36 protein-coding genes and 1 tRNA gene (1 of these 37 running past the window's edge) are annotated in these 42,975 nt (G+C 70.0%); 18 read left to right on the top strand and 19 right to left on the bottom strand.

Annotation, left to right across the window (positions count from 1 at the left end; all coding sequences use genetic code 11):
- Positions 1–127 precede the first annotated feature (127 nt).
- Positions 128–862 (bottom strand): DUF899 domain-containing protein, encoded by a 735-nt coding sequence (locus ACFV9C_RS26120; protein ID WP_380197605.1) that lies wholly within the window; start codon positions 860–862, stop codon positions 128–130.
- 81 nt (positions 863–943) lie between these two features.
- Between ACFV9C_RS26120 and ACFV9C_RS26115 the strand changes: the two genes are divergently transcribed.
- Positions 944–1,279 (top strand): hypothetical protein, encoded by a 336-nt coding sequence (locus ACFV9C_RS26115; RefSeq protein ID WP_380197603.1) that lies wholly within the window; start codon positions 944–946, stop codon positions 1,277–1,279.
- 49 nt (positions 1,280–1,328) lie between these two features.
- Positions 1,329–2,474: a hypothetical protein gene (locus ACFV9C_RS26110; RefSeq protein WP_380197601.1), complete on the top strand. Its 1,146-nt coding sequence runs from the start codon at positions 1,329–1,331 to the stop codon at positions 2,472–2,474.
- A 15-nt stretch (positions 2,475–2,489) separates the two neighbouring features.
- On the opposite strand, the gene ACFV9C_RS26105 is transcribed toward ACFV9C_RS26110, so the two are convergent.
- Positions 2,490–2,975: a GNAT family N-acetyltransferase gene (locus ACFV9C_RS26105; protein ID WP_380197598.1), complete on the bottom strand. Its 486-nt coding sequence runs from the start codon at positions 2,973–2,975 to the stop codon at positions 2,490–2,492.
- 51 nt (positions 2,976–3,026) lie between these two features.
- On the opposite strand from ACFV9C_RS26105, the gene ACFV9C_RS26100 reads away from it, so the two are divergent.
- Positions 3,027–3,581 (top strand): TetR/AcrR family transcriptional regulator, encoded by a 555-nt coding sequence (locus ACFV9C_RS26100; protein WP_380197597.1) that lies wholly within the window; start codon positions 3,027–3,029, stop codon positions 3,579–3,581.
- Here ACFV9C_RS26100 and ACFV9C_RS26095 read toward each other — a convergent pair.
- From ACFV9C_RS26095 to ACFV9C_RS26070, 6 genes are read right to left on the bottom strand one after another with little or no spacing between them, the layout of a single operon-like run.
- Positions 3,566–3,802, bottom strand: coding sequence for a hypothetical protein (locus ACFV9C_RS26095; protein WP_380197594.1), 237 nt, complete (start codon positions 3,800–3,802; stop codon positions 3,566–3,568). The genes ACFV9C_RS26100 and ACFV9C_RS26095 overlap by 16 nt on opposite strands.
- Positions 3,799–3,924 carry a hypothetical protein gene (locus ACFV9C_RS26090; RefSeq protein ID WP_380197593.1) on the bottom strand — a complete coding sequence of 42 codons (126 nt, stop codon included), beginning with the start codon at positions 3,922–3,924 and terminating at the stop codon, positions 3,799–3,801. The genes ACFV9C_RS26095 and ACFV9C_RS26090 overlap by 4 nt, the downstream gene beginning before the upstream one ends.
- The gene (locus tag ACFV9C_RS26085) at positions 3,921–4,331 is read right to left on the bottom strand and encodes a hypothetical protein (RefSeq protein ID WP_380197591.1); all 411 of its coding nucleotides are present in this window, start codon (positions 4,329–4,331) and stop codon (positions 3,921–3,923) included. The genes ACFV9C_RS26090 and ACFV9C_RS26085 overlap by 4 nt, the downstream gene beginning before the upstream one ends.
- Positions 4,332–4,348: 17 nt before the next feature.
- A complete protein-coding gene (locus ACFV9C_RS26080; RefSeq protein ID WP_380197589.1) occupies positions 4,349–5,779 on the bottom strand; it encodes an RNB domain-containing ribonuclease in 1,431 nt (476 codons plus the stop codon).
- Between the two features lie 4 nt (positions 5,780–5,783).
- Positions 5,784–6,911, bottom strand: a complete 1,128-nt coding sequence (locus ACFV9C_RS26075; protein ID WP_380197587.1) for a bifunctional RNase H/acid phosphatase — start codon at positions 6,909–6,911, stop codon at positions 5,784–5,786.
- Positions 6,908–7,288, bottom strand: a complete 381-nt coding sequence (locus tag ACFV9C_RS26070) for a zinc ribbon domain-containing protein (protein WP_380197585.1) — start codon at positions 7,286–7,288, stop codon at positions 6,908–6,910. The genes ACFV9C_RS26075 and ACFV9C_RS26070 overlap by 4 nt, the downstream gene beginning before the upstream one ends.
- Positions 7,289–7,345: 57 nt before the next feature.
- Here ACFV9C_RS26070 and ACFV9C_RS26065 point away from each other — a divergent pair, with 57 nt between their 5' ends.
- Positions 7,346–7,717, top strand: a complete 372-nt coding sequence (locus ACFV9C_RS26065; protein WP_380197583.1) for a hypothetical protein — start codon at positions 7,346–7,348, stop codon at positions 7,715–7,717.
- Here the strand turns inward: ACFV9C_RS26065 and ACFV9C_RS26060 are convergent.
- Positions 7,679–8,806: a Nif3-like dinuclear metal center hexameric protein gene (locus ACFV9C_RS26060; RefSeq protein ID WP_380197581.1), complete on the bottom strand. Its 1,128-nt coding sequence runs from the start codon at positions 8,804–8,806 to the stop codon at positions 7,679–7,681. The genes ACFV9C_RS26065 and ACFV9C_RS26060 overlap by 39 nt on opposite strands.
- 204 nt (positions 8,807–9,010) lie before the next feature.
- Positions 9,011–10,636, bottom strand: a complete 1,626-nt coding sequence (locus tag ACFV9C_RS26055; protein ID WP_380197579.1) for an alpha-amylase family glycosyl hydrolase — start codon at positions 10,634–10,636, stop codon at positions 9,011–9,013.
- A gap of 110 nt (positions 10,637–10,746) precedes the next feature.
- Here ACFV9C_RS26055 and ACFV9C_RS26050 point away from each other — a divergent pair, with 110 nt between their 5' ends.
- Together ACFV9C_RS26050 and ACFV9C_RS26045 are read left to right on the top strand one after the other, a co-directional pair.
- On the top strand, positions 10,747–11,952 hold the full coding sequence (locus ACFV9C_RS26050) for an ROK family transcriptional regulator (RefSeq protein WP_380197577.1): 1,206 nt from the start codon (positions 10,747–10,749) through the stop codon (positions 11,950–11,952).
- A 79-nt stretch (positions 11,953–12,031) separates the two neighbouring features.
- Complete coding sequence (locus ACFV9C_RS26045) at positions 12,032–12,199, top strand: hypothetical protein (protein ID WP_380197575.1); 168 nt, start codon at positions 12,032–12,034, stop codon at positions 12,197–12,199.
- A gap of 221 nt (positions 12,200–12,420) precedes the next feature.
- On the opposite strand, the gene nagZ is transcribed toward ACFV9C_RS26045, so the two are convergent.
- The gene (gene nagZ, locus ACFV9C_RS26040; RefSeq protein ID WP_380197573.1) at positions 12,421–13,899 is read right to left on the bottom strand and encodes a beta-N-acetylhexosaminidase; all 1,479 of its coding nucleotides are present in this window, start codon (positions 13,897–13,899) and stop codon (positions 12,421–12,423) included.
- A 203-nt stretch (positions 13,900–14,102) separates the two neighbouring features.
- On the opposite strand from nagZ, the gene ACFV9C_RS26035 reads away from it, so the two are divergent.
- Positions 14,103–15,044 carry an ROK family protein gene (locus tag ACFV9C_RS26035; protein ID WP_380197572.1) on the top strand — a complete coding sequence of 314 codons (942 nt, stop codon included), beginning with the start codon at positions 14,103–14,105 and terminating at the stop codon, positions 15,042–15,044.
- 424 nt (positions 15,045–15,468) lie between these two features.
- On the opposite strand, the gene ACFV9C_RS26030 is transcribed toward ACFV9C_RS26035, so the two are convergent.
- Positions 15,469–27,663 carry an amino acid adenylation domain-containing protein gene (locus ACFV9C_RS26030; protein ID WP_380197570.1) on the bottom strand — a complete coding sequence of 4,065 codons (12,195 nt, stop codon included), beginning with the start codon at positions 27,661–27,663 and terminating at the stop codon, positions 15,469–15,471.
- Between the two features lie 448 nt (positions 27,664–28,111).
- On the opposite strand from ACFV9C_RS26030, the gene ACFV9C_RS26025 reads away from it, so the two are divergent.
- The 3 genes from ACFV9C_RS26025 (at position 28,112) to ACFV9C_RS26015 (ending at position 29,984) form a co-directional block, all read left to right on the top strand.
- Positions 28,112–29,188: a serine hydrolase domain-containing protein gene (locus ACFV9C_RS26025; RefSeq protein ID WP_380197568.1), complete on the top strand. Its 1,077-nt coding sequence runs from the start codon at positions 28,112–28,114 to the stop codon at positions 29,186–29,188.
- Positions 29,189–29,547: 359 nt separating this feature from the next.
- Entirely contained in the window at positions 29,548–29,775 is a 228-nt protein-coding gene (locus tag ACFV9C_RS26020; RefSeq protein WP_380197566.1) for a hypothetical protein, read from the top strand.
- The gene (locus tag ACFV9C_RS26015; protein ID WP_380197564.1) at positions 29,772–29,984 is read left to right on the top strand and encodes a hypothetical protein; all 213 of its coding nucleotides are present in this window, start codon (positions 29,772–29,774) and stop codon (positions 29,982–29,984) included. The genes ACFV9C_RS26020 and ACFV9C_RS26015 overlap by 4 nt, the downstream gene beginning before the upstream one ends.
- On the opposite strand, the gene ACFV9C_RS26010 is transcribed toward ACFV9C_RS26015, so the two are convergent.
- Genes ACFV9C_RS26010 through ACFV9C_RS26000 form a run of 3 tightly spaced genes read right to left on the bottom strand, consistent with a single transcriptional unit; the run spans position 29,985 to position 32,426 of the window.
- Positions 29,985–30,914, bottom strand: a complete 930-nt coding sequence (locus ACFV9C_RS26010) for an NAD-dependent epimerase/dehydratase family protein (protein WP_380197563.1) — start codon at positions 30,912–30,914, stop codon at positions 29,985–29,987. It lies immediately after the preceding gene.
- A gap of 47 nt (positions 30,915–30,961) precedes the next feature.
- Positions 30,962–31,723 carry an aldehyde dehydrogenase family protein gene (locus ACFV9C_RS26005; protein ID WP_380197562.1) on the bottom strand — a complete coding sequence of 254 codons (762 nt, stop codon included), beginning with the start codon at positions 31,721–31,723 and terminating at the stop codon, positions 30,962–30,964.
- 7 nt (positions 31,724–31,730) lie between these two features.
- A complete protein-coding gene (locus ACFV9C_RS26000) occupies positions 31,731–32,426 on the bottom strand; it encodes an acetoacetate decarboxylase family protein (RefSeq protein WP_380197627.1) in 696 nt (231 codons plus the stop codon).
- Between the two features lie 437 nt (positions 32,427–32,863).
- Here ACFV9C_RS26000 and ACFV9C_RS25995 point away from each other — a divergent pair, with 437 nt between their 5' ends.
- From ACFV9C_RS25995 to ACFV9C_RS25985, 3 genes are all read left to right on the top strand, one after another.
- The gene (locus ACFV9C_RS25995) at positions 32,864–33,442 is read left to right on the top strand and encodes a TetR/AcrR family transcriptional regulator (protein ID WP_380197561.1); all 579 of its coding nucleotides are present in this window, start codon (positions 32,864–32,866) and stop codon (positions 33,440–33,442) included.
- A gap of 129 nt (positions 33,443–33,571) precedes the next feature.
- Positions 33,572–34,576 carry an alpha/beta hydrolase gene (locus ACFV9C_RS25990; protein ID WP_380197559.1) on the top strand — a complete coding sequence of 335 codons (1,005 nt, stop codon included), beginning with the start codon at positions 33,572–33,574 and terminating at the stop codon, positions 34,574–34,576.
- Positions 34,577–34,671: 95 nt separating this feature from the next.
- Entirely contained in the window at positions 34,672–35,379 is a 708-nt protein-coding gene (locus ACFV9C_RS25985) for a type 1 glutamine amidotransferase domain-containing protein (protein ID WP_380197557.1), read from the top strand.
- A gap of 217 nt (positions 35,380–35,596) precedes the next feature.
- Here the strand turns inward: ACFV9C_RS25985 and ACFV9C_RS25980 are convergent.
- From ACFV9C_RS25980 to ACFV9C_RS25970, 3 genes are all read right to left on the bottom strand, one after another.
- Positions 35,597–35,669 (bottom strand) — tRNA-Val (locus tag ACFV9C_RS25980).
- Between the two features lie 33 nt (positions 35,670–35,702).
- Positions 35,703–36,161, bottom strand: coding sequence for a peroxiredoxin (locus tag ACFV9C_RS25975; protein WP_380197555.1), 459 nt, complete (start codon positions 36,159–36,161; stop codon positions 35,703–35,705).
- On the bottom strand, positions 36,158–36,601 hold the full coding sequence (locus ACFV9C_RS25970) for a DUF3052 domain-containing protein (RefSeq protein ID WP_380197554.1): 444 nt from the start codon (positions 36,599–36,601) through the stop codon (positions 36,158–36,160). The genes ACFV9C_RS25975 and ACFV9C_RS25970 overlap by 4 nt, the downstream gene beginning before the upstream one ends.
- Positions 36,602–36,920: 319 nt before the next feature.
- Between ACFV9C_RS25970 and aceE the strand changes: the two genes are divergently transcribed.
- Both aceE and ACFV9C_RS25960 read left to right on the top strand, forming a co-directional pair.
- A complete protein-coding gene (gene aceE, locus ACFV9C_RS25965; protein ID WP_380197625.1) occupies positions 36,921–39,647 on the top strand; it encodes a pyruvate dehydrogenase (acetyl-transferring), homodimeric type in 2,727 nt (908 codons plus the stop codon).
- A 65-nt stretch (positions 39,648–39,712) separates the two neighbouring features.
- Complete coding sequence (locus ACFV9C_RS25960; RefSeq protein WP_380197552.1) at positions 39,713–40,252, top strand: GNAT family N-acetyltransferase; 540 nt, start codon at positions 39,713–39,715, stop codon at positions 40,250–40,252.
- Here the strand turns inward: ACFV9C_RS25960 and ACFV9C_RS25955 are convergent.
- Entirely contained in the window at positions 40,224–40,628 is a 405-nt protein-coding gene (locus ACFV9C_RS25955) for a RidA family protein (RefSeq protein ID WP_380197550.1), read from the bottom strand. The two genes, ACFV9C_RS25960 and ACFV9C_RS25955, sit on opposite strands and share 29 nt — an antisense overlap.
- A 134-nt stretch (positions 40,629–40,762) precedes the next feature.
- Here ACFV9C_RS25955 and ACFV9C_RS25950 point away from each other — a divergent pair, with 134 nt between their 5' ends.
- The 3 genes in view from ACFV9C_RS25950 to ACFV9C_RS25940 are tightly spaced (each overlapping or abutting the next) and all read left to right on the top strand, a layout consistent with a single transcriptional unit that may run on beyond the window.
- Positions 40,763–41,722, top strand: coding sequence for a Gfo/Idh/MocA family protein (locus ACFV9C_RS25950; RefSeq protein WP_380197548.1), 960 nt, complete (start codon positions 40,763–40,765; stop codon positions 41,720–41,722).
- The gene (locus tag ACFV9C_RS25945) at positions 41,719–42,498 is read left to right on the top strand and encodes a creatininase family protein (protein ID WP_380197546.1); all 780 of its coding nucleotides are present in this window, start codon (positions 41,719–41,721) and stop codon (positions 42,496–42,498) included. Before ACFV9C_RS25950 ends, ACFV9C_RS25945 begins: the two co-directional genes overlap by 4 nt.
- On the top strand, positions 42,495–42,975 hold the 5' portion of the coding sequence (locus ACFV9C_RS25940) for an amidohydrolase family protein (protein WP_380197544.1). It continues 278 nt past the right edge of the window; the window shows 481 of its 759 coding nt (coding positions 1–481); its start codon is at positions 42,495–42,497; the stop codon falls past the right edge of the window. The genes ACFV9C_RS25945 and ACFV9C_RS25940 overlap by 4 nt, the downstream gene beginning before the upstream one ends.

The following is a 42,975-nucleotide window of genomic DNA, read 5'->3' as shown; positions in this document are numbered from 1 at the left end:
CGCAAACGCCTCGGCTACCACACCCCCCGCGAAATCTTCGCTACCCTCCTCATCGACGACCTACGAAACGTTGCGACGACCCCCTGATTTCGCCGGGTGAAATCCTCCCCAACCTGGTCCGGACGTACTAGTGGCAGTGGTCGTTGGTGGTGGGTGGGAGGGCGCGGCCGGCGGGTTTTTCCCAAGGTTCTTGGCGGCCTAGGGCGGTCATGTCTAGGGCGTTGACGGAGAAGGTCATCGCGTCGGGGCCGCGGCCGTACGTCGAGTAGGTGTGGTAGACGTCGTCGCCGACGCGGAGGAAGCAGCTGAGGCCGTGGAGGTCGAAGGGCTGGTCCTGCTGGATGAAGTCGGCGTTCGGGCGGTCGTCCCACTCGGCCTTCGAGCGGTAGTTGTACTCGAACGGGACCACCGCGTCATCGAGGGTCACGTGGTAGTCGTAGTTGAAGGTCGTCCCGGCCGAGGAGTACCACGGGTGCACCCAGCCGTGGTCCGCCTTGTAGGCGGCGAGTTTCTCGTACGGGCCGCGGGAGATCAGTACGAACGTCGTGTCGGTCTCGTTCAGCGCGCGCTGCGAGCCGATGTCGTCCACGAACCCCGTGCAGTTCGGGCAGGCGGCGTCCCACTCCGGCGGGTACATGATGTGGTAGACGACCAACTGGTGCCGCCCTTCGAACAGGTCCACCAGCTTGACCGGCCCGCCCGCACCGGTGAACACGTACGGCGTATCCACCAGCACCATCGGCAACTCCCGCCGCCGGGTGTTCAGCGCGTCCCGCTCCTTCGTGAACGCCTTCTCCGCGGCCAGCAACTCCCGCCGCGCCGCGGCCCATTCGTCCCGCCCGACAATCTCCGGCAAACTCATCACAAACCTCCTAGAACCCAACAGGTCACCCGGAACGTCGGAACCACCTCCCCCACCTCGACATCGCCGTACGATCAGAACGTGCGGACCCACGAACTGCCGCAGTTGACGCTCCAGGAGCGGCCCGCCAAGAACCTGGCGGCGCGCCTCGAGGGCACGCTCACCGTGGTCTCGAACTACATCGGCGTACAGACGGGCGACCACTTCGTCGAGGTTGCCTGGCCGCCGGGCTGCACCGTGGTCGCGTACGGCGCGTCGTTCGCGGTCCTCGATGCGGACGGGTGGGTGGTCGGGAAGGTTGGTGCTGTGGTGGTGCTCGGTGGCGGCTCGATCGGGCCGGAGAGTGCGCATGCGGTCTCCCCCACCGGTAGGGCGAGGATCTTCGCCGTTGCCGGGGCGCAGGGGCTGCACCACTGACCTGCGCGCCGACGGTTCGTGGACCCGTCGCAGATGAGAAGGTTGGAGTATGCGGAGGCGGGTGCGTACTGGGGTCGTGATCCTGCTGCTGTTCGTGCTGCTGGGTGGGGCCGGGTACGTCGGCTGGGTGCTGGTGCAGCGGTCCGAGCCGGTGTCGTTGCCGGAGCCGACGGGCACGTTCCAGGTCGGGCGGCGGACGTACGAGTGGACCGACAGTGCGCGGCGGGATCCGTTCGCGGACGGGCCGCGGCGGTTGGCGGTGTGGGTCTGGTATCCGGTGGCGAAGGGGACGACCGGGCAGCACGTGGCGTACGCACCGGACCAGTGGAGCGGGATGCACCTCAAGGCTCCGGTCTCGGTCTTCCAGGGACCGTTCGACACCCTGCAGGACCGTGCGCTGGACCGGGTCGCGATCGCGCCGGGCAAGTTCCCGGTTGTCGTACTGATGCCGGGGATGGGCCTGTCGGCGCCGATGTACGCGGCGCTCGCCGAGGACCTCGCCAGTCACGGGTACCTGGTCGCCGGCGTCACACCGACGTACAGCGCGACCCTGACCGTCCTCGGCGGCGAGCCGGTGACCAGCAAACCCGACGCGAACCCGCCGAACCTCGGCGACAACAACGAAGGCGCGCAGCAGGCCGGCGACCACCTCGTCGGGATCTGGGCCGCCGACGCCCGGTTCGCGGCCGGCATGGTCGCGAAGACGCTGGCGAACTCGGTCGAGCCCGCGGTCGGTCCGGCGTACGTCGGGCACTCGTTCGGCGGCGCCGCCTCACTGGAGGCCTGCCGGCTGGACCAGCGCTGCGCCGCCGCCGTCGACCTGGACGGCTACCAGTTCGGGGACGTCGTGCAGAAGGGCGTGAAGGCGCCGATGCTGCTGCTCGGCGCCGACGACTCCTGCATCACCAGCGTCTGCGGCCCGGACGCCAAGAACGACAACGACCGGAACCGCGCCCTCTCGTTGCTGAAGGCAAGCACCGGTACGTCGTGGTGCGCCACCGTTCCCGGCACCCGGCACTTCAACTTCACCGACTACGGTGTGTACTACCTGGCCTACCCGCTCCGCCGGTTCCTCCCGCTCGGCAGCGCCGACCCGCGGCACGCCCTGACCGTCACGAGCGGCTACCTCAACACCTTCCTCTCCCACGTGATCTACAAGACCGCCGTCCCGGGCGCACCGGTCTGCAAGAGCTAGGGCGGGAGCCACGCCCTAGAGATCAAGCTCGTAGGTCTGCCCGGTCAGCCGGTCGCCCCACATCTCGTGTACTTCGGAACTCACCAGCCGGAAGCCCCGAGCGAGGTAGATGTGCCGCGCCGCGACCAGCGGATCGTTCGTCCACAGCACCATCCGCTTGTACCCCGCCGACCGCGCGAACTCCAGGCACGTGTCCACCAGCTCCGCGCCGAGCTTCAGCCCGCGCGCCGCCGGCGTCACCAGCAGCAGCCGGAGCTGTGCCGTCGTCTCGTCCGGTCCGCGGACGCAGAAGATGCTCCCGGCGCGTTCCCCGTCCACCTCGGCGATCCACGCGGCCTCGCGCTCATCGTCGTGGTCGGCGGCGTACTGCGCCACGATCTGCGCGATCAGCGTCTCGTACGCCGCCGCCCAGCCGTACTCCCGCGCATAGATCTCCGCATGGGCCTGCACCACCCAGCCGAGGTCTCCAGGCTGCCCCAGCTTCCTGATCAGTTTCGTCATCAACCTACCCGATCTAATGACACGACTGTTTCAGTGAGCAATACTAGACCCGTGCCGACCACAACGGAAGCTCCCTCAGCGCGACAGCAAGAACTGCTAGAGCGCGCGTACTCGTACTCGCTCACTCACGGGCTCGCGGATCTGTCGCTGCGCCCGCTGGCGAGCGCGATCGGCTCCAGCCCGCGGGTGCTGCTCTTCCTGTTCGGCAGCAAGGACGGCCTGATCCGCGCACTCCTCGCCCGCGGCCGCGCCGACCAGCTCGAGCTCCTCCACCAGACCGAGCAGCGGTACGACGACCCGCCCGGCCTGACCGTCGTCGCCCGCGAACTCTGGACCTGGCTGGCCGCGCCGGAACGCCGCCCGCTGATGACCTTCTGGGTCGAGGCCTACGGCCGCTCCCTGGTCGCACCTGACGGCCCGTGGTCGGAGTTCGCCCGCTCCACGGTCGACGACTGGCTCGAGCTCCTCAAGGCCAGCGATCCCAGCCAGACCGAGGCACGACGTACCGCCGTCCTGGCCGTCCTCCGCGGCGCCCTGATCGACCTTCTCGCCACCGGCGACCTCGAACGAACCACTGCCGCGGTCGAGGACTACCTGTCCGACTGATGCGGTTCGCGGGTCGCGCCCTTCGGCTGCTGAGGGTTGACCGCCACCGGCATGACCGTTTCCAGCTCGGTCAGCGAGTGGAACGGCGCCCGCATCGCTCGGTTCAGCTCCCGCTGGACCTGGCGGACCTCGCCGGGCGGGACCAGCTCGGGCAGGTTCGAGCTCTGGTACAGGTGCTCGACAGCGACCGGCCACTTGCCGTAGGACAGCCCGCAGTTCATCTGCCGGTCTGACCGAGCTGACCACGTTTCCAGGACGAGTGATGGGCGCCGGACAGCGCGAGGGCCGCGTCGGCCTGGCGGTCCATGAGCTTGTCGAAGCTCCGGACGCCCGGCCCGGTCATCGCAGGCCTTCGCGATCCAGGGCGTCGACGAGCTTGGCGAGGGTTTCGTTCAGGCCGAGGACGGCGTAGCGCTCGGCCACGTCGGTGGTCTCGTTCGCGATGGCGGTGATCTCGGCGATGCCCGCTTCGGCCCGGGCCTTCCGTTCGGCGGCCGTTCCACCGTCCGCGCTTGCCCGGGTCAGGGCGGTTGTCGCGCGGGCCATCCGGTCCTCGGCCGCGGGCGAGGTCTCGTTCGCCCACTGGGCCAGCAGGCAGTCCGCGGTCGCACGCCGGTCCGCCGGCTCGACCGCGTGCGCGATCGGGCGCAGCCGCTCCAGCTCGGCGAGCGCGCCGTCGACGTCCAGCCGCCCGAAGGTCCAGAGCTCGTAGGCGCGCTTGTACTGCGCGAAGAACTCGTCGTAGTGCATACCCGCGAGTGTCTCAGCTAGCGCAGTTCAAACGCGACGTTCCGCTTCGCGATGTCGGCCTCGACGAGTTCGACGCGGACCTGCTGGCCGAGCGGGAGCGCCGTACCGGTGACGCGGCCCTCGACGGCGGGGTCGGTCAGCACGACGATGCCACGGTTCGGGGACTTCTCGTCGACGTCGGTGATCACGCCGTCGAACGTCGCGCCGAGCCGGTCCGCGACCAGGCCGGCCTCGACCATGCTGACGATCGACCGCTCGTACGCGTGCGCGCGACGGTCCGCGTCGTCCATGATCTTCGGGATCTCGTCCATCGACTCCCGGACCCATTCCGGTACGGCGGTACCGGCCGAGAGCGCGACGCAGATCTCGCCGGTCCACCGGTCCACCAGCCGGCGCAGCGGCGCGGTGACGTGTGCGTACTCCGCCTTCATCGCGGCGTGCTGCGGCTTGTCCGGAACGCTGCCGGCGAACGCCGTGTACCCGGCGCCGCGGAACAGCACGGTGCACGCGGCCAGCATCGCGGCGTGCGCCGGTGTCGCCGGGTCGAGGCCGTGGATGAACGCGGCGTACGACACGTCGGCCGGCCAGTCGATCCCGAGGGCCTTCGCGGTGTTGCCGAGCTTGCGGCGCAGGTCGTCGTGCGACTCGGGCAGCGTGCGCAGGATGCCGATCTTGCCCTTCATCATCAGCTGCGCGGCGGCCATTCCAGTGAGCAGCGAGATCTGCGCGTTCCAGCCCTCGACCGGCAGCGGTGCGCGGAACTGGAGGCCCCAGCCGCCGTCGGACGTGACGACTTCCTGGTCCGGGATCGGCAGGTTGACGCCGCCGCGGTCGAGTTCGCACTGCTCGCGCAGCTTCCCGACCTCGCGGAGCAGCTGCAGCGACTCCGACGCCGTACCCGCGTCCAGGTCCTGCTGTACGCCGGCGTAGTTGAGCTTCGCGCGCGACTTCACCAAGGCCCGCTCGCAGGTGACGCCGGTGATCTCGCCGGCCGCGTCGAGCGTGACCGTCCACAGCAGCGCCGGACGGACCTGGTCGGGCAGCAGCGACGCCGCGCCCTCGGAAAGCTCCGGCGGATGCAGCGGGGTGCGCTTGTCCGGCGCGTACAGGGTCTCGCCCCGGCGCCGCGCCTCGGTGTCGATCGGGTCGCCGGCCCGCACGTACGCCGCGACGTCCGCGATCGCGTAGTACACCGTGAAGCCGTCGCCCGCGCGCTCGATGTGCAGCGCCTGGTCGAGGTCCATCGAGTCCGGCGGGTCGATCGTGACGAACTCGAGGTCGGTCCGGTCCAGCTCCGGCAGTACGGCGTTCGCGGCCGCCCGCACCGCGGCCGCCGTCACCTCCGGCGGGAACTCCGCCGGTACCTCCTGCTCCCGGCGGATGTCCTGCAACGAAGCCCGGAAAACCTCCGGCACGTCCTCGGCGAAACGAACCCTCTGCAGCGGCATGGGGTCAGACTAGCGGCGGCACCACGTTGAAGGAGCGGAGCGACGCCAGGCCATCGGCGTACCAGTGGGCCTCGGTGATGGTTGCGGGGCGGAGTTCCATCCGGAAGATGGAGGCCATCGGGGCCTGCAGCACCGAGCGGACCATCAGCTTGATCGGGGTCACGTGGGTGACCACGAGCACCGTCTTGCCGGGGTACCGCGCGAGCAGGCCGTCGCGAGCCGAGCGGGCCCGCCGGGCGCACGCGTCGAACGACTCGCCACCGGGCGGCGCCACCGTCGTCGACTCCAGCCACGCGTTCAACGCGTCCGGCCACTTCTCCTGGACCTCGGCGAACGTGTGCCCATCCCAGTCACCGAACGAGCACTCGACCCAGCCCTCGTCCACGACGACGTCGAGACCGAGCTCCGCGCCGACCGCGGCGGCCGTCTCCCGCGCCCGTCGCATCGGCGACGTCACGATCGCGTCGATCCCACCGAGCCGCGCCAGGTACGCCGCCGCCGCTGCCGCCTGCGCCTGTCCGTTCTCGCTCAGTGCCGGGTCGTCACCGCCGGAACCGGAGAACCGCTTCTCCGCGGTGTGCGGCGTCTCGCCGTGCCGCAGGAAGATCAACCGGGTCGGCGGCTCCGCTTGCGTGCCCCAACCGCGCAACGCCTTCCCCAGATCGGAAGGCTGCGCGGCGGGCTTCGCGGCCGCGACCGGTGCATCAGCGGGCCGCAGCGGGATCGGCACACCGTCGAGCGCGTTGTTCGCGAGCGCGTCCGCGGCCGCGTTCTTCGCCCGCGGCACCCACGTCCACTCGGTCCCGAACGGCGCCAGCCCCTGTGCCTTGATCGCCAGCGGCTGCAGGTCCGGGTGCTTGATCTTCCACCGGCCGGCCATCTGCTCGACGACCAGCTTCGAGTCCATCCGTACTTCGATCGACGCGTTCGGCGCGTACTCCGCAGCGAGCTCGAGGCCCGCGATCAGCCCGGAGTACTCCGCGACGTTGTTGGTCGCGATCCCGATCGTCTTCCCCTGCTGGGCGATGACCTTCCCGGTCACCGGGTCCCGGACGAGCGCGCCGTACGACGCCGGCCCCGGATTCCCCCGCGATCCACCGTCCGCCTCGACGATGACGTGGTCATAGGTCATACCGCGCTGTCCGCCGTTCTGACGAGGATGCGGCCGCACTCCTCGCACCGTAGTACGGCGTCGGGAGCGGCGGCCTTGATCGCGTTCAGGTCGGACGGGGCGAGCTCCATCCGGCACCCCATGCAGCGCTTGCCGACCAGCGGCGCGGCGCCGATGCCGCCGTTGTGCTCACGCAGCCGCTGGTATTGCGAAACAAGGCCTTCCGGCAGCTCGGCCACGACGACGGCGCGCTGGTCGGCGACCCCGGCGCGCTGCTCGTCCAGCTCCTTGATCGCGGCGTCGCGGGACGTCTCGAGCTCGGACTGCCGCCCGGCGAACGCCTCCGCCCGGGTGCGCAGATCGGTCTGCACGACCTCGGCGGCCTCGAGCTTCTCCATCACCTCGAGCTCGGAGTCCTCCAGGTCCGAGATCCGCCGGTCCAGCGAACCGATCTCGTGCTGCAGGTTCTCCAGGTCGCGCGGCGAGGTGACCTGGCCGGAGTCGAGCCGCTGCTGGTTCCGCGCACGGCGCTGACGAACCTGCTCGACATCGCTGTCGGCCTTCTTCTGCTCGCGCTGCAGGTCGCTGACCTCGGTGTCCGCGGTGACCAGCTCGCGGTCGACGACGGACTTCTCGGCGGTCAGGTCCTTGAGCGCCTGGTGCTCCGGCAGCGACGCGCGCTTGTGCGCGACCTGGTCGAGCTGCAGGTCGAGATCCTGCAGGTCCAGCAGCCGGCGTTGGACGGCGGGCTCGGCGTTCAGAGTCGGCTCCTTAGATCGTCGGCGTACTCAGATCCGCAGCGTCCATGCGTCCGTGCAGAGTGTTGAGATGTGAGTGTCCACGGTACTGCCTCGGGCCGCGAGGCCTTCGAGCAGGAGGCGTTCGGCGTCCGCCAGCCACGGCCACTCGCTGGCCCAGTGCGCGACGTCGACGAGTGCGGGGTCGCCGTACGCCTGCGCCTCGGTCGCGGGGTGGTGCCGGAGGTCGGCGGTCAGGTACGCGTCGACGCCGGCCGCGCGGACCCGGGCGAACTCCGAGTCGCCCGCTCCCCCGACCACCGCGACGGTCTCGATCGTCCGGTCCAGGTCGCCGGAAACCCGGACGCCGTGCTCGGTCCGCGGCAGGCTCTCCGCGACCAGCCGCGCGAAGTCCGCGAGCGGCAACGGAGCTTCCAGTACGCCGACCCGCCCGCCGCCACGCTCGCTCGGCAGCTCGGCCAGCTCGTAGAAGTCGTACGCCGGCTCCTCGTAGGAATGGGCCGCGATCAGTGCCTCGCGGACCGCGCGGCGCCGGCCGCGCGGGAGGATCATCTCGATCCGGTCCTCGGCGACGACCTCGACGTCCCCGACGGTCCCGATCGTCGGGTTCGCGCCCGCCAGCGGCCGGAACGTCCCTTCGCCGGTCACGCTCCACGCGGCGCGCTCGTAGTTGCCGATCCGGCCCGCACCGGCCTTCGCCAGTGCGTCCAGCATCGCCTGGGTCTCCGCGACCGGGACGCCGACCACGACCTTGTCCATCGGCTCGGCCGGCATCGCCTTCAACGGGCGGGTGTCGCGCAGCCCGATCGCGGCGGCGAGCGCGTCGCTCACACCCGGGTTCGCGTTGTCGGCGTTCGTATGACAGACCTGTAAGGCGACACCTGCGCGAATCAGGTCGGTGATCACCCGGCCCTTGGGTGTCGTCGCGGCGACGCTGTTCACTCCGCGCAGCAACAGCGGGTGGTGCGTGACGAGCAGGTCGAACCCGCCGTCGATCGCCTCGTCGACCACGGCCCGCATCGGATCGACCGCGAACAGGATCCGCCGTACCTCCTGCCCGGGGTCGCCGGTGACCAGGCCGACGGCGTCCCAGTCCTCCGCCCAGGCGGGGTCGTAGAGCCGATCCAGTACTGCGAGCACGTCCGCTAGCGTCGTCACGCGCTTATCCTGACATTCCATGGATCGTGACGGGGGCAACCGCCCGGTGCCCCCGCCACGACCATGTCCGCCGGTACCGGCGACGGCGTGGGGTGCGACCGCCCCGCCGCATCCGCCACACCACCCGCACCGGCGGGAACGCCCCGGCCACACAGGGGGGAGGGCCGTCTCGGGACAGCCCGGCCGGGGCGCGTTCTGGACGGCCTAGATGAGCCAGGCCGTGGTGTCGCTCGGCAGCTTGTCGCCCTCGAGCGGGCCGCTGGACAGTACGACGGCGGCGTCCGGCAGCTCGACCGGTGCGGCGCCGAAGTTCGTCACGCACTGCCAGCCGCCGGAGCGGACGAAGTGCAGTACGTCGTCGTTGCCGTCGACCCAGGTCAGCGCGCTGCCGGTCCGGAGCCCACGCCGTACCGCAAGGGCCTTGCGGTACAGGCTGAGCGTCGACTCGACGTCGTCCTGCTGCGCCTCGACGGAGTACGCACCGAACCACTTCGGCTGCAGCAGGTGCGAGCCGCCGGTACCGAACCCGAACGACAGCCCGGTGACCGTCCACGGGATCGGCACCCGGCAGCCGTCGCGGCCCTTCTCGGCACCCTTCGACCGGAAGTACGCCGGGTCCTGCAGGTTCGCGGCCGGCAGCTCGCCGACCTCCTGCAGACCGAGCTCCTCACCCTGGTAGAGGTACGCCGAACCGGGCAGCGCGAGCATCAGCATCGTCGCGGCCCGGGCCCGGCGCAGGCCGAGCGCGACGTCGACGGTCGGCTCGGTGCCGTTGCTGAGCAGCCAGTCCTTGCCGTCCTGCCAGCCGCCCTTCGGGTTCTTCGGCAGGCCGTACCGGGTGGCGTGCCGGACGACGTCGTGGTTCGAGAACACCCAGGTCGACGACGACCCGTTCTGCTCGGCGAACTCGAGGTTCTCCTCGATCACCTGGCGGAACTTGTCGTACTCGAAGTCGGCCTGCAGCAGGTCGAAGTTGAACGCCTGCCCGAGCCCGTCGGCACTCGCGTACCGGGCCCGGCGAGCGGCCGGCACGAACGCCTCGGCGACCGCGGACCGCGGCGGATCGTAGGTGTTCAGCAGCTTGCGCCAGTCCTGGTAGATCTCGTGTACGCCGTCCTGGTCCCACAGCGGGTGCTTGCCGTTGGACTCCGACTGCCTGGGCAGCGTGGCCTTCGCCGGGAACGGCTCGCTGAGGTCCTTCACCAGCGCGTGCGCGACGTCGACCCGGAAGCCGTCGACACCTCGGTCCGACCAGAACTTCAGGGTCTCCAGGAAGTCCGTCCGTACCTCGGGGTGCTGCCAGTTCAGGTCGGGCTGCTCGGCCGCGAACATGTGCAGGTACCACTGGCCGTCGTCGGTCTGCGCCCAGGCGGAGCCGCCGAAGACCGAGTCCCAGTCCGACGGCGGCTGGTCGCCGTCACCGTCGCGGAAGATGTACCGGTCCCGCGCGGGGTGCCCCTTGGCCGCCTCCAGTGCCTCGACGAACCACTCGTGCCGGTCGGACGTGTGGTTCGGGACGATGTCGACGATCAGCTTGATGCCCTCGGCGTGCAGCGCCTCGACCAGCTGGTCGAAGTCGGACAGCGTGCCGAGCCGCGGGTCGACGTTGCGGTAGTCGTCCACGTCGTACCCGCCGTCGGCCAGCGCGGACGGGTAGAACGGGCTCAGCCAGACCGCGTCGATGCCCAGCGCCACCAGGTACGGGACTCGACTGATGATGCCGGGCAGGTCCCCGACGCCGTCGCCGTCGGAGTCGGCGAAGCTGCGCGGATAGATCTGGTACACGACGGCCTGCCGCCACCAGTCGGGATCGGTCTGCGGACTCGTCACGATCGCCTCACTCGGAAATCTGCCGGTAACCCGGGGTTTATATATAGGCTCTAAATTTAGAATCTGCATGTATTCTGCGGTCGGTAGGACGACGAGGTCAAGGGGCTTTCATGGCGAAACCACCGGCTACCCCGCCCACGGCGACGCCGACGATGCTTCGGCGGGTGAACGCGGGCAAGGTACTCGGCGTGCTGAACCGCGCACGGGTGATGACAGGAACCGGCCTGATCGAGGCCACCGGTCTCACCCGGGCGACCGTGCACGCGGTCTGCAACGACCTGATCTCGATGGGCTGGGTGGTCGAGCTCGACCCGGGGCGGACGTCGGTGGGACGGCCGTCGCGGCGGTTCGAGTTCAACGGGCGGGCCGGGTACGTGCTCGGGATCGACATCGGCGCGGCGAAGACGACCGTGCTGCTGTCCGACCTGCGCGGCGAGACGGTCGCGAAGGCCGGTCGGTCGGCGGCCGGCGTGAAGGCGCCCGGCGAGCGGACCGAGATCGTGCACGAGACCGTGGTCGAGGCGCTGGAGTCCGCCGAGGTGTCCGACGCTCAGGTGCTGGCTGCCGGTGCGGGGGTGGCCGCGCCGGTGGACCGGGACGGGAACATCCTGGTCGCGGACGAGTTCTGGCGGCGGTTCGACACCGGGTTGGCGCAGCGGCTCACCGAGCTGCACGGCTGGCCGGTGCTGCTCGAGAACGACGCGAACCTCGCGGCGCTCGGCGAGCACTGGCGCGGTGAGGCGCGGAACGTCGACGATCTCGTCGTACTGCTGGCGGGTGAGCGGTTCGGGTCCGGGTTGATGGACTCCGGGCGGTTGCTGCACGGGAGCCGCGGCGGGGCCGGCGAGATGGTGTTCCTGAAGCTGATCGAGGGCGTTGGCGACACCCACGGTATTGCCCGGATCGCCCGGGAGAACGGGACGGCGGCGGTCGCGGACGCCGCCGTACGGACGTCGTTGCGGTCGCTGGCGGTCGACGGTGCGGTGACGGCGGAGCAGGTGTTCGGCGCCGCGGCCGACGGGGACACGGTTGCCCAGGGCATCCTTCAGGACATCGCCGGGCGAACGGCCCGGGTCGTGGCGACGATCGGCACCCTGTTCAACCCCGAGCTGGTCGTGCTCGGCGGCGCCGTCGCCCAGGCGGCCGCGGCTCTACTCCCCGATGTCGAACGCCAACTCACCGACTACACCAGCACTCCCCCACGCGTCGCGGTCTCCTCCCTCGGCGACGCCATAGTCTCCGTAGGCGCCGTCCGCCACGCCCTCAACTACGTCGAACAACACGCCCTCGACCTGGAACTCACCTGCCGCCCGTGAAGCTGCGGATCCCCAGCCCACCACAATCGCCCTCGCGTCCACCGGCCCCGCCTGAGCGGACCGCGCAGCCGCACTTGTGATGGCGTGGGGATCCGCCCACCCGATCCCAAGCCAGCGGCCACCCGCCGTCGCACCACCCGCCGCCGCACGGTCCGACGTCGCGCGGTCCGACGTCGCGCGGTCCGACGTCGCGCGGTCCGACGTCGAACAGCACGCCCTCGACCTGGAACTCACCTGCCGCCAGTGAAGGTGCGGATCTCCAGCCCATCACAATCGCCGCCCGAACGCCCCGGCCACGCTTGAGCGGGCGGTGCAGCCGCAATTGTGATGGCCTGGGGATCCGCCCTCCCCGGTCGCGGACCAGCGGCGGCCCACCCCGTCGGCCCCATCGGGCCGCAGGCGGACCACCCCGTCGGCCGCATCGGACCGCAGGCGGAGCGGGCCGCCGCGCGGCGTCGCGCGGTCCGGTTAGCGGGTTAGTTGGCGGGCGATTGCCTCCAGGACGACCAGGTTGCGGCCGGAGGTGGTGGCGGAGGGGACGCCTGGTGGGACCAGGGACTGGTCTTCGGGGATGCCGGTGCAGAGGACGAAGACGTTGTCCGGGTGGGTGTCTACGAGGTGGGTGAGGGCGGCGCGCATCCACGGCGTGCGGCCCGCGTCCTGTACGGCGATCACCAGCGGCCGGCCCTGCGCCGCCTTCGCTGCCTGGGCGATCGCGTCGTCCCGCGGCGCACCGTTCTCGGTCAGATGGTGCTCGCCCCGCAGCACCACGCCGTCCGCGCCCGGCGCGACCCGGGTGAAGATCTCCGGAAGCCCCGACAAGTACGGGTTCCACGCCGGGTGCACCCCCTGCGTCAGATCCACCACGTACGGCGACCCGCCGAGCGCCGGGAACGTCTGCCCGGCCACCACCCGCGCCGCCACCTCCCGGATCGGCGCCCCGCCGAGACCCGACTGCCGGCTCCGCCGACCGAGCGACGCCGCGAGCCCCCGAACCCGCGCGGCCGCGTCAGCCACCCGCTCCGCCGGCAGCTCACCGCTCCGCACAGCCTCGACCACGCGAGCAGTCAGCGCGTGCGGGTCCGCCGTACCGACCGCGATCATCGCCAGGTCCGCGCCCGCACCGATCGACGCGACCGCGGCGTCCTCGATCGAGCGGTTCTTCGTGATCGCCTGCATCTCGAGCGCGTCGGTCGTGATCACCCCAGTGAACCCGAGCTCCTCCCGCAGCAACCCGGTCAGCACCCGGTGCGACAGTGTGGCCGGCTGGTCGTCGTACGCCGAGAAGATGATGTGCGCGCTCATCACGACATCGGCCCCGGCCGCGATGGTCGCCCGGAACGGCGCCAGCTCGACCGCCTGCACCTCTTCCACCGAACGGTCCACCCGCGGCAGGTCGGTGTGCGAGTCGACGGCGACGTCGCCGTGCCCCGGGAAGTGCTTCGGGCAGGCGGCGATCCCCGCGTCGTGGACGCCCTCGACGAACGCGACCCCGTGCCGCGACACGACCTCCGCCGTACGCCCGAACGAGCGGGTCGAGATGATCGGGTTCGCCGGGTTGCTGTTCACGTCGACCGACGGCGCGAGCATCAGGTCGATACCGAGCAACGCCAGGGTCGCGGCCGCGTCCCGGGCCGCGGCGCGGGTCAGTTCGGTGTCGTCCAGGTCGCCGAGCAGCCGCGGGGACGCCAGCGGCCACGGGTTCGCCGGCGCGAGGTGGCTGAACTCGCCGCCCTCGTGGTCGATCGCGACGATCAGGTCGGGCCGCTCGGACCGCAGTACGGCGGTCAAGGCCGCCACCTGCTCGGCGTCCGCGACGTTCCGGGTGAACAGGATGACCGCGCCGAGGCCGCCGGCCACCGCGCGCCGCAGGTCGTCGGGGGCCGTTGTTCCGGTGAAGCCGACGACCAGTGCGCCGGCCGCGTCCCGATCCAGTTGAGCACTCATTCCCCAACCCTCTCGCAGTCGCGGCAGCCGGCGCCAGTAGGGGCCTGTCGGCGCCCCGAGGGGCATCGTTGTCAGGGGTTGTCATGGCAGTTAACTGCCGCCACCCTGCGGGTTTTCCATGATTACCACCTTTTACCCCTGTCTGTTCGGGCCGACGGCAGATAACGTTGTCTCTCGACCTGACCGCCCTGACCGGGGGGACGATGAGCGACGACACTGGGGACGACACATTGGTGGCGCGGGAATCCGTGCTGGGCATCGACATCGGCGGCACGAAGATGGCCGCCGCTTTGGTGTCCGCCGACGGCACGATTCTCACCGGCGACCGGATCCGGACCCCGTCCGGCGGCGCCGACCAGGTGTTCGCCGCGCTCGGTGAGCTGATCGACCGTGTCCGCGGCGACGCGACCCCGCTCGCGGTCGGCGTCGGCTCGGCCGGCCCGCTCGACCAGCAGCACGGTCTGGTCTCCCCGGTGAACATCCCCGGCTGGCGCAACTTCCCGCTCGTCGACCGGGTCCGCGCGCTCACCGGCGACGTACCGGTGACGCTCGGCATGGACGGGCACTGCTTCGCGCTCGGTGAGTACTGGAGCGGCGCGGGGCGGGACGCGAAGACCCTGCTCGGCATCGTGGTCTCGACCGGTGTCGGCGGTGGGCTGGTCGTCGACGGCAAGCCGCTGATCGGCCAGTCCGGCAACGCGGCGCACATCGGTCACGTGGTGGTCGACCAGGACGGCGAGGCCTGCGCGTGCGGGTCGTACGGCTGCGTCGAGGCGTACGCGAGCGGTCCGCGGATGGTGACTCGCGCGCAGCGCGGCGGCTGGCGGACCGACGAGGACGTGGACGCCGAAGTACTGGCCGCCGATGCCGCGGCCGGGGACGAGCTCGCGCTGGCCGCGTTCGACGACGGCGCGCAGGCGCTGGCCGCGGGGATCGTCGCGACGGCCGTGACCGTGGATCTGACCACGGTCGTCATCGGCGGCGGCGTCGCGAAGGCCGGACCGGTGCTGTTCGACCCGGTGCAGGCGTGGGTGAAGCGGCTCGCGCAGCTGCCGTTCGTCGCGGACCTCACCGTGGAACCGGCCCAGCTGGACAACGCCGGGCTGCTCGGCGCCGCGCATCAGGCGTGGGCCGCGCTCTCCTGATCCGCACATTCGGGTTGGTGCGGTAAAGGTTCTCCCGCACACCTTTGCGCAATTCTTACGAATCTTCCGGATCCGTGTAACGACACCCCTACGCGCAGCGATTCAAGGGATGGATGGGGTGGGGGCACCGTCATCCACGGCCGGTCGAGGGGGCTCGGACCGGTCGGCTCGGGAGATCGAGGGGGGCCTGGATCAACCGGAACACGCGAGCGGCGGGCGAGGAGACTCACCCGCCGCAACCGTGTGGACCCACCGGTCGGGAACCGACGCGCCGTCGGCAACGTCGGACCGATTCGCAGCGCGATCGATCCCGTGGAGGGACGGTATCGAACGCGGGTTCTGCACCGTGAACGGCGGACGGTGGCGGCAGGAGGGGGCTGCCACCGGCCTGACCCCCTGTCCACGGTGCAGAACTACGACGGTTCTACGGCCGGAGCCACTCCGGTTCGGGCAGGCGGTCGCGGTCGAGGCGGCCGTTGTCGTCCAGCGGGAGTTCCTCGATCGGGATCAGGTCCGCCGGGACCAGGTAGATCGGCAGCTCCTTGCCGAGGTCAAGCATCAGCCGGGCCAATACGGCGGGATCGCTGTCCTCGAGTACGACGTACCCGATCAGGCAGGTGTCACCGCCCGGCTCCGTCTGCGCGACCACGACCGCGTCCACCACGCCCGGCTGGTCCGCGAGTACATGCTCGGTCTCGCCGGGCTCCACCCGATGACCGCGGATCTTCACCTGGTCGTCCGCGCGACCGAGGTACTCGAGCGTGCCGTCGACCCGCCAGCGGCCGAGGTCGCGGCTGCGGTACAGCCGCGCGCCGGGATGCCCCGGGTCGCCGACGAACGCGCGCTCGGTCTCCTCCGGCCGCCCGAGGTAGCCCTGGGCAACGGCCGCGCCGCCGAGGTGGATCTCGCCGACCGCGCCGACCGGCACCGGCCGTAGCGCGGGGTCCAGCAGCCGTACGGCGACACCCTCGATCGGGCGCCCGATCGACGGCCGGTCCTCGGCCGGGTCGACCTCGTGGATCGTGGTCACGATCGACGCCTCGGCCGGCCCGTACTCGTTGAACAGCCGGCACTCCGGATGCGCGTCCAGGAAGTCCCGCACCTTGTGCGTCAGCACCATCGCCTCACCGCCCGCGACGATCTCCCGCAACGCCGGCAGCTCCGGCAGCCGGCGCATCGTCGCCAGCAGCGCGGTCAGCGGGCTGAACGCCATGAACAGCCGCTGGACGTCGTGATCGCGCAGCGCCGCGACCACCGCGTCCGGGTCGTACCGGTCGTCCTCACCGATCAGTACGAGCGCCGCACCGGAGGCCAGCGTCGTGAACATCTCCTGCACGTGGACGTCGAACCCGAACGAGGTCCACTGCAACGTCCTGAGCGACCGCCGGGTGCGCAGGTAGTGCCGGACCAGGTTCACCGGGCCGCGGTGCGGGACCACGACCCCCTTCGGGTTGCCGGTCGAACCGGAGGTGTAGATGCAGTACGCGATGTCGTCGGCCGCCGCGCGGACCGGCGGGGCCTGCTTGGCGCGGGCGTCGCCGTCGGTCGCGGCCACCGGTACGAGGCGGAGGCCGAGGCGGTCCGCCAGCGCCGCGTCATCTCCGACCAGCGCGACCGCGGCCGCGTCGTGCACCATGAACGCCCAGCGGGACTCCGGTACGCCGGGATCCAGCGGGAGGTAGGCGGCGCCCGACTTCAGCACGGCCAGCACCGCGACGACCATTTCGGTGCCTCGGGCAACACGGACCGCGACCAGCTCGCCCGGCTTGACGCCGAGGTCGGTCAGCTGCCAGGCGACCGCGTTCGCGCGGCGGTCGAGTTCGGCGTACGTGAGCTCGCGATCGCCTTGCAGTACAGCGATTGCGTCCGGGGTGCGGGCGACCTGCTGCTCGAAGAGCGTGTGCAGACCGCTGAGCTCGCCGGCCACCACGGCGTCCCGCCGTACCCGTCCGATCGGGCCGACCGGGTCGGCGTCGGACTCGAGTTCGCGGAGCGCGTCGAGGTCGGACGGCAGCGGGAGGACGAGTTCGGGGAGGCGGAGGTCCGGGCGGGTCGTTGCCCTGCGCAACACTTCCTCGAGGTACGCGAGCAGGCGCTCGGCACTGCGCCGGTCGAACAGGCCGGACCGGTAGTCCGCCGTACAGGTGATGGCGTCGCCGTCGTGGGTGAGGCGGAACCGTATGTCGATCTGCGGCGGCAGCTCGTCCTCGCCGTCCTCGAAGTCGACCAGGATCTGGAACAGCGGGTCCCGCGCGAGGATCGACAGGTCGGCGCCCGCGTGCTCGAACGCGGCGGCGGTGATGTCGCGGATCCGCTCGGTGAGCTCACCGAGATCGGGCTCGCCCGACAGGTCGATCCGCAACGGCAACGGCCGCGCCGCCGGGGCGTCGTCCGGGCGGACCATCGCCGACCCGATCGTCACGTCGTCCTGCGCGGCGAACCGTCCGAGGACAGTCGCCACCGCGGCCAGCATCGTCATCGCCGGGCTGAGCTTCCGCTCGTGGCTGTAGGTGAACACGGCGGCACCCAGCTCAGGATCAAGCTCCCGCCGTACCGTCACCACCGCGTCGTCCCCCGGCGCCCGCACCCGATCCACCGGCAACACCAACGGCTGCGCACCGGCCAGCACCCGATCCCAGTAGCTCAGATCCCGCCGCCGATCCCCCAACTCCCGAACCGCAACAGCAGTCCCAGGAATGGCCACCCGCCCGTCCGCATCCTTCTTCCCACCCTCCCGAACCACAACCGGCGTCCCGGGGAGGACCACCAGCCCGCCGTCACCATCCTTCTTCCCACCCGCACGCGCCACCCCAGCCGCGCCCCCACCAACCTCACCGCTGCCCTGACCAGCCCCCTCGCGGCTCTTGCCTGCCTTAGACGCGCTCCCCCGCGCATCTTCGACCTGCTTCTCGTCCGTGCCCCCCTCACCGACCGCCGGTCCCGCACCAAGCGCGATCGCACCGCCCGAAGCACCCCCGCGCGCACCACCTGCGGACGCCTCACGCCCGGTCCCCCGTGTGTCCGTCGTACCGCCCCCTGCGGAGCCTGCACCAAGCGCGATCGCACCGCCCGCCGCACTCACCCGTACACCTTCGGCAAACGCCTCACCCGCGACGGATCCGCCCTCGCCGGACGCCTCACCCCGGGCGGATGCGGCTTCGGCGGACGCCTCCACCGAGGTGGAGCCGCCCTCGGCCGGCGTGCTACCCGGCGTGGATCCACCCTCGGCGGACGCCTCTCCCGGGGTGGTTGTGCCCTCGGCGGACGCCTCACCCGGGGCGGATGCGCGTTCGGCGGATGCCGTACCCGCGGTGGATGCGCCTTCGGTGGAAGCGTCGGGGGTCTCGGCCAGGTTGGTGGTTGGCGTGGTTGGCTCAGCGGCTTCGGCGGTTGCGTCGGCGGCGGGCTCAGGCGTATGTGGTGCTGCGAGCTCGTGGGGCTGGTCGTCTGTGGGTTGTTCGGTGAGGAGTGCGAGCTGTTCGCGCATCAGCTTGGTGACGCCGTCGACCAGCTGGCCTGCTACCCGCAACTGCTGCGACATCAGCGCAGCCATCCCACTCCCGGGCAGCTCCGCCGCACCCGTCGCAGCTGCGGCCTCATCCACCTTCGCCGCAAGCTCCGCGAGCCCCGACCCAAGTACCGCCAGCGCCGCCCGCGGATCCCGCGCCGCCGCATCCCCACCGCGAGCGCCCGCCCCGTCCACGCCCTCGCCGTGAACCTCAGCACCATCAAACCCAACGCCGCCAGCAGCCGCACCCGCGCGGTCAGCGCCCACACCGTCAACACCTGCGCCGTGAGCAGCACCAACCGCCGCTCCACCAGCCTGAGCGCCCTCAGCTCCAGCACCACCAGCGACAGCACCCTCAACCGCAGCACCGCCAGCCGCAGCACCGCCAGCGGCAGCACCCTCAACCTCGGCGCCCTCAGCTCCAGCACCCTCAACCGCAGCATCACCAGCGGCAGCACCGCCAACCGACGGACCACCGGCCGCAGCACCCCCGGCCGGCGTACCAGCGGACGTGTCGTCGGCCGGCGTGCCGACCGGCTTCTCGGCCTCCGCCGTCTGGACTGCGACCGCTGTTGCCAGCTTGTGCGGCGTCGTGAACGTCAGGAACAGATCATCCGGCGCCAGCTCCACCTCGAACCGGCTGCGCAGCTCGTCGATCACCGGCGCCATCGACGCGGGCGTAGCCCCCAGCTCCGCGAACGTGTGGTCCACCGTCAGGTCGTACGGATCCAGCCCATGCACCTCACAGGTCAGATCGAGTACGACGTCCAGCGACTCCCGGTACCGCTCCGCCGACCCCTCGTCCCCCGGCAGCGACCCGGCCTGCGCCAGATAGTCCGCATCAATCACATGCGTCTCCGCCGGCAACGCGAACGGCGACGCGTCCTCCGCCTCAACAGCCTCGACCGGCTCCGGCTCCACCGGCGGATCCAGCGGAATCCGCTTCACCGCGGCACTGGACGGCGGCTCGAACACCACCGACTGCGCCCGCGCGGCCCGCTCGAACGCGTTCAGCCGCGGCGCAACGTCGCCCCCGGCAACCGCCGTACCCGGACCGGCCAGCACCGTCACTGACGGATCCACCGGATGATGCACCCGACGGAACGGGTACGTCGGCAGCGGCACCCGCCCGCCGTCGGCGTACACCTTGGCCCACGCGATCTCGGTCCCCTGCTCGTACAGCTCGGCCAGCCCGTTCATCGTCGCGAGCACCGGGTCCTGCCCGAGGCGCTGCGCGGGGATCCACGTGCTGTTCGGCGCGATCCGCCGCCCGGCGGGGCTGAGTACGGCGTCCGGCCCGAGCTCGAGGAACCGCCGGCACCCGGCCGCGGTCACCGCCTCGACGGCGTCCCCGAAGAGCACCGGTTGCCGCAACTGACCGACCAGGTAGTCGCTGTCCAGCACCGTCCCGGACTCGAGCAGATCACCCGACCAGCTCGACACCATCGGCGTCCGCAACGGCTTCAGCGTGATCTCGCGAACGATCTCCGCGAAGTCCGACAAAATTGGGTCCACCAACGAGCTGTGGAACGCCCGGTCCACGTCCAGCCGCTGCCATGCCACCTGCAACTGGTCGAGCTGCGCCGCGAGCTGCCCGACGATCACCTCGGACCCGGTCAGCACGAACGACTGCGGACCGTTGCCTGCGGCAACTTCCACGCCGGCGGTCCGGGCGATCTCGCGCACCCGATCGGCGTCCGCCCGTACGGCGACCATTGCCCCCGGCACCGTTCCGCGCTGCATCAGCTCGCCGCGCTTGGCGGTCAGCCGTACGCCGTCCGCGACGGACAGCGCGCCCGCGACGCACAACGCGGCGTACTCCCCGACGCTGTGCCCCACGACCAGCGCGGGCTGTACGCCGAACGACTGCCACAGCCGAGCCAACGCCACCTCGAACGCGAACAGCGCGGGCTGCGCCGTCTCGGTCGGCCAAACGCCTTCCGTCCCAGCCGCGGGGGTGAGCAGCAGCTCGTTCAAACTGCCGCCGGTCTCCTCGTGGTACACCCGGTCGCACTCGTCGAGCACCGACCGGAACACCGGGAACCGCGCCGCCAGCCCCGCGGCCATCCCGCGTCGCGCGGCGCCCTGCCCGGTGAACGCGTACCCGAGCGGACCCGGCCCGCCCCGCGGCACCTCGGTCGTCTGCGCGGAACCGAGCGCGCTGAGCAGCTCCCGCTCCGTACCACCCGCGACCGCGATCCGGTACCGGTGCGCGGGCCGGCCGAGCGCCGCCGTACCGGCAAGATCGATGAGCCGATGGCCGGTGCCGTGGTCGAGGTCGGTGCGGTACAGCTCGACGAGATCGGCGAGCGCGTCCGGATCCGGCGCGGACAGCGGCAGTACGACGGGGCCGTCGTCGCCGCGGCGGATCTGCCGCGGCGCCTCCTCGAGGATCACGTGCGCGTTCGTGCCGCTCGGGTCCAGTGCGCTGACGCCGGCGCGCAACGTCGTACCGCCGGACTGCAACGGTACGGTCCATTCCCGTACGTCGGTGCCGATCACGAACGGGCTGCCGTCGAGGACGAGCGCCGGGTTCGGCTCGGTGACGTTGATGGTCGGCACGAGCGTCCGGTGCTGCAGCATCAGGATCGTCTTGATCAGACCGGCCATGCCCGCGGCGCTGTCCAGGTGACCGATGTTCGGCTTCACCGACCCGATCGTGCAGAACCCGACCTTGTCGGTGTGCCGGCGCAGCGCCGTCGTCAGCGCCTTCACCTCGGCGGCGTCCGCGGCCGGGCTGCCGATCCCGTCCGCCTCGATGTAGCTGACCGAGTCCGCGTCGAACCCGGCCCGCTGCAGCGCCCGCTCCACCAGCTCGACCTGGTTGCCGTCGGTGTTGCTGACCGCGGTGCCGCGGATCACGGCGTACACCGTGTCCCCGTCGGCGAGGGCCTGGTCGAGACGCTTCAGCAGTACGGCGGCCACGCCGTTCCCGCCGACCGTACCGTCGGCGTCCGCGGCGAACGCGCGCACGTGCCCGCTCGGCGACAGGATGGAGTCCGGCGTCGGGTGGTAGGTCGTTGCCTGCGGCACCTGTACGGCGGCGGCACCGGCGAGCGCGAGGTCCGCGTCACCGGATCGCAAGGCCTGGCAGGCCAGGTGGACCGCGACCAGCGACGACGAGGACGCGGACTGTACGCCGATCGCCGGACCGGTCAGACCGAGCCGGTACGCGACCCGGGTGGCGATCGAGTCGCGGGACTGGTGCTGGCGGTTGTACAGGTTCATGCCGGAGCCGGCGAAGACGCCGACGCGATCCGACGTGCCGGCGTACCCGCCATGCTCCAACGCCTGATGACAAACCTCGAGGAACAACCGCTGCGCCGGCTCCATGAGCTCAGCCTCACGATCACTCAACCCGAAGAACTTCGCGTCGAATGCCTCGACATGCTCCAACACACCCGAGACCGCGACAACCCCGTCCCCCGTGTCCGGCATCCCCCGCCGCACACTCTCCACACCCCCGACAAGGTTCTCCCAGAACCCCTCAAGCGTCTCGGCCCCAGGAAACCGCCCAGCCACCCCCACTACAGCGACCGGCTCCACCACACCGGCCCGCTCAACACCCCCTACCGCCCGAGCACCCCCAACCACAGCCTCGCCCGCCACCTCGGGCCCACCGGCACCCTCCAACTCGCCACCGGCCCGCCCAACCCCCACACCCGCAGCCACCAACGCACCAACACCTACAGCGGCGCTCTCCCCCTCAACACCAACTGCACGACCCGCGCCGTCATCAGCACCGTCAACATCGCCCGCACCACTCGCGCCGCCAACATCCCCGGCGCCTCCGCCATCCGCAAGACCAGCCACGTCGAGCACACCCGACGTACCACCCTCAGCATCAGCCTCGGCACCAACCTCGGCGTCCTCAGAGTCCCCCGCGCTCTCAGCCTCTTCGGCCCCTAGAGCCCCGACCCCATCGTCGGCAAGATCCACACCATCGCGAACCTCTCCAGCAGAGTCCGCATCCCCGGCGCCCGCGACAACACCCTGCGCACCAGCGAGCTCACCGTCACCGGCAAACCCCTCCGCGCCCGCGCCGTCGTCATCCCGCCCACTGTCCAGTCCGTCGCCCGCATCCCCAAGCACCGCCCGCCCAGCCAGCTCCGATCCCCCAACATCCGAACCGGCTTCGTCGCCCCCGTCACCCCCAGCGACCTCGCCAACGCCCACCTCCCGGGCCACAGCCGAGCCGGCCTCGTCGGCCGCCTCCTCCCCAGCGACAGCCGACGCGATCTCCTCAACGCCCTCATCCCCGGCGACAACCGAGTCAACCTCGTCGCCGTCGCCGTCCCCGGCAACATCCGACTCGCCGTCGGCAACCGCAGCGTTCGACGCACCGTCCGCGACTCCCGCCTCGCCGACCATGCCACCAAGCGCAGAGGCCGCCTCATCCTCGTCCGCAACCGTGGCACCCGGCTCAGCTACTACGCCGCCACCGCTGACCGCCGGCTCCTGCTCGCCTGCCTGGTCACTCTGGTGGATACGTTCCGAATCCGGAGCAGGTACGTCGCCCGCATCGCCAGCAATCGGCCGGCCAACCACCTCAGGCTCTGCGCCAACCTCGGCCTCGCCGACACCCTCGACCTCGCCGCCGGTCGCGCCCTCACCGACCGCCTCGCCCGCGACAACCACCGCAGTGCCCTCGGCACCACCCGCACCGCCGGCAGCAGCTACGTCCTCCGCATCGACAGCCACCACCTGCTCGGCTGCCCCGTCGCGTTCGTGAGCACGCTCCTCATCCCGTGCGAGTACCGAGGCCGCATCCACAGCCAACGACTGAGGATCCGCATCGGACGCATCAGCCGGGTCAGCCTCGAGAACAGATCCGTCCTCAGCTGCAGACCGATCAGCCTCACCACCACCCGTCCGCCCCTGAGGGTCGTCGTCGGCAGCGCTCTCGTCGCGCGCGACTACAGCCGCGCCCTCGTGGCCCGCCGTCTCGTCATCGGCAGGCAGAACGTTCGCCACGTCGCCAGCTGCCCCCGGTGCAGCGGCATCAGGCTCGTCGGCACGACCAGACGAGTCGCCATCAGCCAACTCGGCGTCGGCAGCGCTCTCGTGGATCGCGGTCTCGTCATCGGCAGGTACGACGTTCCTCGCATCGCCGATTGCCCGCAGTACAACGGTTTCAGGCTCGTCGGCACGCCCAGCCTCATCACCAGACTCGACACCCGCATCGCCATCAGCCGACCCGGCGTCGGCAGCGCTCTCGTGGATCGCCGACGCGTCGTCGGAGGGTACGGCGTCGCTCACGCCGACGGCTGCCCGCAGTACAGCGGTCTCAGGCTCGTCGGCACGCCCAGCCTCATCACCAGACTCGACACCCGCATCGCCATCAGCTGGCTTGACGCCGTCGGTCGGGTCATGGTCAGCGACCCGCGGGTCGGCATCGTCGACTGCCGGGGTGGCGTCGGCGGCAGTCGGGGCAGTCGCGTTGGCTGCCGGGGTTGCTTCGTCTGCTGGTACGTCGTCTTGTGTTGAAGTCGCGTCGACGTTGGCGTCGTCTGCCTCGCTCTGTGCGGTAGATACGTCAGCTTGGTCTACAGCTGCGGCGCCGTGTGCGTCGGCGCTTGCCTCAGCCGGTGCGACGGCTGTGTCGGGTTCGTCGGCAGCAGGTTCGTCCCCGGCAACGAACGCGTCGTCCTCGTCGCGAGCAGCATCTTCCGAACGACCGTCGTCCCGCGCGGCTTCCTCGCGACCGCTTTCCTCGCCCCGGCCGCCTTCCTCGCCCCGGCCGCTTTCCTCGTCCCGTGCGGCTTCCTCGACCTGTGCGCTTTCGTCCTCGCGAGCATGAGCCTCGTCGAGCGGGGCGTCCTCGGACGGCTCCTCGTTGGAGTCTGCTGTCAGGGCATGGGAGGGCGCGTGGGGCTCGGGTCCGTCCGACTCGTCGTTCGCGGCGCTGTGGTTGTCAGCTGCGGTTGGCTTTGTGGTGATCGCGTCCGCAGAAGGTACGTCCGCGTCGACGGTGGGCGTTGCGTTGGTGTTCGCGCGATCGGGTACGACGTCGTCGTCGCCGGGAGCTGCGTCCGCTTCTGCCTCGGCGGTTCCCGCGTTCGCTTCGGTGTCGGCGAGGGCGGTCTCTGCGATCGCGTCGTTCGTACCGGGTGTGTCGTCGGCTGCGTCCGTGTCAACGGCGGGGTCCGCGTTGGCGGGGCGGTTCGCGTTGGCCGGTGGGTTGGAGAGCTCTGGGCTGTCGGTTGCGTTCGTACCGTCGGTTGCCCTGGGGGTGTCGGTCACGCCCGCGTCGTCGGACGTACCTGCTTCGTCGGTCGCGGCTGCTTCGTCGGTTGCGTCCGGCGTGGTTGCAGCCGGGCGACTGAATGCGTCTGAGCCGCTGGGTACGTCCACGTCCACGTCCGCCGGGTGCGTGGCGTCCGACGTGTCCGAGGCCTCGGGGGCCGTGGTGTTGGTGGTGGGTGCGCTGTTGGTGAGGGGTGTGGGGCCGATCGGGTCCGCGGCGGCGGGGCGTGGAGTGGCCGGCCGGTAGGTGGTCGGGGGTGGGGTGGCATCGGTGATGCGGGTGAGTTCGGTGGTGGCGGGCTCGTCGGCGGTGAAAGCCGCGGACGGTACGTCGATCGGCGCCGGTGCGTCGGAGGCCGATGCGTCCGAGGCGGTCGCGTCGGGGGGCGCGGGCTCGGAGGTCGTTGGTTGGGCGGGCGCCGACTCTGCGGAAGTTGCCTCGGGGGCCGTTGCGTCCGAGGCGGTCGCGTCGGGCGCGGGCTCGGATGGTTGGGCGGGCGCTGGGTCTGCGGAGATTGGCTCGGACGTCGCGGGCTCGGCAGGTGTGGGGCGGGGCTGCGGAGCCGTGGAGGGTGACGGGCCGAAGGGGGATGTGGGTGCGGCGGGGTGGGTGGTTTCCGCGGTCGACGGCGCTGACTCAGGGGACTGCGCCGGAGCGGAGGATGGGGCGGCCGATGGGGTTGTCTCGGGAGACTCGGTGGGGGCCGGGGGTGCGTCGGGGAGGTCGCGGGGCGGCGCGGGGGCGTAGGTCGGCGTCGGTGACTGCGCGGGCCGTGGCGGGGTCGCAGGGGCGGGCGGGGCGGTTGAGGGGGCCGGTGGCGCGGGTGTGGATGGCGCGGGCGGGGCAGGTGTGGATGGTGTGGGGGTGGAGGGGGTTGGCGAGGGTGGCGGGGTGGGAGTGGGGGTGCCGAGGGTGGGGCGTTGGGGTGGGGTGGGGATGGATTGCTGGAGTTCGCGTTTCCAGGCCAGGCCGACGGTCGGTAGTTCGGTGGTGCGCTCGGACGGGTCCTCGTCGGCGTACGGGGTGGTTTCGGGGGTGGTGGACGGGCCCTGGCCGGTGGGGCCGCTGGCGGGGGTGGCGCCGGCGGGTTCTACGTGGGGGTGGGTGCCGTGTTCGAGGGTGCCGTCGAGCCAGCGGTGTTTGAGGAGGGGGCGGAGGATCTTGCCGCCGGGGGTGGTCGGGAAGTCGCGGCGGGGTACGCCGACGACCTGGGCGACCAGGCCCAGCCGGGTCTGGATCAGGCTGCGGATGGCCTGATCCATGCCGGGAACCGAGTCCGGCGTCAGCGCGTAGAAGACGACGAGGCGGTCGGTGCCGGATTCTTCGTCGGCGATTCCGCAGGCGGCGACCAGGCCGGACGAGGCGCCGACGACCGTCGCGGCGACGGATTCGATGTCGTGGGCGTAGTGCAGTTTGCCGGACATGATGATGCGTTCGCTGTCGCGGCCGGTGATGACGACCTGGCCGCCGGTGATGAAGCCCTGGTCGCCGGTCGCCAGCCACTTGCGGGCCGGCCAGCTGCCCACCGGGAAAGCCGTCCGGTCGGCCTCGAGGTTCCCGAGGTACCCGGGGGTCACGCGCGCGGACGCGACCTGCAGCTGGCCGATCCGCCCCTCGGGCAGTACGGCGCCGTTCGGCGCCACGATGCGTACCGTCGTACCGGGCGCAGGCGCCCCGACCGAGACCAGCGACAGCACCCCGGGCGCTTCGACGCGCGGCGCACCGGGACGCGCGACGGCGACCTTGCCCGCCGAAGGACGCTGGTCGACCCACTCGACGACGCCGGTCGGTGGGATCCGGACGCGGTGCACGTTCGGGGTCAGGCCGGGCCGCGCGAACGTGATCCCGGTGACCGTCTCGGTCATCCCCCACGCCGCCACGAACGTCTCAGGTACGACGCCGAACCGGTTCGTGACGCGCAGGAACTCCGACATCACCGGCACCGTGATCTGCTCGCCGCCGCTGACCAGGCTGCGCAGCGCGGACAGGTCCCAGTGCCGGTCGGGCTCCCCCGCCACCGCCGCGGTCGCGAGCCGGTACCCGAAGTTCGGCGACCAGGAGTGGTTGACCCGGTGCTGCTCCATCAGATCGAACCAGCGCAGTGGGTTCGCGAGCACCCAGTCGGTGTTGACGTGGATGTTCGTGCACCCGGTGAACACCGGCAGCAGGTGGTACAGCAGGAACGCGCCGCTGCGGTCCAGCGGCAGCCAGTTCAGCGTGGTCTGACCGGGCCGGATCGGCAGCATGGCCGGCGTACCGGCGGCGAACTCGACCAGCCCGCGGTGCGTGAGCTGCACCATCTTCGGCGTACCGGTCGAGCCGGAGGAGAGCATCAGCACGGCGACGTCGTCCGCGGCCGGGCGGTGGAAGTCGGAGGTCGGCTCGTGGCCGGCCATCGCGTCCGGGTCGAGGACTGGGAGGCCGAGGTCGTTCGGCAGGTCGGACGGGCGGCCGATCAGGACGGTCCAGCCGAGCAGGTCGGTGATCTTCCGGAGCCGCTCGCGACCCTCCTCGGTCCGGTCGCCGGCCGGGTGCGGGGCGACCAGCAGCGGGCGGATGCCGCCGAGCGTGCAGGCCCAGAACGCGGCGAAGAACCCGACCGGTTCGGTGCAGTGCACGACCGCGGGGTCCCCGGCGCGTACGCCGTTCGCGCGCAGGCCGGCCAGGATCCGCGCGGCCAGCTCGAGCAGCGTCGGGAAGTCGAGCTTGGTCTCGCGCCCGTCAGCGCCGATCTCGACGACGCCGGCGCCGCCGAAGTCACGGGCCGCCCGGAGCAGCGCGCTCGGCAGGTCGCGGGGGTACCCGGCGGGAATCATCAACGCCGGCCCGGTGGAGATCGCCGGCCGGTCCGCACCACTTCTCACGCCGAAGCCACCACCAGCACGGAGAGGGGTACGCCGGGACGCGGGCAACCGCTGAGCGAGGCCGGTCGGCGACCCACGGACACGTGCCTCCCCAACTGGACGGAGCGGGTACCGGGCGGACCCGCCTCACACACTTTCACACCGAGCTGTTGCCCCGTTTCCATCAGCCGGAACAGATGCCGTGACCGGGTACACCCGGTGCGTCATCGCGCCGACCGACAGCCGTGAACCCTACCAGCCGCGACCCGCCCTGGAGGAGTCCGTTCTCACCAGCCGATGGTTAAGAATCCCGCGACCACCGACATGGTTCCAACGAGTGACGGCAGGTTCCGATACGCACCGTACGAAAGCCGTGCACGGCCCCGCGTCAGCGCCGTGGCGGTGCGGTGTCAGAGCCCCTGGCAAGAGTGATCCCCGTCGAAAACATCACTCTCAGGGGGAGCAGGGAATGTCCGTACAGGAGCTGCAGCAGGCCGCGCAGGAGTTCGTCGACGCCGGGTTCGGGAGCCTTGAGCTGCGGGTGCACGACGACGGCGGCGAGTACGTCGCCCGGGCCGGCGTACGGGAGCTCGGAAGTGCCGAGCTGCCGCCCGCGGACCAGCAGTTCCGGGTCGGGAGCGTGACCAAGACGTTCGTGTCGACCGTCGTACTGCAACTGGTGGCCGAGGGCAAGCTCGAGCTCGACGGTACGGTCGCCGGCCGGCTGCCGCGGTTCGCGCTGGACGAGCGGATCACGGTGCGGATGCTGCTCGACCACACCAGCGGGCTGTTCAACTACACCGGCGAGTACTACCCAGACGGGACGGTCGTGGCGGGGCTGCCCGCGACCGGGAAGGAGTGGGCGGACAACCGGCTGCGCGGGTACACACCGGACAAGCTGGTGGAGTTCGCGCTGGGCAAGCCCGCGCGGTTCGAGCCGGGTGCCGAATGGAGCTACTCGAACACGAACTACTCGGTCGCGGCGCTGCTGATCGAGGCCGTCACCGGGCGGACGCTCGCCGAGGAACTGGACAGCCGGATCATCAAGCCGCTCGGCCTGACCGGCACGATCGAGCCCGGCGACCGGACCGACATCCCCGGCCCGCACTCGCACGGGTACTTCCGGTACCAGGACGGCGAGGAGTCGAAGGTCGTCGACGTCACCGAGCAGAACCCGTCGCTGCTTTTCGCGGCCGGCAGCATGCTGTCGACGACGCGGGACCTCCAGGTGTTCATGTCCGCCTTGCAGAGCGGCAAGCTGCTCCCGGCCGAGCTCCTGACCGCGATGCGTACGCCGGAACCGAAGAGCGGCCCGCTCAACTACGGCCTCGGCCTGTTCGCCCAGGACACCGGCACCCAGACCATCTACCACCACAACGGCAGCGCCCCCGGCGGCTACGGCGCCCTCATGTACAGCACCGCCGACGGCCAGAAGACCCTCACCGCAGCCATCACCATGGGCGACGCCGACGCCAACATCCTGGAGATCTTCCCGCCGGCCCTGGACCGCCTGGTGAAGACGGTCTTCGGCGAGCAAGGCGAGTAGCAAGGCGAGTAGCAAGGCGAGTAGACAGCCCACGCAACCACGGCCGGGGGTCCGGGGGCGAAGCCCGCCGGGCGGGGTCCGGGGGTTGCCCCCCCCCGGACAACACGACGGACGAGCCCGGCCCGCGCCCTCCGCGGGCATACCGCGGCGACGAGTGAGTGGAGGTGAGTGGACAACTATCGAAACCTAGCCCGGCGGTCCTCAAGCTCCTGAGTTCGCCGTTGCCGCAGGTCAGGGCACCAATAGCCGCATCCGCTCTCCCAGCGGTCCGACAAACCCAGGTCCGGCTTTCGAGACAACAGCAGCTCGAGCTCGTCGAGCGATACCGAACCGGTGCACTCCGACGGGAGTTGGCGGAGGTGTACGGGATCGGCACCGGCGCTGTGTCCGGGATCCTCAAACGGCACGGTGCCGGTCGCAAGATTGGCCTCACGCCGGACGAGCTCGAGCACGCTGCAGAGCGCTACGAGCCCGGCCAGTCGCTCTCGCAGATTGTCGAGGCCTTCGGCGTCGTGGCGAACACCATGCGCGCCGCGCTCCTCGGACACGGCATGACCATGCGATCGACGAGAGGCGCGGTGCGATGAAGCGACTGAGCCGCCCCGACGACCGCCCCGGGACAGCTCTCGGCCTCGTCTACCCCTGGGATCTGGTGCCGGCGGTCAACGAATACATCGAGTTCGACCTCGATCCTGACCCCGAATGGTGGCGTGGATTCGCGGACCAGGTCGCAGCCGACGTGGCCATCGCGAGGACGATCCCAGACGTGCGGAAGCCGTTGGGGCCGGCGGTGTAGTCATGCAGCGGGGCTCTTGAGGATCTCCGTGATGCCTTCCCGGTAGGTCGTGACGTGGAAGTCTGGGAAGCGCGTGGCGAACTTCGTGGTGTCGAAGATGTTGTCCTGCCGGTAGCGCGGCATTAATTCGTTCGCCTCTTTCACCGCGGGCTTGAACAGACCGAGGACCTTGAAGGCCGCCTCAGGGACGGTGCGGTAGGAGATGCCCTCCCCGACGACCTCCGAGGCGATCTCGATCATCCCGGCGTAGGTGAGGCGGTCGGGATCGATGGGCAGGTGCCAGGTCTGGCCGTAGGCGTCGGGGGTGTTGCCGATCAGGCCCATGGCGCGACTGGCGTCCGGGGTCCAGATGATGCTCCGCTTGGTGTGGGCGTTGATCGGTACGGACGGGCGCCTGCCCTCCTTGATCGGGTCGAAGATGGCGGTGTTGGTGAGGCTCTGGGTCTTGCCCGGTCCATAGAACTCCGGGGCACGGCAGATCACGGCCTCGATGGTGCCGGCCCGCATCTCGGCGAGGAGCATGTTCGCGATCTCGGCTCGTACGGTCGCCTTGCGGCCGATCGGCTGGAAGGCGGTGTCCTCGACCTGCGGAGTGTCAGTACGGGGATACATGTAGGTGTTGTCGAAGAACACCAGCTTGGTGCCGTGCTTCTGGCACGCCGCGATGGTGTTCGCCATCATCGTCGGGAACTGCTGCTCCCACAGCCTGGAGTCGATCGGGAGACCGACGGTCAAGTACGCGATGCCGCTGCCCTCGACGGCGGCGATCGTCGCGTCGGCGTCGAGCAGGTTGGCCTTGTGGAGCTGGTCGGTCTCGTGAACCTGACGCGGGTTGCGGCTGACCAGGCGGATATCCTGAGTGACATTGTCGTGGAGGTAGCGGGTGAGCTCCTCGGCGATCTGGCCGTTGGCTCCGAGTACGGTCTGCATTCTTCCTCTTCGTGTGAGATTTCTGGATCGCGTGGGACCGGACCGGTCTACTTCACGCCGGGAAGGCGCTTCGCCAGGCGCAGCGCGTGGCTGGCGATGCGGGCGTACGTCTTCGGGTTCATTCCGTCGGGTGCCCCGACGGGGATCAGGCGCTCAATGGCGATGGTCTGCGACTCGGTGTACTTGAGGATTCCGTGCTCACCGTGGCGCCGGCCGAGTCCGGAGGCCTTCATTCCGCCCATGGGGGCGTCCATGGAACCCCACGCGGCGGCGTACGCGTCGTTGACGTTGACAGTGCCCGCCTCAAGCTGGGCCGCGACCCGGTAGCCCCTGGATTCGTCTGAGGTCCAGATGCTGAAGTTCAGGCCGTACTCGCTGTCGTTGGACTTGGCTATGGCTTCCTCTTCATCCGCCACGCGGTAGAGCGAGACGAGCGGCCCGAACGTCTCGTGGGCGTAGGCCTCCATCGTCTCGTCCACGTCGGCCAGGATGGTGGGCTCGTAGAAGTACGGACCGAGGTCGGGGCGCGCCTTTCCTCCGGCGAGAACGGTTGCACCCTTGGCCACGGCGTCGTCGACGTGTCGGGTGACCGTGTCGAGCTGCTTCTGGGAGACCAGCGAGCCCATGTCGCCGGAGTACTCGATGGCCGGGACAGCTTCATCGCCTTGGTGGCGGTGGCGAACCTCGCCAGTCATGGCATTGGTGACGTCCTGGCAGTCGTCCGGGTCGGCGGCGTGGACCCGGGCTGCAAGCGCGGTGAGGCGGGCCGAATCGACGCGGGGAGTGATTCCAGCAGTGGTGGTGGGCATGGTCAGGTCAGCTTTCCGGGATCGAGACAGGCACAGGGATGTGGAGGGCGTTCTGCGCCTCGGTGGCGACGTCGAAGCGCAGGAGCTTGATCGGCTTGAGGGAACGCGCGTCGTCGCTCAGCCGGCCGGAGCCGAGCTCGAGCGAAACGTTGCGCGGCAGCAGGCTGCTGCCAGAGGCCAGGTTGTTCATCTGGCTCAGCGTGGCGTTCCAGCCGCCCTTGAGCTCGGTGTACGAAGTCAGGGTCGAGACGCTCGTGCCACTCGGGAGCTGCTTCTGCTTCGGCGTGGCCACGTCGAGGGCGATGTCCGTCTCGCCGTTGTCGTTGAACACGCGAGCCGATGTCCGGCTCGCGTCAATGTCGACGTCGATGTCGGTGACCCACTTCGGGAAGCCGTACCCGTCGTGGCCGCGGACCTGCGCGATGTCGGTGTTGACCGGCAGAGACAGGACGTAGGCGTGGGTGGAGTCGTTGGCCAGCGTCGAGAGGAAGTCGGCGGTGCCCAGGCGGCCGTGGCGGGCCGGGCGAACGGCAACGGCCACCGTCGCCTCGGTGTAGAAGTCGATGTCGCACACGTCGTAACGGAAGAAGACCATCGAGAACAGCCCGAGACCGGGCGCGACCTGGAGCGGGGCGAGGCCGCGAGGAAGCCGGGAGCGCAGAGCGCCGGTGGGCGCTACGTAGGTCAGCTGCGCCTTGGACATCGAGTAGTAGAAGTTCGGGGTGTGGGTCGGGCCGATCGCCGACTGGACCTCGGTCTTGGGCAGCGTTCGGAAGAAGTCGACGCTCTTGACTCGGGGGTCCTTGGCGACCTCGTCGAGATCGGTGTCCATGCGGTAGCGGTCGTACAGCCCACCCTTGGGCACGCTGACCGTGCGGTCCCCCAACTGGACCTCAACCGTGGCCGGCTTTGGTGCGTCCTTCTGCGACTTGGCCATCTGGGCCCCTTCCAACTTTGATGTGTGCATTGCTTACATCTACGATAGGCAGGCAATGTAAGCAGAGTCAACATTGCGGCATGCGACAGTCACTCCGCCGAAAGGGTCCCGGCTTCGGCGATTCCCGGCCCCAAAGCCGCCGCTTCGCCGTCATCCTGAAGCCCGCACACAACGTCACGATCAGCACGAAGAGGTAGCGCCCGATGTCCGAGGCCAAGAGCAGTTACCACCACGGGGACTTGCGCGCCACGCTCATCTCCACCGCGATGGGGATGCTCGAACGCGGCGAGCCGTTCTCCATCCGTGCCGTCGCGCGCGAGGCCGGCGTCTCGGCCACGGCGCCGTACCGACACTTCCCCGAGCGCGAGGCGCTGGAGTCGGCGCTAGCAGCCGAGGGGCTGCGCAACCTCAGAGAGGACCTCATCCGAGATCGCGCGCTGCCGACCACGGCCGAGGAGTTGGCGGAGTTCGGCGCCGCCTACGTCGAGTTCGCGCTGCGTCGGCCGGCGCTGTTCAGGCTCATGTTCGGCAACGAGTGCAACACCGACGACGAGGAACGCGTGCAAGCCGCCGCCGCCGTGCATGAGTTGCTCACTGCAGCGATCACGGCGGTCTTTCCAGACACCGATCCCCTCAACCTCGCACTCGGCGGTTGGGGCGCGGTGCACGGGATGGCGTTCCTGTACCTGGACCGCAAGCTGACTGCCGACTCGATCGAAGAAGTCGCGCTGCAGGTACGAGCCTCGCTCCTAGCGATCTTCGCCGCACAACCGCTGAGCTGACCTCGCGCTTCCCGTCCGTCGGGAAGAGACGCTCTTTGACTGGCGATGGCGGTCGCGCTACCGTCAATGTTAGCAGTGCACACATTGCATGTTGCTTCTCGGAGCGCAAAGCGCAGACAGGAGACCATGATGGCTGAACCGTCTCCCCCCGTCACCCCCTACCTCGAGCCCGGGGCCAAGGAGCTGTGCGAGCAGACCGACCCGCACCCCCGGATCTACGAGGTTCCCCCGGAGCAAGGGCGAAAGATCCTGCTCGACCTGCAGAGCGGCGAGGGCGTCGAACGTCCCGATGCCGACGAAGAGTGGGTCGACGTCGACGCCGGCGAGTGGGGCACGGTGCGCACCCGCATCATCCGAGCCAAGGGCGCTACCGGCCCGCTTCCCGTCGTGTTCTACCTCCACGGAGCCGGTTGGGTCTTCGGCGACGACAAGACCCACGACCGCCTCTTCCGCGAGTTGACCGTTGGCGCAGGCGCCGCGGGTGTCTTTCCGGTTGACGACAACGCCCCGGAGAAGGGCTACCCCACCCAGGTCGAGCAGAACTACGCCGTCGGCCGGTGGGTGCTCGAACACGGCGCCGAGCACGGTCTGGACACCTCACGCATCGCGGTCACCGGAGAGTCGGTCGGAGGCTGCATGTCGACGGTCTTCGCGCTCATGAACAAGGACCGCGGCGGCATCGACCTCAAGACGCAGGTGCTGCTGTACCCCGTCACGAACGCCGACTTCGACACCCCCTCCTACCTGCAGTTCGCCGAGGGCTACTTCCTCACCCGCGACGGTATGCAGTGGTTCTGGGACGCCTACACCACCGACCCGGCAAAGCGAGCGGAGAAGTACGCGTCCCCGCTGCAGGCCACACTGGAGGACCTCAAGGGTCTCCCGCCGACGCTGGTCATCACCGACGAGGCCGATGTGCTTCGCGACGAGGGTGAGATGTACGCCAACAAGCTGCGCGAGGCCGGGGTCGACGTCACGTCTGTCCGCGTCCAGGGCATGGTCCACGACTTCCTGCTCCTGGACAGCCTGCGCGACGCCAAGGCAGCCAACATCGCCGCCACCTCGCGACCGACGCCCTCAGGACGGCCCTCCAGTAAGCCGAGTGGCCGTCCCTGGACCGCCCGACGCGGCTAGGGACGGCGCTTCACGGCGCCAGTGTTGTTCATTCCACAACGACAGTCAGTCTCCAATGATGAGAAAATGGAACTAGCACTAAACGGAGAAGTCACATGACACAGCAGCCCAATAAGACCAAGCGCATCTTGACCGTGGTCACCAATGTCGGTCACTACGACGACGCGTCACACGCCACTGGGCTGTGGCTCTCCGAGCTCACCCATGCTTGGCACGTCTTCGACGAGGCTGGTTTCGAGCAGACCCTCGTCAGCCCATCTGGCGGCAAGGTGCCGCTAGAGCCGCGGGCACTGAAGTTCCCCAACTACGACAAGACCGCCAAGGCATGGCGTGCTGACCCGGCCAAGATGGCACTGCTGGAGAACACCCTCAGCCCCGACCAGATCGACTCTGCCGACTACGACGCCATCTACTTCACTGGCGGTCACGCCGTCATGTATGACTTCCCAGACAGCGAAGGCCTGCAGCGCATCACCCGCGAGATCTTCGAGCGCGGTGGCATCGTCTCTTCGGTCTGTCACGGCTACTGCGGGCTGCTCAACACCAAGCTCTCTGACGGCTCATACCTCATCGCCGGCAAGAAGATGACCGGCTTCGCCTGGACAGAAGAGGTACTCGCTCGCGTCGACAAGCTCGTCCCTTACAACGCCGAGGAGCGGGCCAAAGATCGGAGCGCACGCTACGAGAAGGCGAAGCTCCCGTTCGTCTCCTACGCCGTCGTCGACGGCAACCTCGTCACTGGTCAGAATCCTGGATCGGCCCAGGAGACGGCGCAGAAGGTCGTAGCCGCTCTCACTGATTGAAACCCAGCCGCCACAGGGCCCGTAGTCGGGCCGACAAAACCGGTGAAGGGGTGTGCTCGGCCCGGTTTCGAGTCCACTCAGCCTCGTTGACATAAGCACCATCGGAGCCCGCCATTCCGCGGCCAACTGACGACACATCAGCCCCAAAGGCCCCATAAATGCACTGAAGCGGGCAGTTTTCGGCCCGCTTCAGCAGGTTTCTCATTAGTAACCTCGGTGGGCGAAGAGGGACTCGAACCCCCGACATCTTCCTTGTAAGGGAAGCGCTCTACCAACTGAGCTATCCGCCCGGATCTAACGACCGGAGGAGTCTACCTGAGGTTTCAGCGCAGGCTTGCCAGGGCCTCGGCGTAGTCGTCGAGGTTTCTGGCCTGCGGCAGGGGGTTGACGATCGACCAGCGGACGGTCCCGGAGCGGTCGATCACGAAGGTGCCGCGGAGGGCGCAGCCGCGGGCCGGGTCGAAGACGCCGTACGTCGAGGCGATCGCGCCGTGCGGCCAGAAGTCGGTCAGCAGGCTGAACGGGAGATTCTCGGCGTCGGAGTACGCGCGGAGGGTGAAAAGCGGGTCGCACGAGATCGCCAGGAACTCGGCCGACTCCAGCAATGCGGGGCGGTCCCGGAGGGCGGCCAGTTCGCTGGTGCAGACCTGGCTGAAGGCGTATGGGTAGAACACCAGTACGACGTCCCGGCGGCCGGCGTAGTCGCTCAGCCGGACCGGTTCGCCGTACTGGTTCTGGGTGCTGAAATCGGGTGCCCGGCTGCCCGCAGCCGGGAAGGTCACCCGCGGCGACCGGACTTCGGGACCACCAGCTTGGTCGCGGACCAGTCGTCGGTGATGCTCAGCGTGCTCGTCGTGGCCAGTCCGGCGACCGGCGCCGCCTCGGCGATGTCGCTGGTCTCGACGTACCCGTCGCGGCCGACCTTGGGCGTCATCAGCCAGACCACGCCACCGGCCTTCAGGTCGGTCAGGATGTCGAAGAACGCGTCGACCAGGTCGCCGTCGTCCTCACGGAACCAGAGCAGGACCGCGTCCACGACCTCGTCGGTGTCGTCACCGACGAATTCCTCACCGGTGACTTCCCGGATGGCGTCACGCAGGTCGTCGTCGCAGTCGTCGTCGTACCCGATCTCCTGGACTACCCAGCCGGCCTCCAAGCCCAGCCGGGAGGCCATGTTCGGGCCGCCGCTCTTGCCGTCCGCGTGATCCGCGGTCGCGCTCACGTGTCCTCCTCCGTGGTCCCCGCTTGCCCGGGGGTAGGTGTCATAGCTCTACTACTAGCGATACAGCTAGCGGTAGTCCATCGTGACGTACCGCGTCGCGCAAGTATGCACCAGGGTTCCGTGACGTGTCCGGTATCCGCGTGCCGGGTACCGGGCGTGTCCGCTGGGATCACGCCCGGCCGGCCGGAATCGGGCCGGAAGGGAAGGCAAAGTAGAACGCATTCCGAACAGGTGACAGGATTGCGGTGAAGACAACCAGAGAGAACGGCAGGACACCGTGGCTTCCGGACACGAACCACCAGCCATCATCACCGAGGGGATGCCCACCCAGCTCCCCGACATCGACCCCGACGAGACACGCGAATGGGTCGAATCGCTCGACGCTGTCCTTGACGAACGGGGCAAGGCGCGAGCGCGCTTCCTGATGCTCAAGCTGATCGAGCGGGCCCGGGAGCGACAGGTCGGGGTGCCCGCTCTGCGGAGCACCGACTACATCAACTCGATCCCGCCCGAGCGTGAGCCGTGGTTCCCCGGCGACGAGCACATCGAGCGCCGGATCCGGGCCTTCATCCGGTGGAACGCCGCGGTGATGGTGAGCAAGGCCAACCGCAAGGGCCTGGAGGTCGGCGGTCACATCGCCACCTACCAGTCGGCCGCGAGCCTGTACGAGATCGGTTTCAACCACTTCTTCCGCGGCAAGGACCACCCGGGCGGCGGCGACCAGATCTTCATCCAGGGGCACGCCTCCCCCGGCATGTACGCGCGCGCCTTCCTCGAGGGCCGGCTGAGCGCGGACCAGCTGGACGGCTTCCGCCAGGAGGTGTCGCGGGGCCCGCACAAGGGCCTGTCGTCGTACCCGCACCCGCGGCTGATGCCGGACTTCTGGGAGTTCCCGACCGTCTCGATGGGACTCGCGTCGCTGAACTCGATCTACCAGGCGCGGTTCAACCGCTACCTGCACAACCGCGGCATCAAGGACACCAGCCAGCAGCACGTCTGGGCGTTCCTCGGTGACGGCGAGATGGGTGAGCCGGAGTCGCTCGGCGCGATCGGCCTGGCCGCGCGCGAGGAGCTCGACAACCTCACCTTCGTGATCAACTGCAACCTGCAGCAGCTGGACGGGCCGGTCCGCGGCAACGGCAAGGTCATCCAGGAGCTGGAGGCGTTCTTCCGCGGTGCCGGCTGGAACGTCATCAAGGTGATCTGGGGCCGCGAGTGGGACAACCTGCTGGCCCAGGACCACGACGGCGCGCTGCTGAACAAGATGAACACCACGCCGGACGGCCAGTTCCAGACGTATTCCGTCGAGTCCGGTGAGTACATCCGGGAGAACTTCTTCGGCGGCGACGCGCGGCTGCGGCAGATGGTCAGCGGGCTGTCCGACGAGGACCTGCGCAAGCTGCCCCGCGGCGGTCACGACTACCGCAAGGTGTACGCCGCGTTCAAGAGCGCGACCGAGCACGTCGGCCAGCCGACCGTGATCCTCGCCCAGACCATCAAGGGCTGGACGATCGAGGCGCTGGAGGGCCGGAACGCGACCCACCAGATGAAGAAGCTCACCTCGGACGACCTGAAGGCGTTCCGCGACCGGCTGTACCTGCCGATCGAGGACAAGGACCTCGAGGACGCGTACAACCCGCCGTACTTCCACCCCGGCACCGACTCGCCGGAGTACCAGTACATGATGGAGCGGCGTAAGCAGCTCGGCGGTTCGCTGCCGGAGCGCCGGGTGCGGCCGAAGACGCTGACGCTGCCGGGCGACGACGTGTACAAGCCGCTGGCGAAGGGCTCGCACGCGCCGGTCGCGACCACGATGGCGCTGGTCCGGCTGTTCCGGGACCTGATGAAGGACCCGGAGATCGGCCACCGGATCGTCCCGATCGCGCCGGACGAGTACCGCACGTTCGGGATGGACTCGATGTTCCCGACCGCGAAGATCTACTCGCCGCACGGTCAGAACTACGACGCCGTCGACCGCAACCTGCTGCTGTCGTGGAAGGAGTCCACGGCGGGCCAACTGCTGCACGAGGGCATCAGCGAGGCCGGCGCGATGGGCTCGGTGCTCGCGGCGAGTACGGCGTACGCCACGCACGGTGAGCCGATGATCCCGTTCTACATCTTCTACTCGATGTTCGGGTTCCAGCGCACCGGCGACTGGATGTGGGCGCTCGGCGACCAGCTCGGCCGCGGCTTCCTGATCGGCGCCACGGCCGGCCGTACGACGCTGACCGGCGAGGGACTGCAGCACGCGGACGGGCACTCCCCGCTGCTGGCCTCGACGAACCCGGCCGCGGTGCACTACGACCCGGCGTTCGCGTACGAGATCCCGTACATCGTCAAGGACGGTCTGCGGCGGATGTACGGCTACGGGCTGGACGAGAGCAAGCCGTACGGCGAGGACGTGTTCTACTACCTCACCGTCTACAACGAGCCGGTCCCGCAGCCGGCCGAGCCGGAGAACCTCGACGTCGCGGCACTGCTGAAGGGCCTGTACCGCTTCAACGAGGGTCAGGTCGCCGACCACGAGGACGCGCCGCGCGTGCAGCTGCTCGCGTCCGGCGTCGGGCTGCCGTGGGTGCTGAAGGCCCAGCAGATCCTCGCCGACGAGTACTCCGTGGCCGCGGACGTCTGGTCCGTGACCTCGTGGAACGAGCTGCGCCGCGACGCGGTCGCCGCGGAGCAGCACAACCTGCTGCACCCGGACGAGCCGGAGCAGGTGCCGTTCGTGACCGAGCAGCTCAAGGACACCAAGGGCCCGGTCGTTGCCGTCAGCGACTTCATGCGCGCGGTGCAGGACCAGATCTCCCGCTGGGTGCCGAACGACTACACCTCGCTCGGGACCGACGGCTGGGGCCTGGCCGACACCCGGGCCGCGGCGCGGCGGCACTTCCAGGTCGACGCCGAGTCGATCGTGGTCGCCACGCTGGAGATCCTGGCCAAGCGCGGCGACGTGAAGCCGGAGGTCGCCGCCGAGGCGGCCCGCAAGTACCGGATCGACGACCCGACCGCGGTCGCCGGTGTGAAGCAGGAGGGCGCCGGCGCCTGATCCGCGCCGACCCCCGACGGGCCGCTCACCACCTGGTGAGCGGCCCGTCTTCTACTCTCGAACGCATGCGTGAGCTGATCGAACCGACCGTCGTACTCCGCGACTCCTGGCTGGACTCGTCCGCCGAGTGGGGCGGTGAGCACCAGGACGGCGCCGGGCTCTGGGAGGCCGGAGACCTGAGCACGGCCGAGGGCTTCGCCGCCTGGGTCCAGCGCCTGCGCGAGCAGGACGACGACAGCCGCCCGCCGACAGCGGACTGGGTGCCGGCGAACTTCTGGTGGATCGTCGAGGACGGCACCTACCTGGGCGCGATCACGTTGCGGCATGCCTTGAACGAGAAGCTGCTCGAGGGCGGCGGGCATATCGGGTACGGCGTTCGGCCGTCGGCGCGTGGGCGTGGGGTGGCGAGCTGGGCGCTCGGGGCGGTGCTGGACCGGGCGCGGGCGCGGGGGATGGACCGGGTGCTGGTGACGTGTGACGACGGGAACGTGGGGTCGGCGCGGACGATCGAGCGCAACGGTGGGGTGCTGGAGGATGTGCGGGACACCTGGCTGGGGCGGGCGCGGCGGTACTGGATCACGCTGGGGCCGGCCGGTGCGCGATGACCTCGATCTCGACGAGGATCTCGCCCAGGTCGGCGCCCGCGGTCAGCCGGGCCGGGTACGGCGGCGTGAAGAACTCGGGGAAGACCGAGTCGTAGCCGTCCCAGTCGCGCTCGGCGTTCTGCAGGAAGGCCGTCACCTTCACCACGTCGTCGAGGCCGCAACCGGCCGCCGCGAGGATCGCGGACAGGTTCCGGAACACCTGCCGGGTCTGCTCGGCGGCGTCACCCGGCCCGACGATCTCCCGGGTCACCGGATCGAGCGGACCGAGGCCGGCGGTGAAGACCAGGTCACCGGCGGTCCGGGCCTGGGAGTAGTGGCCGCGCGGTGCCGGAGCGGCGTCGGTGGAGACGGATCCTACGAGGGAATCTGGGGCCATGCGCACAATGCTAGATATATCTTCGGTATTTCGGCTATAGCGGATCAGTCCGTGGCGAGGTATTGCGGGCGGTGTGAGCACCTCTTAAGCTTCGGGAAACAGAAACTAATTCCGATATTCTGAAGGAGCACAGGATGCGGGTGGCGCTCGTGGGGCTCGGGGCGATCGGCCTCGGCGCGCATCTGCCCGCCCTTGTCCGGCATCCCTGCGTCGACGTGGTCCAGCTGGTCGATCCGGACCCCGTACGCCGCGAAGCCGCCACCGGTCAGGGCATCCGGCCGGCCGCCGACCTCGACCCGGGCGGGGTGGACGGGGTCGTGCTGGCGACGCCGCCGTGGGTGACGCCCGAGTTGGTCGTGCGGTACGCCGAGGCCGGGCTGTTCGTGCTGGCCGAGAAGCCGGTCGCCACCTCGGTCGAGGCGGCGCGGATCTACGACCGGCTCGCCCCGGAGCAGCGGCGGCGGGTGCAGATCGGGCTGACGTACCGGCACGATCCGGCGATCCGGCAGCTGAAGACGTGGATCGACGACGGCACCCTCGGTACGCCGGTGCTGGTCCGCGCGCACATCTACGACGAGGCGTACAGCCCGGCCAAGCGCGAGCACGCCTACCTCATCACCCGCACCCTCGAGCACGGCAGCCCGGTGGTGCACGAGGGTGCGCACGTCTTCGACTGGCTGAGCTACCTGCTCGGCGGACCGCCGGAACACGTGGACGACGCGTGGTCCCAGCGCACGCGCACCGGCCTGCCCGCGGCCAACCTGACCGGCGCCCGGATCAGCTATCCCGGCGGCCACCAGGCGCTGGTCGAGTTCGGGTGGTTCACCGCGGCGCTCCCCCGCTGCGAGCTGACGTTCCTCGGCGATCGCGGGCTCGCGACGCTCGACGGGTTCACGTTCGACCTGCGGCTCGGCACCGCCGACGGGGAGCGCGAGGTGCGGTTTCCGGGCGATCGAACGACGCGGTGCTTCGACCTGCAGGTGCAGCGGTTCGTCGAGTTGTCCGACGGGGCGCGGAAGTCCGGCGTACCGTCGTTGGACGACGGGATCGCCGCGTTGCGGACCGCCCAACTTGTCGCCGGGAGGGCCGGATGACGTACGTCCGCTGGCAGCACACGAACCGCGGTACGCTCGGCGAACTGTTGCCCGAAGCAATTGTCGTCGTACCGGTCGGAGCGACCGAGCAGCACGGGCCGCACCTCGCGACCGGCACCGACTGGATCCTCGCCGAGGCCGTCTCCGCCGCGGCCGCCGGCCTGGTGCACGAGCGTTCGCCCCGGCCGATCGTCCTCACCCCGCCACTCCCCTTCGGCGCCTCCGACCACCACCTCCCGTTCGGTGGCACGCTCTCCCTCTCCCCCGAGACGCTCCTCGCCGTACTCCTCGACCTCGCCCGTTCCCTGGAGGCCGACGGCGCCCGCCGTCTGGTCCTGGTCAACGGCCACGGCGGCAACACCGGCGCCTGTCATGCCGCAGCCGCCACAGCCTCCACCCGCTACAGCCTCAACGTCGCCCACGTCGACTACTGGAACCTCCTACCGCAAAGGCCCTCACCGCACACCTCCCCCACCACCGACGCTGACGCGGCGGGTGTGGGTGAGGCTCCGGTGCCGGGGCATGCGGGGCAGTTCGAGACTGCGTTGATGTTGGCTCAGGATGTGAAGTTTGTTGCTGAGCGCAAGGAACGCATCGATCCGCCGGGTGGGGACGTGGTGGACGACGTCGCGGTGCACAGCACGGAGAGCTGGCGGCGGATCGACGGGTTCACGGATCGCCCGGAGCTGGCCGACGCGGCGACCGGGCGGAGATGGTTCGACCAACTGGCGGTCGCGCTCGGCGACCGGCTGCTTCGACTGGCGGAGGTGCTGTGATCGACTTCCATACCCACACGCCGGCGTGGGAGACCGCGACCTGGCTGGGTGGGGCGGCCTTCGGGGCCGACGAGTTCGTGGGGTTCATGGACACGGCGGGGATCGAGCACGCGGTGGTGCTCAGTCACGACGGGCTGTTCGACCCGACGCCGGAGTCGAACGACCGGCTGGCCGAGTTCGTCCGCGCGTACCCGGACCGGATGACCGGTTTCGGCACCGTCGCCGTTCGCCGCAAGACCGCGGTCGACGAGGCCGAGCGGATGGTCGGCGAACTCGGCCTCCGCGGCCTGAAGCTGCATCCCTGGCTGCAGGGCTTCAGCATGCACGAACTGTCCCTCGACCCGATCTGCGAGGTGATCACCTCGGTCGGCGGCGTCCTGCTCAGCCACGACGGTACGCCGCCGTACTCGACCGCCGGCCAGATCGCCGCCCTCGCCCGCCGGCACCCGAAGCTGCGGGTCGTCCTCGGCCACGGCG

It is taken from the genome of Kribbella sp. NPDC059898 (genome assembly GCF_042730855.1).
Taxonomy (GTDB): Bacteria; Actinomycetota; Actinomycetes; order Propionibacteriales; family Kribbellaceae; genus Kribbella.
The sequence above is the reverse complement of the archived record's forward strand: the minus strand, read 5'-3'. Positions and strand labels throughout refer to the sequence as shown.

Coding starts and splice junctions, on each gene's coding strand:
- ACFV9C_RS26110 (WP_380197601.1), top strand. CDS start 1,329: ATGCGGAGGCGGGTGCGTACTGGGGTCGTGATCCTGCTGCTGTTCGTG.
- ACFV9C_RS26090 (WP_380197593.1), bottom strand. CDS start 3,924: ATGACCGGGCCGGGCGTCCGGAGCTTCGACAAGCTCATGGACCGCCAG.
- ACFV9C_RS26035 (WP_380197572.1), top strand. CDS start 14,103: ATGAGCGACGACACTGGGGACGACACATTGGTGGCGCGGGAATCCGTG.
- ACFV9C_RS26010 (WP_380197563.1), bottom strand. CDS start 30,914: ATGCAGACCGTACTCGGAGCCAACGGCCAGATCGCCGAGGAGCTCACC.
- ACFV9C_RS26085 (WP_380197591.1), bottom strand. CDS start 4,331: ATGCACTACGACGAGTTCTTCGCGCAGTACAAGCGCGCCTACGAGCTC.
- ACFV9C_RS26075 (WP_380197587.1), bottom strand. CDS start 6,911: ATGACCTATGACCACGTCATCGTCGAGGCGGACGGTGGATCGCGGGGG.
- aceE (WP_380197625.1), top strand. CDS start 36,921: ATGCCCACCCAGCTCCCCGACATCGACCCCGACGAGACACGCGAATGG.
- ACFV9C_RS26105 (WP_380197598.1), bottom strand. CDS start 2,975: ATGACGAAACTGATCAGGAAGCTGGGGCAGCCTGGAGACCTCGGCTGG.
- ACFV9C_RS26025 (WP_380197568.1), top strand. CDS start 28,112: ATGTCCGTACAGGAGCTGCAGCAGGCCGCGCAGGAGTTCGTCGACGCC.
- ACFV9C_RS26080 (WP_380197589.1), bottom strand. CDS start 5,779: ATGCCGCTGCAGAGGGTTCGTTTCGCCGAGGACGTGCCGGAGGTTTTC.
- ACFV9C_RS25990 (WP_380197559.1), top strand. CDS start 33,572: ATGGCTGAACCGTCTCCCCCCGTCACCCCCTACCTCGAGCCCGGGGCC.
- ACFV9C_RS26045 (WP_380197575.1), top strand. CDS start 12,032: ATGGCGTGGGGATCCGCCCACCCGATCCCAAGCCAGCGGCCACCCGCC.
- ACFV9C_RS26000 (WP_380197627.1), bottom strand. CDS start 32,426: ATGTCCAAGGCGCAGCTGACCTACGTAGCGCCCACCGGCGCTCTGCGC.
- ACFV9C_RS25950 (WP_380197548.1), top strand. CDS start 40,763: ATGCGGGTGGCGCTCGTGGGGCTCGGGGCGATCGGCCTCGGCGCGCAT.
- ACFV9C_RS25960 (WP_380197552.1), top strand. CDS start 39,713: ATGCGTGAGCTGATCGAACCGACCGTCGTACTCCGCGACTCCTGGCTG.
- ACFV9C_RS26070 (WP_380197585.1), bottom strand. CDS start 7,288: ATGGAGAAGCTCGAGGCCGCCGAGGTCGTGCAGACCGATCTGCGCACC.
- ACFV9C_RS25955 (WP_380197550.1), bottom strand. CDS start 40,628: ATGGCCCCAGATTCCCTCGTAGGATCCGTCTCCACCGACGCCGCTCCG.
- ACFV9C_RS25985 (WP_380197557.1), top strand. CDS start 34,672: ATGACACAGCAGCCCAATAAGACCAAGCGCATCTTGACCGTGGTCACC.
- ACFV9C_RS26005 (WP_380197562.1), bottom strand. CDS start 31,723: ATGCCCACCACCACTGCTGGAATCACTCCCCGCGTCGATTCGGCCCGC.
- nagZ (WP_380197573.1), bottom strand. CDS start 13,899: ATGAGTGCTCAACTGGATCGGGACGCGGCCGGCGCACTGGTCGTCGGC.
- ACFV9C_RS26095 (WP_380197594.1), bottom strand. CDS start 3,802: ATGAACTGCGGGCTGTCCTACGGCAAGTGGCCGGTCGCTGTCGAGCAC.
- ACFV9C_RS26015 (WP_380197564.1), top strand. CDS start 29,772: ATGAAGCGACTGAGCCGCCCCGACGACCGCCCCGGGACAGCTCTCGGC.
- ACFV9C_RS25995 (WP_380197561.1), top strand. CDS start 32,864: ATGTCCGAGGCCAAGAGCAGTTACCACCACGGGGACTTGCGCGCCACG.
- ACFV9C_RS25945 (WP_380197546.1), top strand. CDS start 41,719: ATGACGTACGTCCGCTGGCAGCACACGAACCGCGGTACGCTCGGCGAA.
- ACFV9C_RS26050 (WP_380197577.1), top strand. CDS start 10,747: ATGGCGAAACCACCGGCTACCCCGCCCACGGCGACGCCGACGATGCTT.
- ACFV9C_RS26120 (WP_380197605.1), bottom strand. CDS start 862: ATGAGTTTGCCGGAGATTGTCGGGCGGGACGAATGGGCCGCGGCGCGG.